The 56,999-nt window shown below is 70.6% G+C and carries 51 protein-coding genes and 2 pseudogenes (2 of these 53 only partly in view); 21 read left to right on the top strand and 32 right to left on the bottom strand.

Annotated elements, in window-relative coordinates:
- The 3 genes in view from ABCR83_RS02730 to ABCR83_RS02720 are tightly spaced (each overlapping or abutting the next) and all read left to right on the top strand, a layout consistent with a single transcriptional unit that may run on beyond the window.
- Positions 1–18, top strand: the 3' portion of a protein-coding gene (locus ABCR83_RS02730; RefSeq protein WP_462692917.1) for a FecCD family ABC transporter permease. Its footprint begins 1,047 nt before the window's first position; the window shows 18 of its 1,065 coding nt (coding positions 1,048–1,065); its start codon lies beyond the left edge, outside the window; it ends in the stop codon at positions 16–18.
- Positions 15–1,043: a FecCD family ABC transporter permease gene (locus ABCR83_RS02725; protein ID WP_462692915.1), complete on the top strand. Its 1,029-nt coding sequence runs from the start codon at positions 15–17 to the stop codon at positions 1,041–1,043. Before ABCR83_RS02730 ends, ABCR83_RS02725 begins: the two co-directional genes overlap by 4 nt.
- Entirely contained in the window at positions 1,040–1,891 is an 852-nt protein-coding gene (locus ABCR83_RS02720) for an ABC transporter ATP-binding protein (protein ID WP_462692913.1), read from the top strand. The genes ABCR83_RS02725 and ABCR83_RS02720 overlap by 4 nt, the downstream gene beginning before the upstream one ends.
- Positions 1,892–1,932: 41 nt before the next feature.
- On the opposite strand, the gene ABCR83_RS02715 is transcribed toward ABCR83_RS02720, so the two are convergent.
- Positions 1,933–2,946 carry an Lrp/AsnC family transcriptional regulator gene (locus ABCR83_RS02715; protein WP_462692911.1) on the bottom strand — a complete coding sequence of 338 codons (1,014 nt, stop codon included), beginning with the start codon at positions 2,944–2,946 and terminating at the stop codon, positions 1,933–1,935.
- A 119-nt stretch (positions 2,947–3,065) separates the two neighbouring features.
- On the opposite strand from ABCR83_RS02715, the gene ABCR83_RS02710 reads away from it, so the two are divergent.
- The gene (locus tag ABCR83_RS02710; protein ID WP_462692909.1) at positions 3,066–4,622 is read left to right on the top strand and encodes an MFS transporter; all 1,557 of its coding nucleotides are present in this window, start codon (positions 3,066–3,068) and stop codon (positions 4,620–4,622) included.
- Here ABCR83_RS02710 and ABCR83_RS02705 read toward each other — a convergent pair.
- Both ABCR83_RS02705 and polX read right to left on the bottom strand, forming a co-directional pair.
- Complete coding sequence (locus ABCR83_RS02705) at positions 4,619–6,010, bottom strand: FAD-dependent oxidoreductase (protein WP_462692907.1); 1,392 nt, start codon at positions 6,008–6,010, stop codon at positions 4,619–4,621. The two genes, ABCR83_RS02710 and ABCR83_RS02705, sit on opposite strands and share 4 nt — an antisense overlap.
- A 204-nt stretch (positions 6,011–6,214) precedes the next feature.
- Positions 6,215–7,933 (bottom strand): DNA polymerase/3'-5' exonuclease PolX, encoded by a 1,719-nt coding sequence (gene polX / locus ABCR83_RS02700; RefSeq protein WP_462692905.1) that lies wholly within the window; start codon positions 7,931–7,933, stop codon positions 6,215–6,217.
- 141 nt (positions 7,934–8,074) lie between these two features.
- Between polX and ABCR83_RS02695 the strand changes: the two genes are divergently transcribed.
- A complete protein-coding gene (locus tag ABCR83_RS02695) occupies positions 8,075–10,456 on the top strand; it encodes a tetratricopeptide repeat protein (protein WP_462692903.1) in 2,382 nt (793 codons plus the stop codon).
- Positions 10,457–10,465: 9 nt separating this feature from the next.
- On the opposite strand, the gene ABCR83_RS02690 is transcribed toward ABCR83_RS02695, so the two are convergent.
- The 9 genes from ABCR83_RS02690 to ABCR83_RS02650 form a co-directional block, all read right to left on the bottom strand.
- Positions 10,466–11,905, bottom strand: a complete 1,440-nt coding sequence (locus tag ABCR83_RS02690; RefSeq protein ID WP_462692901.1) for a hypothetical protein — start codon at positions 11,903–11,905, stop codon at positions 10,466–10,468.
- Between the two features lie 441 nt (positions 11,906–12,346).
- Positions 12,347–12,886 (bottom strand): type 1 glutamine amidotransferase domain-containing protein, encoded by a 540-nt coding sequence (locus ABCR83_RS02685; RefSeq protein ID WP_462692899.1) that lies wholly within the window; start codon positions 12,884–12,886, stop codon positions 12,347–12,349.
- Between the two features lie 19 nt (positions 12,887–12,905).
- The gene (locus ABCR83_RS02680; protein WP_462692897.1) at positions 12,906–14,021 is read right to left on the bottom strand and encodes a baeRF2 domain-containing protein; all 1,116 of its coding nucleotides are present in this window, start codon (positions 14,019–14,021) and stop codon (positions 12,906–12,908) included.
- Positions 14,022–14,251: 230 nt separating this feature from the next.
- Complete coding sequence (locus ABCR83_RS02675; protein WP_462692895.1) at positions 14,252–15,070, bottom strand: chitosanase; 819 nt, start codon at positions 15,068–15,070, stop codon at positions 14,252–14,254.
- Between the two features lie 38 nt (positions 15,071–15,108).
- Complete coding sequence (locus ABCR83_RS02670) at positions 15,109–17,586, bottom strand: glycoside hydrolase family 15 protein (RefSeq protein ID WP_462692893.1); 2,478 nt, start codon at positions 17,584–17,586, stop codon at positions 15,109–15,111.
- A gap of 45 nt (positions 17,587–17,631) precedes the next feature.
- Positions 17,632–17,925 carry an MTH1187 family thiamine-binding protein gene (locus ABCR83_RS02665; RefSeq protein ID WP_462692891.1) on the bottom strand — a complete coding sequence of 98 codons (294 nt, stop codon included), beginning with the start codon at positions 17,923–17,925 and terminating at the stop codon, positions 17,632–17,634.
- A 33-nt stretch (positions 17,926–17,958) separates the two neighbouring features.
- A complete protein-coding gene (locus ABCR83_RS02660; protein WP_462692889.1) occupies positions 17,959–19,095 on the bottom strand; it encodes an MAB_1171c family putative transporter in 1,137 nt (378 codons plus the stop codon).
- Positions 19,080–19,613 carry a hypothetical protein gene (locus ABCR83_RS02655; RefSeq protein WP_462692887.1) on the bottom strand — a complete coding sequence of 178 codons (534 nt, stop codon included), beginning with the start codon at positions 19,611–19,613 and terminating at the stop codon, positions 19,080–19,082. The genes ABCR83_RS02660 and ABCR83_RS02655 overlap by 16 nt, the downstream gene beginning before the upstream one ends.
- An 80-nt stretch (positions 19,614–19,693) precedes the next feature.
- Positions 19,694–20,467 (bottom strand): hypothetical protein, encoded by a 774-nt coding sequence (locus ABCR83_RS02650; RefSeq protein ID WP_462692885.1) that lies wholly within the window; start codon positions 20,465–20,467, stop codon positions 19,694–19,696.
- Positions 20,468–20,805: 338 nt separating this feature from the next.
- On the opposite strand from ABCR83_RS02650, the gene ABCR83_RS02645 reads away from it, so the two are divergent.
- Positions 20,806–21,414: a hypothetical protein gene (locus tag ABCR83_RS02645; RefSeq protein ID WP_462692883.1), complete on the top strand. Its 609-nt coding sequence runs from the start codon at positions 20,806–20,808 to the stop codon at positions 21,412–21,414.
- A gap of 151 nt (positions 21,415–21,565) precedes the next feature.
- On the opposite strand, the gene ABCR83_RS02640 is transcribed toward ABCR83_RS02645, so the two are convergent.
- From ABCR83_RS02640 to ABCR83_RS02625, 4 genes are all read right to left on the bottom strand, one after another.
- Entirely contained in the window at positions 21,566–21,769 is a 204-nt protein-coding gene (locus ABCR83_RS02640) for a hypothetical protein (RefSeq protein ID WP_462692881.1), read from the bottom strand.
- Between the two features lie 135 nt (positions 21,770–21,904).
- Positions 21,905–23,191, bottom strand: a complete 1,287-nt coding sequence (locus tag ABCR83_RS02635; RefSeq protein ID WP_462692879.1) for an aspartate kinase — start codon at positions 23,189–23,191, stop codon at positions 21,905–21,907.
- Positions 23,192–23,214: 23 nt separating this feature from the next.
- Complete coding sequence (locus ABCR83_RS02630) at positions 23,215–24,549, bottom strand: aspartate aminotransferase family protein (protein WP_462692877.1); 1,335 nt, start codon at positions 24,547–24,549, stop codon at positions 23,215–23,217.
- Entirely contained in the window at positions 24,546–28,532 is a 3,987-nt protein-coding gene (locus ABCR83_RS02625) for a Pls/PosA family non-ribosomal peptide synthetase (protein ID WP_462693073.1), read from the bottom strand. The genes ABCR83_RS02630 and ABCR83_RS02625 overlap by 4 nt, the downstream gene beginning before the upstream one ends.
- Positions 28,533–28,838: 306 nt before the next feature.
- Here ABCR83_RS02625 and ABCR83_RS02620 point away from each other — a divergent pair, with 306 nt between their 5' ends.
- Entirely contained in the window at positions 28,839–30,113 is a 1,275-nt protein-coding gene (locus tag ABCR83_RS02620; protein ID WP_462692875.1) for a GNAT family N-acetyltransferase, read from the top strand.
- Between the two features lie 28 nt (positions 30,114–30,141).
- Here ABCR83_RS02620 and ABCR83_RS02615 read toward each other — a convergent pair.
- Positions 30,142–31,159, bottom strand: a pseudogene (locus ABCR83_RS02615) (YdcF family protein).
- Between the two features lie 70 nt (positions 31,160–31,229).
- Between ABCR83_RS02615 and ABCR83_RS02610 the strand changes: the two are divergent.
- Together ABCR83_RS02610 and ABCR83_RS02605 are read left to right on the top strand one after the other, a co-directional pair.
- Positions 31,230–32,084: an oxidoreductase gene (locus tag ABCR83_RS02610; RefSeq protein WP_462692873.1), complete on the top strand. Its 855-nt coding sequence runs from the start codon at positions 31,230–31,232 to the stop codon at positions 32,082–32,084.
- Positions 32,085–32,289: 205 nt separating this feature from the next.
- Complete coding sequence (locus tag ABCR83_RS02605) at positions 32,290–32,676, top strand: hypothetical protein (protein WP_462692871.1); 387 nt, start codon at positions 32,290–32,292, stop codon at positions 32,674–32,676.
- Between the two features lie 25 nt (positions 32,677–32,701).
- On the opposite strand, the gene ABCR83_RS02600 is transcribed toward ABCR83_RS02605, so the two are convergent.
- Positions 32,702–33,580 (bottom strand): trypsin-like serine peptidase, encoded by an 879-nt coding sequence (locus tag ABCR83_RS02600; protein ID WP_462692869.1) that lies wholly within the window; start codon positions 33,578–33,580, stop codon positions 32,702–32,704.
- Between the two features lie 90 nt (positions 33,581–33,670).
- On the opposite strand from ABCR83_RS02600, the pseudogene ABCR83_RS02595 reads away from it, so the two are divergent.
- The 4 genes and pseudogenes from ABCR83_RS02595 to ABCR83_RS02580 form a co-directional block, all read left to right on the top strand.
- Positions 33,671–33,760: pseudogene (locus ABCR83_RS02595) on the top strand (pyridoxamine 5'-phosphate oxidase family protein); the annotation flags it as partial.
- A gap of 341 nt (positions 33,761–34,101) precedes the next feature.
- Positions 34,102–34,809, top strand: coding sequence for a transglycosylase SLT domain-containing protein (locus ABCR83_RS02590; RefSeq protein WP_462692867.1), 708 nt, complete (start codon positions 34,102–34,104; stop codon positions 34,807–34,809).
- A gap of 133 nt (positions 34,810–34,942) precedes the next feature.
- Positions 34,943–35,443 carry a hypothetical protein gene (locus ABCR83_RS02585; RefSeq protein ID WP_462692865.1) on the top strand — a complete coding sequence of 167 codons (501 nt, stop codon included), beginning with the start codon at positions 34,943–34,945 and terminating at the stop codon, positions 35,441–35,443.
- A 73-nt stretch (positions 35,444–35,516) separates the two neighbouring features.
- Positions 35,517–36,215, top strand: coding sequence for a metal-dependent hydrolase (locus ABCR83_RS02580; protein WP_462692863.1), 699 nt, complete (start codon positions 35,517–35,519; stop codon positions 36,213–36,215).
- Between the two features lie 10 nt (positions 36,216–36,225).
- On the opposite strand, the gene ABCR83_RS02575 is transcribed toward ABCR83_RS02580, so the two are convergent.
- Both ABCR83_RS02575 and ABCR83_RS02570 read right to left on the bottom strand, forming a co-directional pair.
- Positions 36,226–36,651 carry a hypothetical protein gene (locus ABCR83_RS02575; protein ID WP_462692861.1) on the bottom strand — a complete coding sequence of 142 codons (426 nt, stop codon included), beginning with the start codon at positions 36,649–36,651 and terminating at the stop codon, positions 36,226–36,228.
- A 201-nt stretch (positions 36,652–36,852) separates the two neighbouring features.
- Positions 36,853–38,529, bottom strand: a complete 1,677-nt coding sequence (locus ABCR83_RS02570; RefSeq protein WP_462692859.1) for an FtsX-like permease family protein — start codon at positions 38,527–38,529, stop codon at positions 36,853–36,855.
- Positions 38,530–38,624: 95 nt separating this feature from the next.
- Between ABCR83_RS02570 and ABCR83_RS02565 the strand changes: the two genes are divergently transcribed.
- Positions 38,625–39,296 (top strand): M15 family metallopeptidase, encoded by a 672-nt coding sequence (locus ABCR83_RS02565; RefSeq protein WP_462692857.1) that lies wholly within the window; start codon positions 38,625–38,627, stop codon positions 39,294–39,296.
- A gap of 92 nt (positions 39,297–39,388) precedes the next feature.
- Here the strand turns inward: ABCR83_RS02565 and metG are convergent, their stop codons facing one another.
- Entirely contained in the window at positions 39,389–40,903 is a 1,515-nt protein-coding gene (metG, locus tag ABCR83_RS02560) for a methionine--tRNA ligase (RefSeq protein WP_462692855.1), read from the bottom strand.
- Between the two features lie 255 nt (positions 40,904–41,158).
- On the opposite strand from metG, the gene ABCR83_RS02555 reads away from it, so the two are divergent.
- Both ABCR83_RS02555 and ABCR83_RS02550 read left to right on the top strand, forming a co-directional pair.
- Entirely contained in the window at positions 41,159–41,665 is a 507-nt protein-coding gene (locus ABCR83_RS02555) for a hypothetical protein (protein ID WP_462692853.1), read from the top strand.
- Positions 41,662–42,546: a hypothetical protein gene (locus tag ABCR83_RS02550; protein WP_462692852.1), complete on the top strand. Its 885-nt coding sequence runs from the start codon at positions 41,662–41,664 to the stop codon at positions 42,544–42,546. Before ABCR83_RS02555 ends, ABCR83_RS02550 begins: the two co-directional genes overlap by 4 nt.
- Before the next feature lie 69 nt (positions 42,547–42,615).
- On the opposite strand, the gene ABCR83_RS02545 is transcribed toward ABCR83_RS02550, so the two are convergent.
- A complete protein-coding gene (locus ABCR83_RS02545; protein WP_462692850.1) occupies positions 42,616–43,275 on the bottom strand; it encodes an NADPH-dependent FMN reductase in 660 nt (219 codons plus the stop codon).
- Here ABCR83_RS02545 and ABCR83_RS02540 point away from each other — a divergent pair.
- Positions 43,274–43,420: a hypothetical protein gene (locus ABCR83_RS02540; RefSeq protein WP_462692848.1), complete on the top strand. Its 147-nt coding sequence runs from the start codon at positions 43,274–43,276 to the stop codon at positions 43,418–43,420. The genes ABCR83_RS02545 and ABCR83_RS02540 overlap by 2 nt on opposite strands.
- Positions 43,421–43,445: 25 nt before the next feature.
- Here the strand turns inward: ABCR83_RS02540 and ABCR83_RS02535 are convergent, their stop codons facing one another.
- From ABCR83_RS02535 to ABCR83_RS02510, 6 genes are all read right to left on the bottom strand, one after another.
- On the bottom strand, positions 43,446–44,498 hold the full coding sequence (locus ABCR83_RS02535; protein WP_462692846.1) for a chitinase: 1,053 nt from the start codon (positions 44,496–44,498) through the stop codon (positions 43,446–43,448).
- Positions 44,499–44,594: 96 nt separating this feature from the next.
- Positions 44,595–45,386: an ABC transporter ATP-binding protein gene (locus tag ABCR83_RS02530; protein ID WP_462692844.1), complete on the bottom strand. Its 792-nt coding sequence runs from the start codon at positions 45,384–45,386 to the stop codon at positions 44,595–44,597.
- Positions 45,383–46,384 (bottom strand): FecCD family ABC transporter permease, encoded by a 1,002-nt coding sequence (locus ABCR83_RS02525; RefSeq protein ID WP_462692842.1) that lies wholly within the window; start codon positions 46,382–46,384, stop codon positions 45,383–45,385. The genes ABCR83_RS02530 and ABCR83_RS02525 overlap by 4 nt, the downstream gene beginning before the upstream one ends.
- An 11-nt stretch (positions 46,385–46,395) precedes the next feature.
- On the bottom strand, positions 46,396–47,424 hold the full coding sequence (locus ABCR83_RS02520; protein WP_462692840.1) for an ABC transporter substrate-binding protein: 1,029 nt from the start codon (positions 47,422–47,424) through the stop codon (positions 46,396–46,398).
- 133 nt (positions 47,425–47,557) lie between these two features.
- The gene (locus ABCR83_RS02515) at positions 47,558–48,835 is read right to left on the bottom strand and encodes a M14 family zinc carboxypeptidase (RefSeq protein WP_462692838.1); all 1,278 of its coding nucleotides are present in this window, start codon (positions 48,833–48,835) and stop codon (positions 47,558–47,560) included.
- A 170-nt stretch (positions 48,836–49,005) separates the two neighbouring features.
- The gene (locus ABCR83_RS02510; RefSeq protein ID WP_462692836.1) at positions 49,006–50,112 is read right to left on the bottom strand and encodes a PP2C family protein-serine/threonine phosphatase; all 1,107 of its coding nucleotides are present in this window, start codon (positions 50,110–50,112) and stop codon (positions 49,006–49,008) included.
- A gap of 161 nt (positions 50,113–50,273) precedes the next feature.
- On the opposite strand from ABCR83_RS02510, the gene ABCR83_RS02505 reads away from it, so the two are divergent.
- The gene (locus ABCR83_RS02505; RefSeq protein WP_462692834.1) at positions 50,274–50,909 is read left to right on the top strand and encodes a DedA family protein; all 636 of its coding nucleotides are present in this window, start codon (positions 50,274–50,276) and stop codon (positions 50,907–50,909) included.
- A 223-nt stretch (positions 50,910–51,132) separates the two neighbouring features.
- Positions 51,133–51,780, top strand: a complete 648-nt coding sequence (locus ABCR83_RS02500) for an HdeD family acid-resistance protein (protein ID WP_462692832.1) — start codon at positions 51,133–51,135, stop codon at positions 51,778–51,780.
- A gap of 33 nt (positions 51,781–51,813) precedes the next feature.
- Here ABCR83_RS02500 and ABCR83_RS02495 read toward each other — a convergent pair whose 3' ends face one another.
- The 3 genes from ABCR83_RS02495 to ABCR83_RS02485 all read right to left on the bottom strand — a co-directional run bounded on the left by ABCR83_RS02495 (position 51,814) and on the right by ABCR83_RS02485 (position 55,787).
- Positions 51,814–53,430, bottom strand: coding sequence for an FAD-dependent oxidoreductase (locus ABCR83_RS02495; RefSeq protein WP_462692830.1), 1,617 nt, complete (start codon positions 53,428–53,430; stop codon positions 51,814–51,816).
- 191 nt (positions 53,431–53,621) lie between these two features.
- The gene (locus ABCR83_RS02490) at positions 53,622–54,818 is read right to left on the bottom strand and encodes a hypothetical protein (RefSeq protein WP_462692828.1); all 1,197 of its coding nucleotides are present in this window, start codon (positions 54,816–54,818) and stop codon (positions 53,622–53,624) included.
- 99 nt (positions 54,819–54,917) lie between these two features.
- Positions 54,918–55,787 carry a class II glutamine amidotransferase gene (locus ABCR83_RS02485; RefSeq protein WP_462692826.1) on the bottom strand — a complete coding sequence of 290 codons (870 nt, stop codon included), beginning with the start codon at positions 55,785–55,787 and terminating at the stop codon, positions 54,918–54,920.
- 175 nt (positions 55,788–55,962) lie between these two features.
- On the opposite strand from ABCR83_RS02485, the gene ABCR83_RS02480 reads away from it, so the two are divergent.
- On the top strand, positions 55,963–56,706 hold the full coding sequence (locus tag ABCR83_RS02480) for a class I SAM-dependent methyltransferase (RefSeq protein WP_462692824.1): 744 nt from the start codon (positions 55,963–55,965) through the stop codon (positions 56,704–56,706).
- 86 nt (positions 56,707–56,792) lie between these two features.
- Complete coding sequence (locus tag ABCR83_RS02475; RefSeq protein WP_462692822.1) at positions 56,793–56,927, top strand: hypothetical protein; 135 nt, start codon at positions 56,793–56,795, stop codon at positions 56,925–56,927.
- 60 nt (positions 56,928–56,987) lie between these two features.
- On the opposite strand, the gene ABCR83_RS02470 is transcribed toward ABCR83_RS02475, so the two are convergent.
- Positions 56,988–56,999: the 3' end of a hypothetical protein gene (locus ABCR83_RS02470; protein WP_462692820.1), read on the bottom strand. It continues 381 nt past the right edge of the window; the window shows 12 of its 393 coding nt (coding positions 382–393); the start codon falls outside the window, past its right edge; the stop codon is at positions 56,988–56,990.

Raw genomic sequence — 56,999 nt, 5'->3', positions numbered from 1 at the left:
AAGGCGGTACGGGCATGAGGACCCTGCGAACCCCCGGCGGGATCTCGCTGCGCCACCGGCCCCGGGCCCTCGCCGCCGGAGTCGGCTGCGCACTCCTGGCGCTGGCCATGTCCGTGCTCGCCATCGGCAGCGGCGACTACCCCATGAGCCCCGATCAGGTGCTGCGCACCCTCCTCGGCAACGGCACGCCCGCGGACGACTTCATCGTCAATGAGCTGCGGCTGCCCAGGGTCGTCACCGCCCTGCTGGCCGGCGCCGCCCTGGCCCTGGCCGGAGCGCTCTTCCAGTCACTGGTCCGCAACCCCCTGGGCAGCCCCGATGTGCTCGGCTTCACCCATGGCGCGGCCACCGGGGCGCTCCTGGTGGTGCTCGCCGGCGGCAGCAGCCTGGCGCTGGCCGGCGGAGCGGTGGCCGGAGCCCTGGCCACCGGCGCCCTGATCTACGCCCTGACCTGGCGCGGCGGCCTCCATGGCTACCGGCTCGTCCTGATCGGCATCGGCGTCGCGGCGATCCTCACCGGAGTCAACGGCTATCTGCAGACCCGCACCAGCGTCACGGACGCCGCACGGGCGGTGCTGTGGCTCACCGGCAGCCTGGACGGGCGCGGCTGGGACGACGCGCTGCCGCTGCTGATCGCCCTGGCGGTCCTGGTACCGGTGGTGCTCCTGGGCTGTGAACGGCCGCTGCGCATGCTGGAGATGGGGGACGACACGGCCGGCGCCCTGGGCGTGCCGGTGCCGCGGCTGCGCCTGGTGCTGCTGGTGGCGGCCGTACTCCTGGTCGCCTTCGCGGCGGCCGCCGCCGGACCGGTGTCCTTTGTGGCACTCACCGCACCCCAGCTGGCCCGTCGGCTGACCAGGTCACCGGGCCCCAACCTGCTGCCCTCGCTGTGCCTGGGGGCGGCCCTGCTGGTCAGCTGTGACTGGCTGGCCCAGCACGTCGTCTCCGGCCACCAGTTGCCGGTCGGCGTGGTCACCGGCGTCCTGGGCGGCGGCTATCTGGTGTGGCTGCTGGCCACCCAGCGCAGGACGGGCCGGATATGAGCAACCCGACGACACACCAGGACGGAGCACGGGACATGGAGCACGGTACGGCACGGCTGAGCGGGAACGACCTGACTCTCGCCTATGACCGGCGGACCATCGCCGAAGGGCTGAGCGTCGCCATACCGGACCGCTCCTTCACCGTCATCGTCGGCCCCAACGCCTGTGGCAAGTCCACCCTGTTGCGCGCCCTGTCCCGGATGCTCAAGCCCGCCTCCGGCAGTGTCCTGCTGGACGGGCAGAACATCGCCGCACTGCCCGCCAAGAAGGTGGCGCGGACCCTGGGACTGCTCCCGCAGTCGTCCATCGCACCCGATGGAATCACGGTCGCCGACCTGGTCGCCCGGGGCCGCTACCCGCACCAGAGCCTGCTGCGGCAGTGGTCGGAGGAGGACGAACGGGTGGTCGGCGAGTCCATGACCGCCACCGGGGTGGCGGACCTGGCCGACCGCCTGGTCGACGAGCTCTCCGGCGGCCAGCGGCAGCGGGTGTGGATCGCCATGGCGCTCGCCCAGCAGACGCCCCTGCTGCTGTTGGACGAGCCCACCACCTACCTCGACATCACGCACCAGATCGAGATCCTGGACCTGTGCGCCCGGCTGCACGAGGAGCAGGGCCGCACCCTGGTCGCCGTGCTGCACGACCTCAACCAGGCCGCCCGCTATGCCACTCACCTGATCGCGCTGCGGGCCGGGCGGGTGGTGGCGCAGGGGGCGCCGGAGGAGGTGGTGACCGCGGAGCGGGTCGAGGAGGTCTTCGGCCTGCGGTGCCGGGTGATCGACGACCCGGAGAGCGGGACGCCCCTGGTGGTGCCGGCGGCCCGCCGACGGGTGGCGGCTGCGGCCTGAGCCCGCCCGGCCCGGCGGGTGCGCGGCCCTGGCGGACGTCCTCAGGCCACCCGCAGCGGACCGGCCCCCTTGAGCATCCGGAGAATGGGCGCGGTGCTGGTGTCCTGGACACCGGGCAGGGCGGCGACGGGCCCGGTGAGATAGCGGTAGAAGGCCCCGGCGTCCCGGGTGCTGATGTCGGCGAAGATGTTGGTGGTCCCGGTGGTGGCCGCCGCATAGCACACCTCCGGATGGGACGACAGCGCCGTGCCCGCCGCATGAAGGCGGCTCGGCTCCACCCTCAGCCACAACGCGGCATGGAACTGCCGGTGCGTCATGACCCGCGGGTGGTAGTCGACGTCGAAGTAGAGCGCGCCCGCCGTCCGCAGCTCCGCCATCCGGCGGCGGACCGTGGTGGGCGACCAGCCGGTGGCCGTGGCGAGTTCGTCGACCGGGGTGCGCCCGTCCCGGGCCAGCACGGCCAGCAGGGCCCGGTCGGTCTCGTCGAGCGGGTAGGGCTCGGCGGGCTCGGCCAAGGCGGCGGCCGGGGTGTCCGCGGGAGTCAGGGCAGCGACCTGGTCCGGCGTCAGGGGGCCCGACCTGGTGACCGGGCTGTGCTGATGGCCGAAGAAGACATGCAGCAGACAGTGCGCCGACATGTCCAGGATGCGGGGAGTGCGGGGCAGCTTCTCCAGCAGCGGTGTCTCATCGGAATCCGGCCCCTGTGAACGGGTTGTACAAGTGATCTCGGTACCACCGGAGTTGAGGGTGACCCAGGTGGTGTCCGGCCGCCGCGCCAGCGCCTCGCCGATCGAGGCGGCCGCGTCCGGCGCGCAGCGCAGCCGCAGCCACCAGGGGGTCTGGCCCACCCGCAGCGGGTCGGCCAGACCCAGCACCCGCAGGGTGCCGCTGGTGCGCAGCCGCGTATAGCGGCGGGCCACGGTCTGGTCGGAGACGCCGAGGACCTCGGCGATCCGCCGGAACGAGGCACGGCCGTCGATCTGCAGGGCATGCCCGAGCTGCTGGTCCGGTGGATCCAGAGCGGGGAGTACCGCCTGACGAATGTCGAGATTCACCGTTTCACGCTAACCGATGTCGGATTCCGCCGCCAAGGCGGAATTGAGTGTGGCCCACTCCGATGGCCACCCCATGCTGTGGCCGAGACAGCGCACTCTTCACGACTGGAGCGACAACGATGCGTAAATGGTGGCCCCTGGTGGCCGTCTGCCTGGGAGCGTTCATGTTGCTGGTGGACGTCACCATCGTCAATGTGGCCCTGCCGGACATGGCGGACGACCTGCACGCGGGCTTCTCGGCGCTGCAATGGGTGGTCGACGCCTATGCCCTGGCGCTGGCCGCACTGCTGCTGGCCGCGGGTTCGCTGGCCGACCTCTTCGGACACCGCAAGCTGTATGTGACCGGGCTGACCATCTTCGCCCTGGCCTCCCTGGCCTGCGGGCTGGCACCCAACGCCGGTGCGCTGGTGGCCGCGCGGGCGGCCCAGGGGGTGGGCGGCGCCGCCATGTTCGCCACCTCGGCGGCCCTGCTCGGCGCCACCTACCAGGGCCGCGACCGGGGCATGGCGTTCGGCATCTGGGGCGCCGTCAACGGCGCCGCCGCGGCGGCCGGGCCGGTACTCGGCGGACTGCTGACCCAGCACATCGGCTGGCAGGCCATCTTCCTGGTCAACCTGCCCGTCGCGGCCGCCGCCATCCTGCTGACACTGCGCGTGCTGCGCACGGACCGGCCCGACGGCCAAGCGCCGCGCGAGCGGATGGACATATCCGGCGCGGTGACCTTCACCCTCACCGCGGCGGCCGCCACCTACGGCCTGATCCGCGGCAATGAATCCGGCTGGACCTCCGCGTCCACCCTGGGCGCCTTCGCGCTGGCGGCACTCTCGCTGGTGGCCTTCATCCTGCTGGAGACCCGCGTCAACCGCCGCGGCGGAAGGCCCATGCTCGACCTCGCCCTGCTGCGCCGCCCCCCGTTCGCCGCCCTGATGGGCGGGGCGCTGCTGATGCAGGGCGGCGCGTTCGGCTGGTACGGGCTGGCTTCGGTGTGGCTGCAGTCGGTGCTCGAACTGAGCCCAGTCCAGAGCGGTCTGACCCTGACTCCGGCCGCGGCGGTGGCCTTTGCGGTCGCCGTGCTGGCCGCGCGGTACCAGCGGCTGACCCCACGGGTGTCGATCGGCTGTGGAATGCTGCTGGTCGCGGCCGGTCTGCTGCTGATGTACGCCCAGCTCTCGACGGATTCCACCCGCTCCGATGTGATGGCCGGGCTGGTCCTGACCGGCGTCGGGGTCGGCCTGACCACACCGATGCTGGTATCGGCGGCCGTGAGCAGCGTCCCGCCGCAGCGGATGGGCATGGCGGCGGGCGCCGTCAACACCTTCCGCCAGCTGGGCATGACACTGGCGATCGCCGTGCTGGGCGCCGTCTTCACCGGCCGGGCCCAGCGCGTACTGTCCGATGCGGGCCTGGTCCCCGACCCCCACTCGGCGGCCGCCGCACTGGCCGGCGGCCAGGCGCAGCGCCTGGCGGACGCCGCGCCGATGGGCCGGCGCGGCGCGGCCGAGCACCTGGTCCACCAGGCCTTCGCCACCGGACTGCAGCAGGTCTTCCTCTGGTCGGCGGTGGCATCCGCGCTCGGCGGTCTGCTGATCCTGACCCTGTTCCGCCCCATGGACGCCCGGCCCGCGCCGGGTGGCGGCGAGGCCGCCCGCGCCGAGAAGCCGACGGTGACGGCTTAGGGTGCCTCCTCCTCCGTCGGAGGCTCGGCAGGTGCGTACGGCACGGGATCGAACAGCACCGCCTTGGCGATCGCCGGTGCGAACAGGGCGCCGGCCGGCGCGGACAGGGAGGTGACGCCGCGGAAGACGGCCTCGATGTCCCGGTTGCCGCGGGCATGTTGCTGCAGGCGGTTCAGGTACCAGTCGAGGGGACGGTCGACCGCGCGCGGCCGCAAGGTGTTTCCGGTGACTCCGGGCATCTTCTTGTCGGCCCCGGCCGAGACATCCCAGGCCTGGCTGATGACGGTGAACAGGGCCCGCTGCACCCGGCGCGTCGAGGGCGTGCGCCCGGTGCCGTCCAGCGCATCGCGCAGGGCGAGGGCGCTGCGTGCGGCGACCGTCATGCCCTGTCCGTAGATGGGGTTGAAGGCGCACAGGGCCTCCCCGATGGCGAGGAACCCGGCCGGGCGGCGGCCCGGCCGGTCGTAGCGGCGCCGTCGGTTGGCGGTCTGTCGGAAGCCGTGGATGGCCGAGGCCGGTTCGGCCTTCTGTAGCCAGGTGTGCAGGACCGGGTGCGGGAGTTCGGCGGCGAACGCGCGGAACCCGGCCTCGTCGGTGGGCGGTTCACAGCCCCGCAGCCCGGAGAGGATCAAGGACCAGCGGTCTCCCTCCAGCGGCATGAGAACGGCACCGCGCGGCTGGGTGGGGTCGGGACTGATCAGGACGCCCCGGAAGGGCAGTTCGGCCTCGGGGCTCGCATGGTAGAAGCGGGTGGCGTAGGCGAGGCCGGTGTCGAGCAACTCCTCGTGCGGCGGTTCGGCGCCCAGCGCGGTCAGCCAGCCGGGCGCACGGGAGGAACGGCCGGAGGCGTCCACCACGAGATCGGCTTCCAGCAGCCGGGCCTCTCGTGTCCGGGACGCACCGCCGCGCTCCCGCACCCGCACGCCCCGCACCCGGACCGCGTCACCGGCCAGCCCGGTCACCTCGGTGCCCTCCGCGACGGTGATCCGCGGGTCGGCCAGCACCCGGCGGCGTATCAGCCACTCGGTCAACGGCCGGGAGCCGGTGAAGACATGTGCGCTGGCCGGCATGCGGCGATACCAGCGCCCCAGGTGCCACTGCACGATGTCATTGGGCATGCCGACCCGGGGGGAACCGTGTTCCCGCAGCTCGTCGAGGATCCCCGGCAGCAGCGCCGCCAGCGCGTGCTGGCCGCTCTGCAGCAGGACATGCGTATGGCGGTCCTGTGGCACACCGGACCGGAACTCGGGGCCGTCGGGCAAGCGGTCCCGCTCCACTATGGTCACCCGGTCGGCGTGCCCGGCAAGCACCTTGGCCGCCAGGAGCCCGGCCAGGCTGCCGCCGATCACCACGGCATGGCGGCCCGGCTGACCGTCCCGCCCCGTCAAGTGGCCCCTGTTCTGCGCATGTTGCCCGTTCGCTGTGTCCACCGTGCCCCTGCCCGTTACCTTGATCGACTACTGGTCGGGGGCGATCCTATGCCGAGCGGACGATCATGCAACGCCGCCCCCGGCCGAGCCGGCGGCGGGCGGGAAGCGGCAAGTCATACCGACGGGGCCCGCGTTGCACGCGGTGAGCGGGCGAGGCCCGGCTCACCCCGGACGCAGAAAACGGCGCAGCCGCTGCAGCGGCCAGGTGTTGATCACATCGTCCTTGGTCAGCCACCCGCGCTGCGCCGTCCCCACGCCGTATCGCATAGAGGACAGATGGGTGATGGCGTGCGCATCCGTGTTCACCGCGAACCTCACCCCGTGCCGCTTGGCGCGCAGGATGTCCTCGTCGCACAGGTCCAGCCGCTCGGGATGCGCATTGATCTCCAGGGCGGTGCCGGTCCGCGCGCAAGCCGCGAACACCGCGTCGAAGTCGGCGTCGATGCCGGGCCGTTTGCCGAGCAGCCGGGTGGTGGGGTGGCCGATGATGCCCACCCGCGGGTTCTCGCAGGCGCGCACGATCCGGCGGGTCAGCTCCGCCCTGCTCTGGTTGAAGTGGGAGTGCACGGATGCGATACAGAGATCGAAACCCGCCAGGAACTCCTCGGGCCAGTCCACCGAGCCATCCGGCCCGATATTGAGCTCGGTGCCGTGCAGCAGCCGCAACCTGCGGTGTTTTCCATCGAGTTCCCTGACCCGCTCGCGCTGCGCCAGGGCCTTCTCCTCGGTCATGCGCTGCATATACAGATCGGGGGCGTGATCGGTGACGGCGTAGTAGGCGTAACCGCGGCCGGCGGCCGCGACGACCATGTCCTCAAGGGGGGCCAGCCCATCGGTGAGGTCGGTATGGGTGTGCAGATCACCGCGGATGTCGCTCTCGGCGAGCAGGTCGGGCAGCTCGTTCCGCAGCCCGGCGGCGATCTCGCCGCGGTCCTCGCGCAGGGTGGGCGGGATCCACGGCAGACCGAGCCGGGCGTAGATCTCCTCCTCGGTCGCGGAGACCACCTTCCGACCGCTCTTGACCCGGAAGAGCCCGTACTCGGACAGCTTCAGCCCCTGGCGCACCGCGAGTTCACGCACCCGGATGTTGTGCGCCTTGGACCCGGTGAAATACAGCAGACCCGCCCCCCAGGAGCCGGGCGGCAGGACCCGCAGATCCACCTGCAGACCCTTCGAGGTGCGAATGGAGGTCTTCTTCTCGCCGCTCACCACGACCTCGGCGGTGTACGGGAGATGGCTGAACACCTCCATGAACGGGGCCGACCGGTCGGCGGCGACCAGGACGTCGACGTCCCCGATGGTCTCCCGCATGCGCCGCAGCGAACCGGCGTAGGCACACCCCTCGCACCCGCTCACCCGCGACAGGTCCCCGACGACCTGTTCCGCGACGTCCATCGCCGCACCGATGAGGATCCGGCCGCCGGCCTGCTGCATCAGCGCGATGCCATGCAGGATGTTCTGCTCGGTCTTCTCGCCGAAGCCCTTGAGATCACGCAGCCGCTCCTCATGGATGGCGTCGAGCAGCCCCGCCACGGAGGAGACCCCCAGCTCCTCGTAGAGCGCCATGGCCTTCCTGGGACCGAGCATGGGAATGGTGAGCAGCTCCCGCACCCCGGCCGGGATCGCCGCCCTGGTCTCCTCGATCGCCGGAACCTGGCCGGTGCGCAGATATTCCACGACCTTGTCGGCGATCGACTTCCCCACATGAGGGATCTCCCGCAGACCCGCGGCGTCGAGCTTCGACACATCGGTGGGGAAACCACCGATCGCCCGGGCGGCCTTCTCATAGGCGCGCGCCTTGAAGGCATCGCCACCCGTGATCGCGACAAGATCGGCGTACTCCCGGAGCAGCGCCTCGACCTCCGCATTGGACCGGACCATATGTTCAGCGTGCCACTCGGGCGGCATCGGCACATTCCGGAGCGGCACCGGGGCGCATACGCACCGGTGAGAGGCGTTACCGGCGCTCGGGGCAGCCGGGGGAGATATCGTCATCCGGACTGCGAGTCGGGGAGGGAATTCGTGGATCCGTTCACGATGTCGGCGCTGTTCTCGGCGATCGACACGGTGACATCAGGAGCGCTGTCCGGGGCGGCCGGGGAGATGGGACGGCGGAGCGCGGAGGGACTGGCCGGGCTGGTACGCCGGGCCGTGCGCCGCGGCGACAGCACCGCAGACGACGGCATGGATCCCGCCTTGCCGACGAGCGAGAACGGGCGCCGGGAACTGGCCGCCCTGCTGTACGAACACGCCTGCACGGAACCCGACTTCGCTCGTGAGATCACCGCCTGGCTGCGGGAGACGGCGTGGCTGGGCCGGTTCGTGGTGCCCCCGGAGGCCCGCTGCCCACAGACGCTCCCGCCCGCCAACACCACCTTCACGGACCGCGACTCGATCCGGAACCAACTGGCCGGGCTGCTGGACAGCGCCGCCGAGAACGCCGGTACCCCAACGGTCGTGGTGCTCGTCGGCCCCGTTGGCATGGGCAAGTCCACCGCCGCCGTACAGCTGGCGCACGAGCTCAAGGAGCGTTTCCCCGACGGGCAGTTGTATGTGGATCTGGACGGAACATCGGCGGCCGAGGCACTGTCACCCTCCGACGTGCTGGTGCACTTCCTGGACCAGCTCGGGGTACCCGCGGACCGGGTGCCGCCCGTGCTGTGGAGACAAACCGCTCTCTACCGCGACCGCATGGCCGACCGGCGCATGATCGTCATCCTTGACGACGCACACTCGCCCGCACAGCTCCGCCCCCTGCTCGCCGCCGCCCCCGGCTCGCTGGTACTGATCACCAGCCGGCACCGCCTGGACGAGCTCGCGGCGGACCCCGGAGCCCTGCACATCCCGGTCGGCCCGCTGACGGCGGACGACTCCGTCCTGATGCTCTCCCGCATCGTCGGGCCGGACCGGATCGCCGGCCATGAGCAGAGCGCCCTGGCCGTGGCCAGGATATGCGGCGGCTCACCGCTGGCGCTCAGCTCCACCGGATCCCGTATCGCGGTACGGGAACACCTCACCTGGGAAACGGCCGAACTGCAGCTGGCGGATCGGCAGCGGCACGGCCGGGACGAGGAGACCACAGACATGGGAGAACACGGCACGGACCTCTCCTACCAAGAGCTCCGCCCCGAGCCCGCCCGCCTCTACCGGCTGCTCGGGGCATGGCCAGGGCCCACCCTCACCGTCGGAGCCGCCGCCCGGGCCGCCGACATCGACGAGGACACCGCACGAGCCCTGCTGGAGGAGCTCGCCGACGTCCACCTGCTGCAGGAAGTCGCCGAGGAGCGCTACCACTTCCACGACCTGGTGCGCCGCCACGCCGAGCGACGAGCCCAGGAGGAAGACGGCCATGCGGGCATCGCCGCCGCCATCCGCCGCATGATCACCTGGCACCTGGGCTTCGCGGCCGCCGCCGAATTCCGCGTCATCCCCTCGCGATGGCGCCTCGGCGCCGCCTACCTCCGCCTGACCCTGCCCGGGGAACGCGACCCCGAGGACGGCCGCGCCGCCCTGGCCGAACTGCGCCGCGAACGCGCGAATCTGGTCGCCGCCGTGCGCGCCGCCGAAGAGTACGGCTTCGACGAACTGGTGTGGCAGCTGTGCGAGGCGATGTGGGGCCTGCACCTGCGGCTCGGCTTCCACGAGCAGTGGGTCGAGACCCACCTGAAGGGTGTCGACGCCGCCCGCCGCTGCACCGCCGAGTTCGGCGACCCACGCGCCGAAGGCCGCATGCTGACCCAACTCGCCTTCGCCTACCTGGGACTCGGCCGCCTGGACGACGCCGAGCAGGCACTGGCCGAGGCGGCCGCTGCGGACCAACGGGCGCAACACCGGCGCGGACAGGCGACCGCCGTGGAGTCGCTGGGCCTGCTGCGCCTGAAGCAGTGGCAATACACCGAAGCGGAACGGTGCTTCACCTCGGCCCGGCGCATCCTGCTCACCATCGGCCCCGGAGAGGACGGCGAGCAGGATGTGCCCCGCGCCTCGGCACTGCTGGAGCACCACATCGGCCGCGCCCTGCGCGGACAGGAGCGCTTCGACGAGGCGGTCCGCCAACTCTACGAGGCCCTCGCCCGGTTCCGCGGCCTGGCGGAACGCGACCTCTACAACGAGGGCCGGGTGTATATGAGTCTGGGCGAGACCCAGCTGGACGCCGGCGACCCGGCCGCCGCCCGCGTATGTCTCGACAAGGCCCTCGGCGTCATGGCGAAGGAGGGGGCCGAGCTGCAGCGGGCCGACGCCGCCGAGCTGCGGGGCCGCTGCGCCCGGCAGTTGGGCGACCCGGTGTCGGAGGCCGAGGACCTGCGCACGGCCGCCGAGCTGTATGAGCGGGCCGGTGATCACACGGCCGCGGCCCGGATGAGGGCCCGCCTGGCCGAGTTGGACGAGAGAGGGAACCGTTAGAAGCGCCCTCTAACCCCCGACAGCGTGCTCGACGCCGATCCGATGCGATTCGCCGCCCGTGACCACCGTCATTCCGTCCGCCGCCGCGGCCAGCGTCCGCCCGCCGGCGAGCCACGCATGGAGCGCGGACGCATAGGCGGCCGGGTCGCCCAGGTCGGCCCGGCCGCCCGCCTCCGGCGCGGCCGTCAGGTGGACGAGATGCCCGCCGCGGGTGCGCACCGTGCAGCGGTCCGGCCCGGTGACATACGCGGCGAGCGCACAGTGCGGATGGCGCGCGAGCACCTCCGCGGTCCAGGCGGCGGGCGGGCCGATCCGGGGGTCGTCCGCCGTGCCGTACCGCACGATCACATCGGCGATGCTCAGCCGGCTGATGTCCCGGGTGTCCTCGTGGACCACCGTATGGGCGCCGCCGGTATGGCTGTTCTCGGACTCGGGCCCATGGGGGGAGTCCGCGAAACGCGTGACGGCGATCCGTGGCGGAGCGGCTCCGGTCAGCCGGGTGAGGACCCGCACCGGGGCGGTGCGCACGGCGGGTTCAAAGGGTGGCAGCGGCAAGGGGGCGAGACAGGCCGGACCGTCATCCGGCTCCGGAATGCCGATGAGGTCGTAGAAGAGACGGCGCAGCAGCGCGCCGGACTTGCCGGGTGAAGAGCTGGCCTGTGCCGCCAACTCGGCATGATGGTATGGATGATGATGCTCCATCACCTGGTCGAGCTGAGCGCGCAGGCCGCCCCGGCGGGACAGCCTGGGCGCCGTCCGGCCCAGGGCGGCCACCGGTGAACCGGGATCGAGGTCGTCCTGCGGGAAGGCGCCCAGCAGGACGGGGGTGCCGATGGATGCGGCGTAGTAGGTGACGCTGCCATGGTCGCCCACCACGCAGTCGGCGGCGACCAGGGCCTGCCGCCAGCCGTCCAGCGGGGGAATGACGGTGAGTCCGGCCCGGCGGGCCCGGTCCAGCCAGGCCCGCAGCTGCCCGGGACCGTGCCCGTACCAGATGTTGGGGTGCAGGACGGCCACGGTGCGGTACTCGTCGGCGGGCAGTTCCGCCGCCAGCCGGGGGAGCAGCCAGGGCAGCAGGTCGCCCTCGGCCCCGCGGTCACCGAACAACGACCGTGGTGACCATGTGGAGTTGACCACCACCAGTCGTTGACCGGGTGTCACCCCGAGCGCGCGCCGGAAGCGCTCACGGTGGGGCAGGGCATCGACGAGGCGGTCGTAGCACGGGTCCCCGGCGAGCACCGCGGTCGGAACGGCTTCCGGGCACGCGGCGGCCAGCCGCTCCTCCTGCTCGGGGTGGGACAGCACGGTGGCGGTCGCCAGGGGACGGCCGTTGTACAGCAGCCAGTCGGGCGAGAGCCCGAAGACGGGAGCGGGTGTCCGGTGTCCGGTGTCCGGTGTCCGGTGTCCGGTGTCCGGTGTCCGGTGTCCGGAGCCTCTTATTGTAGCCAATCCCGTGCGACAGCACGGCCAACTTCCCCTGGATCAGATGGAGTTGACCTCCATAGCTCGCGGATATGGCGAGATCGACAGGGGTGGTCGTGGCCTGCTCCCAGGGCAGCACCGGCAGCTCCGCCGATGCCAGCAGCTCGGGCACGCCCGCGAGGAACGGCGACGAGCCGGTGCAGGTGGCCAGCAATTGCAGCCGGAGGTCGCCCCGCAGAAGGGGGAGGATGTCCAGCAGCCGGGTCGCCGAGGTCACATTGTGGACGATCAGGAGCACGGGCCGGGAGGCCGCCCGGGTCCTCCATCGTTCGGCATCGGCGCCGACCGGAACCCTCAGCCGCTTTACCTCATGCGCCACTCGGAGCCCCTCCCCGCATCGCCTGTTACCCCGCACCTGGACTGTCGTGCGATATTACCGTCCAGGGGATCTTGCCCAGGTGCCACCGATCACGTCGGCGTGCGGAACTCCTCGAGGAACGCGGCGCAGAAGACCTCGAGGTCGGCCGGCTTACGGCTGGTGACCAGGGTGTTGGGCCCGCGCCCGCACACCTTGACCGGTTCGTCGACCCAGGTCCCGCCCGCGTTCTGGATATCGGTGCGCAGGCTCGGCCATGAGGTCAGGGTCCGGCCGCGCAGCACATCGGCCTCGACCAGGGTCCAGGGTGCGTGGCAGATCGCCGCGACCGGCTTGCCCGCGGTGAAGAACTCCCGGGCGAAGGCGACCGCCTGCCCGTCCAGCCGCAGGGCGTCCGGGTTGGCGACCCCGCCGGGCAGCAGCAGGGCGTCGTACTCGGCCACGCCGGTATCGCGCACGGCCTTGTCCACCGGGAAGGTGTCCGCCTTGTCGAGGTGGTGGAACGCCTGGATGCGGCCGGGCCGGGTGGAGACGAGCTGTGGAACGCCGCCCGCGTTCTCGACCGCCCGCCAGGGGCCGGTGAGTTCGACCTGCTCGACGCCCTCGGGCGCCATGAGAAACGCGACCCTCATGATGTCGTCCTCCGGGACGCTAGGTGTAACGGCAGAGGCCGCCGGTTCCCTGAGGTGGAGCCCCTGCCAGGCCGGGTTCCAGCACTCGTACGTCCGCGCCGGTGAGCAGGGCCGTCCGGACGGCCACATCGGCCAGCCGGCCTTCGTGGACGGACCCGTTGCCCGTCGGCAGGTCCTCGCGGCGTTCGCGGACGTCGGTCGGTGCGGGGCCGAACCAGGCCGTGCGCTGGTCCTGCGGATCGTCGGTCACCGCCAGGATGCGCAGCCGGCCGACGGCCAGGGCGTCGAGCGTGTCATGGACGCCCACGACCGCGTGCCCGCCCGGTGAGCGCTCCGACTCCAGGAGGCGCAGCAGCCCGGCCGTGCGCGCGTGCCCGGCTCGGGAGGCCTCCGCCGCCACCTGGGACGCGCGTTCCGTCGCCGCCCCGTCCTCGCTGCGGCTGCCGCTGACCTGACCCACCGTCACATCGCGTCGGACCCACTGCGGGAGGTGCTTCACCACGTACTGCCGCGCCCGCACATCACCGGCCAGCAGGAGCAGTCGGGCCGACAGTTCGGTGAGGGCGGTGCCCAGAGCTTCGGCGACCCGGGTTGCATTGTGCTCCCAGGAGTCCTCGGCCCGGTGCTGGAAGCGCATCTGGGACATGCCGCCGGGCGCGCTGCGGACGATCTCGTCGTCCGGGCCGGTGACCGTGCGCCGGATGGCCTCGGTCGAGCCCTCCGGGTAGAGCAGCAGGTCCGCGCCCGTGCGGTCCACGACGGCGACCACTCGGGCGGGATGGTCCTGGCGCCACTCCAGCAGGGGCAGCAGATGCGGTACCGGCGCGTATTCGGCGAGGTCCCCATGGGGGGAGCCGGGCAGTTCGGCGGAGTGCCGCACCTCGCCCCCGGTGGCGAACACGGCGAGGGTGCCGGTGCCGGGCAGGGAGTCCAGGACCCGGGAGGTGACTGCGTCCAGGGTGTCCTGGCCGGCCCCCTCACGGGCCAGCCGGGCGGCCAGATCGCGCCAGCGGGCCTCGGCCTCCTCGACCCGTTGCGGGCGTGCCTCGCGGTCGAAATAGACCGATACAAAGGGGCCCGGCGCATCCAGCAGATCGCGCAGGGTCCCGGTGCCGGTCCGGGTGGCAGTGGTCATATGGCTCCTCCTTCCACCTCTCTCCAGGTGAACAGATGTGGCCACCGGACGCCAGCGCGCACCGGCTCCGTCCGGACCGGTCCGCCGTCTTCGCAGATCAGAGGCGCGCGATGCGGAGAAAGCCAGGGCTTCCCGGTCGGCCTAGGACTGAATCTGACCTAGATGATTCCTCCGGCCCGGCGACTTCGCCGCCGACATCGGGGAGTTCTTCGTCAAGGTCCGCTGACCGTCTACCAATTGATCTCGTAGGGGTCGCCATAGACCCGCCACTTCAGCGGGGGCCGCAGTTCGAGGTTGCCCGCGTTGAGGAACACCCGCTGCTCGGTTTCCACCCGGCTGGTGTCCGCGTGGGCGACCTTCCTCCGCAGCACCTTGGTGCGGGCGTCGAGATAGGCGCCGAGGTAGGTCTTCTCGTCGCCGCCCCGCGCCGGGGGCGGGACATGGGACAGCACGGTCCCGCGGATCCAGCGGAAGCTGTACGGTCCCACGCCGGGCCCGTGCTGGACGATCGCGTCGTAGTAGGCGAACTGGCCCAGCGCATGCAGGCCGTCGGCCTTGGCCAGCCTGACCGCGGGGTTGAAGTAGTCGGTGTCGCGCACGGATTCCTGGGCATCCCGGAACGCCTGGTCCCGGGCGGCCTGCCGCCAGGCCGCCTCGAACGGCCGGCCGAGCCCGGCATGGGAGCCGCTGCCCCTGGCCCTGCGCAGGGCGGGCAGGTAGGGCGCGAGCGGATTGCCGGGCCGGTGCTCGGTATAGAGCTCGACGAGGGTGAGCATGTCGCCCGTGCCGGAGGTGAAGCCGATGATGCCGCCGGTGTAGCCCTGGCCGTCCTCCTTCAGGAAGCCGAACTGGGCGCGCCAGTCGAGGGTGGAGTTCTCGGCGCTGGACACCAGCTGCATGGCGATGTCCTTCTTGTGTGGATCATCCAGGTCGGCTCCGGGCGCGGGGATGGCGGACGCGGTGCCGGGGCCGGACGCGAGGAGGGCGACGGCCGCTCCGATGAGGGCGGAGCGGGCCACCGCCGAGGCATGCTCGGACATGTCGGACATGGTGGGAGTCTCCCTCCCCGGCCGGTCCCGGTGTGGCATCAGCGCCAGGTGTCGTCGAGCGTCACCGTCCCCGAAGCGCCGGTGGTGCAGCTGCGATTGGGATCGCTCTCCCAGCTGACGGAGCCATCGGGGTTCTTCTTGACGTACTTGTACTCGATGGACGTACGGGCGGGCAGGGAGACCACCGCGCTCCACACCGGGTATCCGGCCGCGCTCATCGGCACGGCCCTGGCCGGGTCCCAGGAACCCAGCTCGGGGACCGAACCCACGACAAAGACGTTCTGGCCCCAGGAGGTGGTGGCCTTCTCGTGGAAGGCCGCCGACACCCGGCCGGACGGATCGCCGTCGGCGTACCGCCGGGCGACGACGTCCGGGGTCTCCACGGTCTTCCCCGCGCCGATGTCGATGGCGAGGCGTACATACTGCGCCATCGCCCACATCAGCGGGGTGGCGGAGTTGTCGGGCCGGCCCCGGGTGAAGGCGCCGGTGGCCGGGCCGTCCCAGATCTGTTCGGAGATCTGGTGGCCGTCGTTGGCGGCCCGGGCCATGGCGGAGAGCATCTCCAGGGCGCCCCGGGTGTTCCCGGTCTGCACATCGTGCTCGCCCCGTTCGCCGCTGAGCACCGGCCAGGGGCGGCCCACGCCGGTGCCAGTGTAGTCGCCGCCGTCGGCCCGCTCGCCATAGCCGTCGTGGTTGTAGCGGCTCCAGTAGGCGCCCTGTCCGGGAAGGCCGGTGCGGATCGTCGCGTCCACGGCGGTGAGCGATGTGGTGATCCGCGGGGCGGACGGCGACATCACACCGAGCCGGGAGAGCTCCAGGAAGCCCTGGTCGACGATGGCGCGCTGGTCCCAGGTTCCGCCGCCGTTGGAGATGGTGAGCGGGTCGGCGTTGTCCGGCTTGCCGTTCGGGGTGATCCGCAGGTAGTACGAGCCGCCGCCGATCGGCCCGGTGATGGTGTAGGTGGTGGTGTCGATCGCGGCCCGCATGGCGTCCGCCTTGGCCAGGTAGCCGGCCGCCCGGGCCCCCTCCCCACGAGCCCGGGCGATGTCCGCCGCGCACACCAGACCGGCGACTTCGGCGGCCATGGTGGACGGGGAGTAGCCGCTGTTCTCCTCCCAGCGCTCCTGGTCGGTGACCGGGCCATGGGCGACGATGTGGTCGGCGAGGAGCCGGAGCCTGGGCCAGGTCGCCGCATCCTTCCGGCCGAGCTGATAGGCGAGGATCAGCGGGAAGGCGACCTGGTCCTCCTGGGTGCCGTTCCACACCGGGGTTCCGTCCAGCCAGGAGTTCTGTTTGACGGAGCCGCTGTCGGTCACCTCATGGGCGAGGATGTAGTCCAGCGCGTCATTGGCGTCGGCGGTGGCGCCCGCGGCCAGCAGGGCGGTCGCCATCTGGTACTGGTCCCGGGTCCACACCAGGTGGTAGCCGTGCGCGCCCGGGGCGTCGGCGCTGACGCTCGCGCCCCAGGGCGTCACCGGCGCGGCGACGAACCCGCCGGTGAAGGTCTTGTCCTCGTCCGCCTTCACCTCCATCAGCGAGACGTAGTACTGGCGCCTGAGCCGGGCGTCATGGGCCACCGAGGCGGGCGCGGCGTGCAGCCGGGAGACCCAGGAGTGCCAGCCCGCCCGGAAGGCGGCCTCCGCCGCGGCGAAGCCGGTGTCCAGCGAGGCCTTGGCATCGGAAGCCGCCGCGCTCCGGCCGGAGTTGAAGGCCAGGGCCAGGGTGAAGGTCCGGGAGCCGCTGTCCGGCACGGGAATACGGGCGGTCTGGGTGATGTGCCCCGGGGTGTCCGCGCGCTGCCCGGGGGTGGTGAGGGTGTGATGGTCCGTCAGCTCGGTGGCACCGTCACCGGGGGTGCCCGCATAGCCGGTCGAGGTCCGGGTGAAACCGGTGGACGCGGCCAGGGCACTGGCGACCGGCCCGTTGGAGGCGGTCAGGACATTGCCGGTGGCGTCGGTGGCACCCGTGTTGCCCATGCCCTGGTTGCCCAGCGCCGGGCTGTAGTGCGCATACAACGACAGGGGAATGCCGGAGAGATTGCTGAAGGTGGTCCGCACCAGGACGACGGACCGGGCCGGATCGGCGACATAGGTCTTGGTGATGCGGTACTTGCCGTTCGCCGCGGTGTTGGTCTGCCGCCACTCCAGCGAGGTGGGGTCCACCAGGGAGACGGCATGACGGGTGTCGGCAACCTCGTTGTCGGTGAAGGTCGAGCCGTCGGTCACGTAGTACTGGAGGCCGAAGGTGGCCGGCGCGTCGGGCCGTGGGAAGAAGGCGTTCTCCAGCTCGCCGTTGCCGACCGTGTACCAGACCTTGGAGTCCGGGGACAGCGCGTCCGCGAAGCCGTCGACGCGGGGCTCGTTCCAGTGCGAGGCCACCCCGGGCGCTCCCGGGGCGGGAGCCGCCGCGGCCGGTGCGCCCGCCGCCGCCAAGGCGGCGGCGGCCATGGCCACGGCGGTGAACAAGGAGGTCGCGCGGAACCTGAGTCCGGTCTTTCTGGTTCTCCTGATGCTCAAGAGGATGTCCACGCCGCGAGAGTGAACTCGCCGGATGGGTACCTGTCAATGCGTCAGGCGTTCCTCGAGAAGCCCGATCTTTCCGTCGAGCGGGCTGGGCATGTCCGGCCAGACGTCGATCTTGACGATGGCCTGGACCCGGGGCGCCTTGGCGGCGACGGCCTCGGTCGCGCGTTTGACCACGTCCATGACCTCGTCCCAGTCACCCTCGATCAAGGTGTACATGGAGTCCGAGCGGTTCTTGAGACCGGATTCACGGATGATTTTCACTGCGTCGGCGATGTAGTCGGCGACGCCGGCTTCCACTCCCATGGGGGTCAATGCGAAGGCGACGAGCACGAGTTCTCTTCCTTTTCGGGGGCTGGAGGGTGATCAGGCCGTGCCGAGCGACGACCGGTAGGCGTGGACGGCCGGTGACCGGTAGGCATCGGCCACTTGCAGCAGATGGTCGATCTCGTCCGCGAGGTCGTTCGCTCCCGGACCGGCGAGGTTGGCCGTCTGGGACTGCGGGACCACGCCGTCGTTCTTCGCCCGGAGGGCGGCGGTGAGCCAGCAGGCGGTGAGATGGGCGTCGCTCAGATGGCCGGGGACGCCCTGATCGGTGACATGCCGGTGGGCCAGGTCGAGAGCGGAGGGGGTGACATAGTTGCGGAGTACGATCATCGCGTCCCTGATCTCGATCACCCGCCGGTACAGGCGCAGTTGGAGGGGGATCACCAGACTCCGCACACCGCTGTCCGGGGCGAGGACGACATCGGGGTTGGCCGCGGTGAGATCCCGCCACAGCGGGGCCAGCTGCCGGTAGGACCTGCCGTCCCGGCGGCGCTCGCGCACCTGGGTCACCACGGGCAGTGCCACGCCCACCGCCATGAACAGGGCCTCGACGCCGGTGACGGGCGAGAACAGCGGGGCAATGTCCGTCGAACGCGTCTGCAGATAGACGAGCTTGAGGACCCAGAGCACATCCGCCAGCAGCATCCCGGTGCCGAACAGGCGCAAGCCGTAGCGCAGCAGCCGGGGAGTGTCCTGCCGACGCCCATAACTCCAGCACACCAGCCAGCAGGTGGTGTCCGCGATCAGGTGGAAGGAGAAGAAGATCCACCAGTAGGCGTCCGGAACGCCGGGAGTCGACGCCGAGGGGGCGATGATGTTGCGCGTGTGCGCGGGAGCGCCCTGGTCCAGGAGCACCAGAGTGGTCATCACCGAGACGGCGGCACTGAACACCAGCCCGGTGTGACGCTGCCGCCCCGCGGCTCCCAGGATGAACCACAGCACCGCGGAGGCATCGACGATGGCGAACAGGTGCGTGGTCATGTCGATCCAGTGCGCGTCCGGGACCACATGCGCCAGGAACTCGGTGACGGGGTCGAGATGGGTCGACATCGCCAGGGCGATCATGATGATCGCGAAACACAGCGGCCGCTGCTCCCGGTTGCGCAGATGGGGAGCGCGGGCCAGCGCCACCACCCACAGGGCGGTGATGCCGACGGTCTCTATCCACGTGGGCATGACGCTCCCGAGTGCCGGGCCGTCCGCAGCCCCATGGCGGACTCGAGCCCGCCCAGCATGCCGGAGAGCAGCGTCGGGCCGGGGACGCGGCCGGCGGCCTCCAGGATGAGGCTGGCGATCATCTCCGCTTCCTGCTCCTGCTCATCGGAGTACTCGATCCGGGGCAGGATGTGCCGGATCGACTCCGGGTTCGCGATGTCGATGTGCCGGTAGAGGCTCTGATCACCGCCCGTCGGCCGGTGTTCGCACACCATGTGTCCGATCTCGTGCACGATGATGTGCTCCTGGTGCAGGTGGCTGGTCTGCGCGTCATAGAAGATGTAGTCCCCGTGCTCGGCCACCAGCCACATGCCCGATGGTGTGCCGGGAACCGTCGGTGTCGGCAGGGGGAGCAGATGCACGGGGCGTTCGCGCCCCGACGCGAGACGGTCGCACAGTTCCCGGGCGGAGAAGGGCTCGGGCAGGGTGATCCCGTTGATCACCTTCTGACATTGGCGGCGCAGTCGCCTCCAGTGCATCTTCGTCGGCTCTCCGGGGCTCGTCGGGATGGGAGGACACACCAACTGGTAGTTGGCTTGCATCATTTCACCGTCCCGACTCATCTGCGCTGCGGAGGCTGGCGGTTTTGCACGCCCTGCTCCAGGTCGCGAATCTGCCTGATCATGTCAGCGGCCATGCGCTTCCCCTCCGGGGACAACGCGGCGAGGTCACCCCGTAAATACACCGCGCTCACCCCGGCCTCGGCCATGGACTGTTCCAGCTCACGCCGGGCCAGCAGCTCCTCGTCGTCCGTCTCCCCGGATGAGGTGTCGTCCGTGAAAGAGGTGTCGTCCGTGAAATAGGCCAGGGGGACGTCGAAATAGGTGGCCAGGGCGCAGAGATGCCGCAACGGCGGGCTGGGCTGCTCGCCATGGCACAGCTTGCGCAGATATGCGCCGGAGAACTTCTCACCCGAGCGTGCGGCGACGTCCGCGGCCAGGGAACGGTAGAAGGACTCCTCCCCGGCGCTCGGTGGGGCCGGTCGCCCGAGCAGCTTGTCGAGCTTCTCCGCCAGCCCGGACCGGCAGTCGGGAGCGTCGCCCACGGCGGTGCGGCCCATGGCGGGCGACGGCTGATCGTGGAAGTACGCCGCGGGAACCTCGAAATATTCTGCCAGGGCCTCTATGTGGCGCTTGGTCGGGTTGTCCCGTTTTCCTTTGCGTAACTGCCAGATGTAGTTGCCGGAGATCACCGGCTCGCCGGCCTTGATGTTGATCACTGCGGCGATGTCATTGGTGGATAACGCCTTGCCCTGCTCACGGCTTCGCACGCGGATCAGGTGGTCCAACTTCTCGGCCAGTCCGGCCGGCTGTCTGTCCTCGCTCCCCAGCACGCCACCGCTCCCCTCGACAATGTGAACGTGAGACAACCACTCTAGTGGAATCCCGGCCGCTCGAGCAGGTGTCCTGTTGAGGCCTGGCCACAGGTGCCGCGATGCCCTACTCTCACGCCTGAGTCATTGACTCAGGCGTGAGTTGGATGGGGAGGGGGGCTCCCGCCTGTGACCTCAGTCAACGCCTCAGGGCCTCTTCGGATGTGTGGGAGCGATGGCCCCGCCGGGCACCCCCGGGCGGGGTGTGCGGATCAGTCCACGCCTGTGTCAAGTCACCACCGGCTCCTTGGAGATGCCATGGCGGATGAGCCGGGCTCGCACCGAAGGAGGACATCGGATTGACGCTCCACCGATACGCCATCGCGCCCGCCTTCCCCGAGCCGTACACCGATCCCACGGCAGCGGAAGCCTGGCAGCAGGCCGAGGCCGAGCTGGTCACCTCGGCCCAGCGGCTGGCCCGCCTGATCGCCGACACGCTCACCGCCATGCTGCCCGAGGCCGCATACCTCGTCCTCACCTGCGACGACGGCGACGAGCTGGAACTGCACAGCCTGTTGAGCGCACAGGGCTTCCTGCTGTGGGACTTCATCCACCACGACGACCCGCTCCCGGCCCTGCCGCCGGACAGCCCGCTCGGCGCCCAGTGGCCGGACGACCCACGCCGTGCCACCACCCTGCTGCCCCTGCTGGCCGCACTGCGGCGGCGGGGCATGACCTTCGACCACCTTCCCGAGCAACTGGCCGTCGGCGACGTCCCCCGCTTCGCCCACTGTCTGCTGCTGTCCCCGACCGCCCGCCCCGCACGGTGGGCCTGGGACTGCGCGGAAGCCGACATCCAGCACCGGCTGCGCCCCTACCCCATCGCCCGGCGCGCCGCCCGGCGCCGCCCGGTGCCGGTCCAGACGCCGCCGGCGGCCGTGACGATGCCGACGCCCCTGGTGCGCTGAGAGACGACCTTGCCCGGGCAGAGCCGCTTCGGCTTCTCCCCGCGCAAGGCGGCGTCCACACGCCCGCCCGGCAGGCCGTCATGCGCCGCGGTCCCGAAGTAAGAACCCGAAGTAAGAAGCAGGCTCCGCGGGTGGGTGACGCCGGGGCGGGTCAGGTCGCCTTCGGGCGCTTGACCCAGCCCTTCTTCACCAACTGGTCGCAGTGCCACTTGGCGTGGCCGGCGCTCTCGCCGTTCTTCCGGGCGGCGCTGACGCAATCCGCGTATGGAAAGGGCGGCTTGTCGGCGGCCGCCGCCGATGCACCCACTCCGCCGACCGCAAGGGCCGCGACCAACGCGATGACCATCCGACGCACAGGGCTTCTCCTCTCCTCGCTCCGAAGCACCCGCGCTCCGGGCTCGCCACCACTCAACGAGCCGGGCCTCCCGCAAGAAACGATCCCGCACGCCGGTACGCGGCGTCGGGCCGTTGGCCCCCGGGGCGGGGTACCTCATCGCGCCATGATCGTTCCATTGGCGCTCAGTGGCGACAGGCCGTCGGTGGTCTCCCGGCCCGTGCCGAGGCCGAAGGTCCGATGCAGGGTACGGACGGCGTCCGGGACCCGGGAGCCGGGGCACAGGGCCGTGATCCGGTCCCCTGACGTGGAGACGGCCTCGCAGCGTATCCGCGCCACGGCCAGTGCCTGGCTGAAGGCCGCGATCGTGGCCGCCCGCATGCGGGACCCGACGACCGACACGGTGCCGATGTCGTCCCTGGCGGCCAGCTCCCGGTAGCCGACCTCAACCCGCCGCTCGCGCAGCACGGCCAGCGCGGCGGGAGCGGCGCCGCGCGGCAGCACCAGGGTGATGTCGCCGCGCCGTCCGTCCGGCGACGGCACCAGGTGGTGCACGGCCAGGTCGACCTCGGTCTCGGCGTCGGCCAGGCCGCGGAAGACCCTCGCCAGGGCCTCCGGATGGTCGGGGACGGCGGTCATGGTGAGCCGTGTGCAGGACAGGTCGTGGGCGACACCCGTGATCGCCTCACTCGTCGGCCGGGGGCTCGCGGCATCCCCCGACACCACCGTGCCCGGGCCGTCGGCGCGGGCCGACCGGACGTGAATGGTCACCCCGTGCCGGCGGGCGTATTCCACGCTGCGCGGAGCCAGCACCTTGGCGCCGCTGTCGGCCAGCTCCCGCATCGCCTCGTAGGACAGCCGGTGCAGCGGCCTGGCCTCCGGCACAAGCTTGGGGTCCGCGGTGTACACCGCGTCCACATCGGTGCGGATCTCGCACACATCGGCCTTGAGCGCCGCGGCCAGGGCGATGGCCGTGGTGTCGGAGCCGCCCCGGCCCAGGGTGGTGACCTCGTCGGTCTCCCGGCTGACGCCCTGGAATCCCGCGACCAGCACGATCTCGCCGCGGTCGAGCGCCTGGCGCACCCGCTTGGGCTCGACGTCGACGATCTGGGCCCGGCCGTGGGCCGACGTCGTGATCACACCGGCCTGCGGTCCGGTGAGGGAACATGCGGGTGCCCCCAGGGTGTGCACCGCGATCGCGGCCAGCGCGTTGGAGATGCGCTCGCCCGCCGTCAGCAGCATGTCCAGCTCGCGACGGGACGGCAGGGGGGACAACTCCTGGGCCAGCCGGAGCAGCTGGTCGGTGGTGTCGCCCATGGCGGACACCACCACCACGACATCGTGGCCGTCGTCATGGGCGGCGACGATGCGCCGGGCGACGTGCCTGATCTCCTTGGTGCTCCGCACCGAGGAACCGCCGTATTTCTGGACGATGAGAGCCATGGGATGGCGCCTCCCCCTCGGGGTCAGGGACCGCAGGCCTTGACGGCCGCCGTGAGGATCGCGCAGGCCTCGTCGACGACCTCCGCGGTGACGTTGAGCGGCGGCAGGATCCGTACGACGCGGTCGTCACGCCCGCCGAGTTCGACGATCAGCCCGTGCCGCAGCGCATGGGCCTGTATCGCGGCGGCGATCGTGGTCGCCGGCCGGCCGCCGTCGGGTTCCGCGATCTCGATTCCCCACATCAGGCCGCGGCCCCGCACCTCATGGACCCATGGGTGAACGCGCAACTCCGCGAGCCGGTCCGCGATCTGCTCGCCGCGCCGCCGGACGTTCTCCAGGATGTGATCGCGGCGGATGACGCGGATGGCCTCCGTTCCTGCGGCGAAGGCGAGTTGGTTGCCGCGGAAGGTGCCGATGTGGGCGCCGGGTGCCCAGGTGTCCAGTCGGGTGTCGTAGAGGATGAGGGCGACCGGGGTGCCGATGCCGCTGAGGGCTTTGGAGGCGACGATGACGTCCGGTTCGATGCCGTACTGTTCGAAGGCGTACCAGGTGCCGGTGCGTCCGCAGCCGGTCTGTACCTCGTCGACGACCAGGGGGATGCCCAGTTCGCGGGTGAGTGCACGGACGCGGCGCACGAAGTCGGTGCGCGCGGGCACCACCCCGCCCTCGCCCTGCACCAGCTCCAGCAGCACCGCAGCCGGCAGCGGGATGCCCCCGTAGCTGTCGTTCAGCGCCTGCTCCAGGTAGCCGGCACAGTCCATGGCGCAGCCGTTCGAGCAGTACGGGAAGAAGTGGACGCCGGGCATGGTGTCCCGTACCGCCTGTTTCGGGGCCACCAGTCCGCTGAGCGCCATGGCGGCGTGGGTGCTGCCGTGGAAGCCTCCCCGGAAGGAGACGACGTCCCCGCGGCCGGTCGCGGTCTTGCAGAGCTTGATGGCGGCCTCGATGGCGTTGGCTCCGGTCGGCCCGCAGAAGTGCACCTTGATGCGCTTGCGCAATTCCGGTTCCAGCATGGACAGTTGTGCCTCGGTGAAGGCGTCCTTGGCCGGGGTGGGGAAATCCAGCCCATGGGTGAGCAGGCCGAGCTGCCGGGTCACGCTCTCCACCAGCTCCGGGTGGTTGTGGCCCAGGGAGAGCACACCGGCGCCGGTGAGGAAGTCGATGAACACATTGCCGTCGGCATCCCGGACGAAGCTTCCCCGGCCTTCGTCCAGTGCGATGGGCAGATGACGGGGATAGGTGCGGGCATTGGACTCCCACCGCTCCTGCCGCGCGAGGAGTTCGGCGGAGCGAGGACCGGGCAGGTCGCCGTCGACCTGCGGGCCGCTCCACGGCCGGTGCTGGACGGGCGTGATCATATGGTGCCTCCATCGGGGTGTGCTGCCGGGCGGGGCCGGGCCGGGATGCCCTGCCAGCGGGTTCCGTCCGGCAGGGATTCGCCTTTCATGACCAGGGACAGGGCATCCAGTGCGGCCCCGGCTCCGACCCGTGCGTCATAGAGGACGACGGAACGGATGCCGACCGAACCGGCCGCCCCGATCGTCACTTTGGACATCTTCATCACCCGGTCCTCGAACAAATGGGTTTGCAGCGAGGTGAATTCGCCGATCGCCGCGTCGTCGCCCACCTCGACCAGGTCGAACTCGGTGAGATAGGTCGTGGCCAGCCAGACCCGCCGTCCGATGCGGGCACCGAACAGGCGCAGCACGGCGGCGGCCCAGGGGGTACCGGTGAGGAGGTTCATCAGGACGGGCACGACGAGGTTCTCGTACAGGCCGGTGATGAGCTCGGTGCGCCGTACCCAGATGCTCCACAGTGGCTCCACGCGCGGCCGGTAGCGGCCGATCACCAGCCACTTGAGCAGCACGGCGGCCAGGGTGCAGGCCAGTCCCGCCCCCAGCAGCAGGGCCGGGCCGAGCAGGAACGGCACCACCGGAGGGAAGGCCATGGCCAGGCGGGTGGCGGCATAGAGGGCGGCCAGCGCGCCCAGCGCGCCGATCGTCGCGGGCAGGGTGATCCGGAAGTACTCGATGGCCAGGCGGGCCGTGATCAGCCCGGGTCCGGGGTCATAGGTGAGCTTCGCGGGGAACTCCTGACTGGCCTCGCGGCGCGGCAGGAAGACCGCCGGTGAGCCCAGCCAGGTCGTCTCGGGGGCGATCTGCCGGGTCGGGGCGAGGGAGTGGACCCCGAGGAGGCTGCCCGCCCCCAGCCGGCCGGAGCCCGGTACCAGCGCGCCGTTGCCGACGAAGCTGCGGCGCCCCACCTCGGCCGGGGCCAGGGCGATCCGGCCCCGGTGGAAGACCGCCGGGCCCACCACGCTGACGTCCGCCACAAAACTCTGCTCGCCGATGACGAGCATGTCGGGGTCGACGAAGCTGACGGTCGCCACCTCGGACCAGCGGCCCGTGCGCGCACCCAGCCCGCGCAGGAACGGCACCAGATAGAGGGTGGAGTACAGCGCATGGGTCAGGGTCAGGCTCAGGGTCAGCATGCCGTCGCCGATCCACTTGCGGACCCCGAAAGCACTGCGCTCACGATGGATGCCGGCCCGGGCGGCGGGCAGTACGGTCCGCTTGACGAGGAGGACGAGAGCGCAGGTGGCCAGGACGGTCAGGGGCCCGGCGGCCGCCGTGAACGCACACGCCCAGGCGAAGCCGAACCGCCAGGCAGCATAGCCGACCAGCGTTGAGGCGCCGGTGACGACCAGCAGCGGCACCAGCAGCAACAGCAGTGCCCCCGCGGCGTATCCGGCCAGCAGCCGGGCGGGCCAGGGGCGGTCGTCGGCCCGGGCGGCCAGGTCGGTCAGGAGGGCGGGAGGGGTGTCCTGGCGGGTGGCCGGTGCGCCGGCCCAGTGTTCGCCCGCCGGTATGACCTGGTCCTCGGGCACCAGCGACTGCTCGCCGACCGAGGCGCGGTCGCCGAGCACGGCGCCGGGCAGCAGCACGCTGTTGGTGCCCACAAAGCCGTCCGCCCCGATCCGGACCGGTGCCAGCCGCAGCCAGCCGCCTTCGACCGCATACGGCTGGAGGCGGGCTCCGTAGCCGATGCTCGTCCCCGCGCCGATCTCCACCAGATACGGCGGGATGACGACCGTCGACAGATGGCAGCGCCGTCCGATGCGGGCACCGAGCAGGCGGAGGCAGGGCGGCAGCAGCGGTGAGCCGGCCAGCAGGGCGAGCGGGGACAGGGCGAGCATCTTGCCGTGCAGCCAGAACCGCAGGTAGGTCACGCCCCACAGCGGATAGCGGCCCGGCCGTACCCCGGCCATCAGCAGCCGGCCGCCGAGCAGCGGCAGCACCAGCAGGCTCACCACCAGCCAGGCGGCTTCCAACAGCGTGAACGCGGGGACCGGCAGGCGGATCAGCCGGTCCAGAACGCCGGTCGGCCCGGGGGCTCGCAGCGGAAGGTGCCAGGCCAGGCACAGCCGGTACACCAGGGCGACCGCCGCCAGGCCGGCCGGCAGCAACCACAGGTACAGTCCCGCGAGTTGGGCCACGCCGCAGGCGGTGACCCGCGTGGTCGAACGGCGTCCGGGCGCGGGCGGCCGCCCGGCGGGGGGTGCGGTGGGACCCGGCCCGGCGGTGCCCGTCTCGAGGTAGGCGGCCAGATCCCGGACGGTGGGGTGGGCGTAGAGATCCCCCATGGCCAGGCCCCGCATTCCGGGGTCCGCGCGCATCCGGGACATCAGCCGGGCGGCCGTCATGGAGTGACCGCCCAGGTCGCAGAAGAGATCGTCCTCGGTGGAGACCTCGCCGCCGAGAACCTCCTGCCACAGCGCGGCCAGCCGGTGTTCCCACGGCGTCCGGGGGAGGACCCGCGGTCGTGAGCCGCGGGCGAGGGGCGGTGAGGTGGGAGCGGGCAGTGCGGCGCGGTCCACCTTGTCGGCGGTCAGCAGCGGAAACCCGGGAAGGACCTCCACAAACGCGGGGATCATATAGCCGGGGAGCCTGCGCTGCAGCCGGGCGCGCAGCCGTTCGCGCAGTTCCTCGTCGGCCGTCGCCGACGGCCGGCCGCTCAGGGTGATGTAGGCGATCAAGTCCGGCGCGCCGCCGTCCGCCGCCAGCGGGTTGACGACCGCGTTCTCGACCGCGTCGTCCTCGCGCAGCACCGTTTCGATCTCCGCCAGTTCGATCCGGTAACCCCGGATCTTCACCTGGGAGTCGGCCCGGCCCAGATACTCGATCTCTCCCGTGGCGGTGAACCGGCCCTGGTCGCCCGTGCGGTAGATCCGCGGAGCGTCGGCACGGTCACGGGTCACCGGGTTGGGCACAAAACGTTCCGCCGTGAGGCCGGGGCGGTTGACATAGCCGAGGGCGACACCGGGGCCGCCGATGCAGATCTCGCCGCTCTCGCCCCGCGCCACCGCCCGCAGTTCGTCGTCCAGGATGTAGACGCGGTAGGTGGGCAGCGGAGTGCCGAGGGTGACCGGCCGGTGCGGGAGAAGCTCGCCGCAGGTGGCGGTGACCGTCGTCTCGGTGGGGCCGTAGGCGTTGAGGATGCGGCGGCCCGGGCGCGACCAGCGGCGCACCAGATCGGGAGGGCAGGCCTCGCCGCTGACCAGGAGGCTGCGCAGGGTGGGCACTTCGGCCTCGAGGGTCATCAGCAGGGTGGGAACGCAGCACAGCACCGTGATCCGGTGCTCGACGAGGAAGTCACCGAGCCCCTGTCCCGCGCGGCGGTCGTCGTCGGTGCCCGTGACCAGGGTCGCGCCCGCCATCCAGGTCGGCCAGATCTCCTCGACGGCGAAGTCGAAGGCGATCGACAGGCCCTGGTAGACCCGGTCCGTGCCGGTCACTTGATAGACCGGTGCGGCCACCCGCAGGAAGTTGACGATGCTCGCATGGGATATGGCGACCCCCTTGGGACGGCCGGTGGTGCCGGAGGTGTAGATGATGTAACACGCCGAGGACGGCTCGGCGTTGATCGCGGGTCTGCTGTCCGGATGACGGGCCAGGAGGCTCCCCGCCCGGTCGAGTTCCAGTACCGGGCAGGGGAGTTGCCGGGTCGGGCCGTGCAGGGACGAGGTGGTCACCAAGTCGCGCAGTCCGGCGTCCTCGGCGATGAGGGCCAGCCGGTCGGCCGGAAACGACGGATCGAGCGGGACGTAGACCCCACCCGCCTTGCTCACCGCGAGCAGCACCGCATAGGTGTCCAGGGACCGCTCGAGCAGGATTCCGACGGGGGAGCCCCGGGTCACGCCCCGGGCCCCGAGCAGATGCGCGAGCCGGTTGGCCCGGCGGTCGAGCTCCAGATAGCTGAGCTGCTGGGCCGCGCAGATCACGGCGGTTCTGTCCGGACTTCTATCGCATGTACGTTCGAAATATTCGGGCAGGGTCCGCACCTGCGGAGCCGTGTTCACGGGTGTCCGCGGCGATGTTTCCGAGTCCATTGCCGTCGGCCCTGCCATGACCTCTCCTGAGGCGGATCTGCGAGGTGGCTGCCCCGGTCTTCCTGGGGTACGCCGGGGAATCGGGTACTGCTCAGTAGCTGCGCCCCCGGAGACCCGGCTGTCTTCTGGCGCCTCTCCTTCCACGGTAAGTAACATGGGATCTCTTCGCATTCAGGCAAACGTCCGACATCGAGCGTGCGACCGCACCGCCCCGGATATTGCCTGCTCCGGACGAGAGAGTCGTTTAGCATCCGCTGAGTGAGCACACCCCATGCGAACGCATCCGCCGACCCCCGGCCCACCCGCCCCGCTCTGCGATTCCGCGAGGTCCCCAAGTCCCACCTCGACCGCGCCCTCGACCACTCCTACCTCGTCTTCCACGAATACGAGGACGAGGAGGACGCACGCGAGCGGGACCGCGCCTACCTCCGCCGCTGCGCCCGCATCGGCGCCTACGAGGAGAACCGGATCGTCGGCCTCTGCGCCGCCCTTCCCCTGCAACTCTCCATCCCCGGCGGACAACTGCCCTGCGCGGGCCTGACCTTCGTCTCCGTCGCCCCGACCCACCGCCGCCGCGGCGTGCTCTCCGGGATGCTCGAGGAACAGTGGCGGCGCTGTGCCGCGGCGGGACAGCCCATCGCCGCCCTATGGGCCTCCGAGGCCGCGATCTACGGCCGTTTCGGCTTCGGCGCCGGAACCCATCTCTCCACCGTCGAGATCGACTCCGAGCGCCCGCTCGGCCTGCGCATCACCCCGGACCCCGGCCCACTGCGCCTCCTGGACCCCGCCGAAGCACCCGCCCGCCTCGGCCCGTTCTACGAAGCACGGCGCGCGGACCGTGCCGGGCGCCTGGCCCGCGACGGCTACTGGTGGCGCGAGCAGATCCTGCCCGACGAGGACGAGGACGACGACGAGCTCAGCCCGCCGCGCATCGTCGTGCTGGGCGGCGACACCCCCGACGGCTATGCGATCTACCGCACTCGTGGCGGCGACGACGACGAACGCACCCCGGGTCTCGTACAGGTCTATGAGCTGGAGGCCGCCACACCCGCCGGCGCCGCGGCCCTGTGGAGCTATCTCGCCTCCATCGACCTCACCGGCAAGGTGCGTGCCTGGGGCCGCCCGGCCGACGACATCCTGCCGCTGGTGGCCCAGGACCACGACCAAGTGCGCGTCACCCAGACCTTTCCGGCGCTCTGGCTGCGCCTGGTCGATGTACGGGCCGCCCTCACCGCCCGCTCCTGGGCCGCGTCCGCCGACCTCGTCCTCGATGTCCGTGACCCCGTGATTCCCGCCAATCAGGGCAGGTTCAGACTGACGGCCGGTCCGGCCGGGAGCTCGTACCAGCCGACCACCGACCCGGCCGACCTCGCCCTGGAGGTACGCGACCTGGCCGCCTGCTATCTGGGCGGCACCCGGCTGGGCGACCTGGTCCGCGCCGGGCTGGTCACCGAGCACACGCCGGAAGCAGCCCGGATGCTCGATGCCGCGCTGCACACCGAGTATCTGCCGTTCACCAACGACGAGTTCTGACCGCGCGCCACCGGCCACGGCCGCGGGCTCAGCGGGACCACCAGACCAGCACCCCGGGAAGAGCGAGCAGACCGCAGATCGTGAAGTTGACGAGCTTGTGGCCGAGGAAGACGGCCGCAAACTCACGGATGGTCGCGCTCGGCCAGAAGTACGCGGCCGTCGGGGAGCCCACGACCTGGCCGTTGACCCCGGTCTTGCGGGCCATCAGGGCGGCCCGGAAGGCATGGAAGTTATTGGTGACGATCACGCAGGAATAGCCGGGCCCGGCCGCCGACATGATCGCCTTGCTGTACTCGAGGTTCTCCTCGGTGGTGCGGGACCTGTCCTCACACTGGATGTGCGCGGCGGGAAAGCCGCGCTCGATGAGGTAGTCGGCCATGGCACGGGATTCGGGGAGCCTCTCGTCCGGCCCCTGCCCGCCGGAGGTGAGGAGGACGGGCGGGTTGCCGCGCGCCGCCTGCGCCTCGTACACCTTGCGCCCGCGCTCCAGCCGGCTGGCGAGCAGCGGCGGCACCCGGGTCCCGCCGATCAGCCCGGAACCGAGCACCACCACGAAGTCGACATCGCGGCGCGGCCGCATCCGGCCGTAAGCCGTCCCCGGCATATCCGATGAAGCAGGAGAAGAGGAACGACACATAGCCGGCGATCAGCAGGGTGGTACCGGCCACGGTCAGCAGAGTGCGGGAGTGCGCAACGGCGGCCACCAGCAGCAGGCCCATGACGCCGAAGATGGCCAAGCCGACGAGGAAGGAGAGCAGGTTCGCCGGGCTGCGCCCCTCCTTGCGGATCATCTTCACGCCGTTGGCCAGCAGGAAGACCGGCAGGACGAGGGCGCCGAGGAAGGGGACCAGAAGGATCCCGGCCAGCAGCCACGCCAGGGCGTGATGACCGCGGTCGCCGATGGTGTCGGCCACCCGCAGCAGTGCGAACAGCAGGCATACGCAGGCGAGTCCGAGGTAGATGGCGTTGCTGAAGCGCCGGCGGTCACGCAGCACGCCGATGCCGAAGAGAAGGAGGAACAGGGCCGCGGGGGCGTAGACGATCACGCCCGCATGGTACGCAATCGTGTGACATGTATGGCCGGGCAGCCGGACACACTGTGCCATACTGCGCCGCATGACGTCATATGTCTTCGAACTGGGTGGCACAACTCCCGTCCCACGCCTGGGATTCGGCGCGATGCAGTTGCCGGGCCGCTGGAACGGCGCCGCCACGGACCGTGACACGGCGGTGGCCGTCGCCCGCCACGCCGTTGAACTCGGCGCCCGCCACATCGACACGGCTGCCTTCTACTTCTCCGGCGCCCGCCGTGCCAACGACATCCTCCGCGAGGCCCTCCATCCCTACCCCGCGGACCTCACCATCGCCACCAAGGTCGGCCCGATCCGCAATCCGGCCGGCGAGCTGACCGGCGATGCCACGCCCGGTCAGCTGCGCCCGGCCGTGGAGCAGAACCTGAGTGAACTCGGCGTCGACATACTCGACTTGGTGTACCTACGGGTGGGCCGCCTCAGCAGGAGAGGCGCCGACCCGATCGGCGACCGTTTCGCCGCCCTCGCCGAGTTGCGTGACCAAGGGCTGATCCGGCACCTCGGAGTCAGCAATGTGACGCGCGCTCAACTCGCCGAGGCCCGTGCCATCGCGCCGGTCGCCGCCGTGCAGAACCGCTTCGGTGTGCTCGACCAGGAGGATGCGGCGCTGGTCGACGAATGCGCCGACGCGGGCATCGCCTATATGCCCTTCTTCGCCCTCGGCGGCGGTCACACCGCCCTTGCCGGTGAGAACCTGCGGAGGGTCGCGGACCGGCATGGTGCGACGGTGTTCCAAGTGGCCATTGCCTGGGGCCTGGCACGCTCCTCCTCGATTGTCCAGATCCCCGGCACCGCCTCGCTCGCCCATCTCATGGAGAACATGGCGGCGGCCCGTCTTGTGCTGGACGACGCCGACATGGCCTTGCTCGGCCGACGTTAGCCGGGCCGCGCCTTCGCCGTGCACATGGTGTGCCTCTCCGCCCCCTGAGCCACATAGCACCCACGGTGCGGCGGTACTCGGACAACCGGGCACCGCCGCCCTTTCGGTGGAACCGGGTGCCGAAACGCAGGCGGAACTCACCGGAGTCGGCAGGATCGCCCCTCGAGAGCGATGACTTGGAGAGACGGGGTCCATGGTGAACGGTGTGGGTACAAGGGCGAGTTGGCTCGTCCGGGTGTGGGTGCTCGCGGCGAGCATGGGTGCGCTGGTGATCGCCGGGGCGCCGCCGGCCTCCGCCGGAGCGGCCGGATGCAATGACCGGACCTGCATCAAGGTCGAGGGTCGCGGTCTTCATGTCGACTCGGTGTCCGCATCGACCACCTGGGGTGGCGATTTCACCGGCCACTTCCATATCTACGGTGGCGGCCTGAACGCCAACAGCCCAACCGGATACTGGGGCTACCACCAGAAGTACACGGTACGCGTGGGACGCGACCTCCCCAACCGCTCGGTGGTATGCGCCGAGGGCTGGGAACACCTCAACGGCCGTTTCCAACTGCGCGGCCGCGCCTGCGAAGAGATCCGGTTCTGAGCCTCCGGCGAGCCGGCCTCAGCGGTCAACCCCCGTGACCGGTGGCTTGTTCATAGAGCTTATGGATGTCCTCGTCGAAGTACGGGCTGTAGGAGACGTCGTCGGTGTCACCGCCCCGCTGATAGCCGCCGATGACACCGATGATGTCGCCGTTGTGGCCCGCCGGGTCGAGGCGGGTGAGCCATGGGCTGCCGCTCGTTCCGCCGCTGTAGCCGGTGCAGGAGATGCGCATCTGGTGGGCGTTCTGCTGCGTGGTCCGATTTCCGCAGGTGATGGGCTCGTTGCCGCCATCCGGATAGCCGGTGATTCTGACGATGTGGCTGAAGCCCTGATTGGTGCCCAGCCGGTTGGTGCCGAGGACGTCGGCGATGTGCTTGCCGTTCAATGGCTTGAGCACGATGAACGCGACGTCGAGGTCCGGATCCCCGGAGTCGGTCCAGCGAGGGTCGACGACGATGTCGGCGGGCTGCCAGATCCCGTCGGGCGTCCGGCCGTCGCGGTAGGCGGGGACGAAGACGATGTCGCTGTGGTAGTTCCCGCCGCCTCCGCCGTGCACACAGTGTGCGGCAGTGATCAGCAGCGACTTGCCGGGACTGGCCACGACGCTGGCGGTGCAGAAGTGGTCCCCCGAGGTGTCGTGGGCGAATAGCGCGCCGACCCGGGAGTTGGCGAGCGTGGGCCGCGCGGTCCGGGAGACGCCGGGATGGTGACCGAGTGCCTTTGCGCGGGCAAGGCGGACGCTCGACCAGGGGCTCGCCCCGGTGGAACTCTCCGGACGCGGCCCAGCGGCATGGTCGGAGGAACAGCCGACGAGCGGGAGGAGGGTGAGCAGCAAGACGGAGGCGAGGTGGTTGGGTGAGCATCGCCGCCGTGCGGAAGCCGGCAGGCCGGTCGTCTCGGACATGTGTGATCCCTTGATGGGGATGCTCGCGGAATCGAAACGCTACACGCGATTCGCCGGGCAAACCTTGGAGCTTGACCACGTGTCAGATACTTGAACGGTTTCATTGGGCGGCAGTGCGTCTTCTGTGTGGCGACTGCTCCGCTTGCCGCAGACGGCCACGTCAATGTCTCCCCCAAGGGGACCCTGGTTACGCCCGTCGTCGTCATGGCAGGCTTCTGCGCGCCATGTGTTCATTTATGCGCGGTGGGTGATGTTTGGGGGTGCCTGGTGTGGGGCTGCTCATGAGATGCGGGTCACTTACGAGGCCGGCTAGTGGGCGCACAAAGGAGCAAATCGGACATTTCTGGGGTTGGGGGGACCCCCGTCCCACGAACCGGGGTAGTAGGTCACACCCTTTGTCAGGGCGTTCCCGGGCCGCTAACAATGGCCGGGTCGCAGGGCGCCGTCGATCGAGACGCGGCGCTTTCTTCGCGCCAATGACGGCCACTGCGGCTCACGCGAACGGAAGGTCCAGCTCACCCATGCGCTCCACCCACTCCGGCTATACCCGTCTGGCCAAGGTCCACAAGTTCTCCGCCGCCGGCATCGCCGCGGCCGGTGCCGCCACCCTGGCGTTCGCCCTGGCCGGCAACGCCGCCGCGGCCCAGCCCGCCACCGTCAAGCCCGTCGCCTGGAACACCAAGACCTTCGCCACCGGCGACCCGCAGAGCGGGCCGGACCGGATGACGGACGCCGCCGCCCAGGCCAAGGCCGACGCCCAGGCCAAGAAGAAGGCCGACACCGGCACCGCCGCCGAGGCCGCCGGCAAGGAGCGGGCCGCGAAGCAGACCGCCAGCCGGTCCGAGGCCCGCAAGCCCCTGCAGAAGACCGCCCCCGCCGCCCCGGCCGCCCCCGCGCCCAAGGCGTACGCGGACAATCTGGACGGCTGGATCGGCCAGGCACTGGACATCATGAGCGCCAAGGGCATCCCCGGCTCGTACGAGGGCCTCAAGCGCAACATCATGCGGGAGTCCACCGGCAACCCGCAGGCGATCAACGACTGGGACGTCAACGCCCAGGCGGGCATCCCGTCCAAGGGCCTGCTGCAGATCATCGACCCGACCTTCAAGGCCTACCACGTGGACGGCACCTCCTGGGACATCTACGACCCGGTCGCCAACATCGTCGCCTCCTGCAACTACGCCGCCAAGACCTACGGCTCCATGGACAACGTCAACTCCGCCTACTGACCCGACCAACACACCAAGGCGGCGGTGCTCGGACAACCGAGCACCGCCGCCTTGTTCGTTGGGACCGAGGCTTTATTCAACTCACCTCCAGAACAGCTCTGTTGGAGGTCGCCCATGGTGGGAAAGTCGGATGATGACGAGCTACCAGCACTCGCCCCATCCGCACATCGCCTCGAGGAACGCCCAGGGGCCTGTGAAGGTCAGGGATCAGCTGCCGCAGGGCAACGCGGTCATCCGGTTCAACACCAAGGTCGCCATCCTTGTCACCCGGGCGGTCGGCAGCATGTGGTGCGCCTACGCGTTCGCGCTCTTCGACCTGATCAGCCTCCCGGACGCGATCCATGGCGGCGCGGCGTCGATCGTCTCCTGGGTGGCGCAGACCTTCCTGCAGCTGGTGCTGCTGTCGGTCATCATGGTCGGCCAGAATGTGCAGGCCGCCGCGTCCGACAGGCGCTCGGAGGCCACATTCAACGATACGAGCGCGACGTTGTCCGAGGTGACGCAGGTGCAACGGCATCTCGCCGCGCAGGACGTGCTGTTGAGCCGGATCGCCGAGAAGATCGGGTTGGAGACAGTGTCGGCCGTCGAGCCACCGTCCGTGGGTGAAGCCGCTCGAGAGAACCGGGCCGATTGAACTGGTGGTAGCGTCTTCCCGGTTTGAGGGCGCGTCACGGTGATGGCGCCGAGCGGGGGAGAACGAACACGCGATGATGGGTCACTCACATGCGGTGAGCGGTGCGCTGCTATTCGCGGGCACCGCACCATACCTGCCGCCGTTGGTGATGCATGCGCATCTGACGCCGCAGGAAATCCTGATGGGTACGGTGCTCTGCGCCGGTGCCGCGCTATTGCCCGACCTGGACCACCATGACGGCACCATAGCCAACTTCCTCGGACCCGTGTCGAAAGTGCTGTGCCGTTTTGTGGCCTGGATCTCCGGTGGTCACCGTCATGCCACGCACTCGCTGTTCTTTGTGGCACTCATGTCGCTCGGCAGCTGGGCGGGAGTGACCTTCCTGGGGCGGCCGTTCACCCTGGGCATGACCTTTTTCCTTCTGGCGCTGGCCGTGCGGGCGCTCAATATCTGCCCGCCCGGCCATGGCTTCCATGCCTGGGGCACCATTGTGGCGATGGCCGGTATCGGCACGGCGGTGATCGCCAAGTTCATTCCCTCGGCCCCGGGCTGGCTGCCCTACTCCATAGGACTGGGCTGTGTGGCCCACCTGTTGGGTGATTCCATCACCAAGCGGGGAGCGCCCTGGTTGTGGCCGCTGAAGACCCGCTATGAAATTGTGGTCATCAAGCACAGCGGCAATAAACTGGAGACGGAGATACTCACTCCGATCATGGGTGTCGCGACCGTTGCGCTGCTCTGGTTCACGGCGCTGTCACCACATTCCGCTTAGGAGCCGGGAGTTACTTCAGGGCGCGCCGCAGGCCGACGAGCTCGATTTCGGCGAAGACCGCGACCGCCAGCGCTCCCATGACCATGAAGGCGACCCCCAGGCCGGTGAGCGGTATGACGCCGGTGAAAGTGAGCAGGAGCATCGCCGCGCAGGACAGTGCGTTGCCCACCACCACGGTCGCGGCCAGGCGCGGTGGGATCTGCGGATATCCGGCGATCAGGGCGAGGGCGGCGCCCCCGCCGAGCATCGCTGTGCCAAAGGGAATGGACCATGTGCTCGGCAGGCCGAGCGGGCCGCTGAGCCACCGGTTTCCGACGAGCATGAAGATGCCGAAGACGGTCGTGGCCCAGCTGTCGATGCGCAGACCGGTACGCAGCAGAAGTGGTGTGGCGCCGTCGGCCGCCGGGCGCCGGGTGGTCATGGTCACACTGCTCATAGCGGTCTCCTTGATCGGTGCGCCGGACCCCGACCGGAGCCGGCCTGAGGAGACGGTGCCATCGGGCGGGCATGGACTCAATGACCTGTGAGGTCATGGCCCGCGATGAGGTCGAGGTCGCCGTCGGAGACCAGTTACATGACGGACGTGGCCTTGGCGCAGATCACGGACGCGGCCGGGGTCCGACCGCTCCGTCATGACTCACTCGCGCCCTGCCGGATGCCGGCTCCGGAGCAGTGGCTTCAGGGGCAGCAGACAGCCGGCCGCACCCGTCACCACCACGACGGCCACGATCAACCCGGCCTGGACGGGCGGGAGATAGGGCGGCACTCCGGCCAGACCGAAGCTCAGGGCGGGCAGGGGCACGAGCGCGGCGGCCGTGCCGACCACCAGTCCGGTGAGGATCACCGCCGCCGCCTCGATGCGCAGCCGACCGAGCATGATCAGCGTGAGGGTGCTCAGTACGGCGATGACGGTGAAGCCTCCGATCACGCCCACCGCGACCGTCGAGATGACCTCGCCGGTCCCGCGGTCCTCGGACCGCAGGTGCTCCCCTTCGGGGTGGGTCTCGACCGTTGCGCCGGGCGCGGTGGTCGCGAGCCGCTCGCGGACGGCCGTCGTCACCCGGGCGGGGTCGGCCCCGGGTTCCAGGGCGACGAGGGCCCGCGAGTACAGCGGAGCCCCCATGTGCGGCCCCAGTTCCTGGGGGGCGAAGAGGAAGTCGCCGAGGGCCAGGGAGCGTTCGTACACCGCGACGACCTTCAGCGGCACCTGGGCCCCGTCGCCGTAACGGATCTTGACTGTCGAGCCGACCTTCAGATGCCGGGAACGCGCCCGGTCCTCGCCGACGGCGACCGTGCCCCTGCCCAGCTTCCCCAGGTCGCCCTCGGCCAGGCCCGGATCGATGGTACGGGGCAGCGAACCGGGGTCGAGCGCCATGACCGGCAGGCGGGTCAGCCTCGGGTCACCGGCCTCCTTGTACGCCAGCACGACCGTGCTGTGCAGCACGCCGGAGGCGGTGGCGATGCCCGGCACCCCGCGCACCCCGCGCACCGCGCGCACCGCCTCGTCCGGGAGGCCGGAACCCGGGCCGGTCACCGCGAGATCCGCGCGCATCGCCCGCGCGCCCTGCTTCGCGCCCTGTCGTTCGAGTGTCGCGCCTGCCGACAACTGCACGCCGGCGAACGCCACGACCAGCACGATGGGGGTGATCGCGGCCCCCAGGCGGCGGGTGTTGGCCCGGGCGGCCGCGGCGGCCAGATGTCCGGCGGCACCGCCCAGCCGGCTCGCGGGTGCGCCCAGTACCCGTATGGCGCCCTTCGCGATCCACGGGCCGAGCAGCGCGCAGCCGATCACCAGAGTCATGGCGGAGGTGCTCGCCGCCATCGCGGCCAGCTCCCCGGCCTGGAGCAGCGCCGTACCACCCGCGACGACACCGACGAGCAGCAGCACGATTCCGGTGACCGTCCGGCCGTTGCCCGGCTGCTCCGGCTCCGTCCCGGCGTCACTGACCGCCTGGGCCGGGCGGACCCGGGCGATGCCACGGCAGGCCAGCGCGCCGGAGAGCCAGGCCACCAGCACCGTCAGGCCCACGGTGAGCAGCGGCGCGGTGAACATCCACCAGGGCGCCGGCAGGTCCAGGCCGATCGGGACGGCTCTCCTGGACCGCAACAGGTGGGACAGCAGGAAGTACACCGGGACCGAGCCGACCGTGCCCAGGGCCGCCGCCACGGCCGCCACGGCCCGTATCTCCCGGCTCACCGCGGCCCGCAGCTGCCGGGGGGAGGCACCCACCGCGCGCAACAGCGCCAGTTCCGGGGCCCGTTGGTGAACGGCCTGCGCGACGGTGGTGGAGACCACCAGCACCGCGATCATCACGACCAGGGCGCAGACGGTGCCCAGCAGCGCCAGCAGGTTCGTCCTGAACCGATCGGTTCGTCTGAGGGCACCCGGATCTGAGGCATGATCGCGTCATGAATGAGATCACCTTGATGTCCGATCCCAAGGTTGCTGCCATGCCGGTGCGCGAATGCGGCGAGCGGTTTGTGAATATGCGCCGGGACAGCCCGTTGTTGGTCGATGAGCGGCAGCGGGATGCCGCGGACGCTTTTGTGTTCTTGCGGGAGGGGGTGCTCGACCGGCTGGTCAAGGCACAGGCAACGCTTCCGCGCGGCATGCGATTGCTGTTTGTCGAGGGGTACCGGCCGCTGGCCTTGCAACGGGAATACTTCGACGAGTACGCCGTCGAATTGCGTGCCCGGCATCCGGAGTGGAGCGATGAGCGGATACGCTCGGCGGCGAGCCGCTATGTTTCCCCGCCCGAGATCGCACCGCACAGTGCCGGTGGGGCCGTTGACCTGACGCTGGCCGATGCCGAGGGCCGTGAACTGGACCTGGGCACCCGTATGAATGCGAGTCCGGAGGAGAGCGCGGGGGCCTGCTACACACAGGCGGACAACATCAGTGATGAGGCCCGCGCCCACCGGGGCATTCTGGGGAGCGCACTGAGCGCCGTCGGCCTGGTGAACTACCCCACCGAGTGGTGGCATTGGTCCTTCGGAGACCGTTACTGGGCCCTGACCACGGGGGCACCGGCAGCACTCTACGGCCCGAAGGACCTTGGGCGGGAGGCGGGATCACTGTGACCCGCAGAGCTCATTGTCCTCCGGGCCGGTGAGCGTGGCCCAGGTGTACGGCCCCTGTTGACCATGGTGCACAAACGTCGCTCCCCGGCCGGTCAGCCGCCGATCCGTGGGAACAGCGGCTGTGCCGCGGGGAGGACGCCCTTGACCGTGGTGCACTGCTCCGCGATCCGGGCGGCGGCTCCGGGCAGGAACGGGGTCAAGAGGTCGGCGAGCCGACGGCAGGACCGGAGAAGGGCCGCAAGGGTTTCGTCCAGTTGCTCCCCTGCGGCTCGGCTCCCGTCGCGCTCGGCCTTGGTCAGTTCCCAGGGCCTGGTGGTTTCGATACAGCGGTTGGCCTCCTCGACGATCGTCCACACGGCGGCCGCGGCACGGCGGAAGTCGAAGTCGGCCAGAGCGGTTTCGATCCGCCCGGGGGCATCGCGGCAGGCTTCGGCCAACCGCGCGGTGCCGGCCGTGCTGGGAAGGGAGACGGGGACATGACCACCGCGGTAGCGGTGGATCATGGTGATGACCCGGTTGACCAGGTTGCCCAGGCCGCCCGAGAGGTCGGCGTTGGCGCGTGCGATGAGCCGGTCCACGGTGAAGTCCGCGTCTCCGACCCGGGGAACGTCGCGCAGCAGCCACCAGCGCACGGCGTCCGCGCCGAAGTCGGCAACCAGTTCCGTCGGATCGACGGCCGTGCCACTGGACTTGCTGATCTTTTGGCCGTCGACGGTCAGGTAGTCGTGGATCAGGATGTCGGTGGGCAGCGGGAGCCCCGCCGACAGCAGCATCGCGGGCCAGTAGACGGCATGGAAGCGCAGTACGCCCTTGCCGGCCAGGTGCACGCGCTTCTCGCTCCGCGCCCACCAGTGCTCGTATGCGGCATCGGAGGTGCCGTAGCCGAGGCTGCTGACGTAATTGCCGAGCGCGTCCCACCAGACGTAGACGACCTGGCCGAGGTCGTCCGGGACCGGGATGCCCCAGCCACGGGCCCGGCTGTGGGACCGCGAGACGGAAAAGTCGTGCAGGCCGCCTGCGATCAAGCCCAGGACCTCGTTGCGGCGGGAAGCCGGTTCGATCCTCAGCCGGTTGTCGGAGATCAGCTCATACAGCCTGTCGGCATAGCGGGACAACCGGAAGAACCAGTTCTCCTCGGCCACCAGTCTGGGCTCGGTGCCATGCTCGGCACAGCGGCCGTCCGGCAGCTCGTCGGGAGTGTAGAACTGCTCGCAGCCAACGCAGTAGAGCCCTTCATAGTGCTTGCGGTACAGATCGCCCGAAGCCGCGCACTGCCGCCACAGCCGCTCCACACCGGCCCGGTGACGGGGGTCGCTGCTGGTGCGGATGAAGTCGTCGAAGGACAGTGCCAGCGGTTGGCGCAACTCGGCGAATGCCGCCGCGTTGCGGTCGACCAGCTCCTGGACGTCGATGCCCGCCGCCTCCGCGGCCAGGACGTTCTTGAGGGAGTTGTCGTCCGTGCCGCTGAGGAAACGGACCAGGTCGCCCGCCTGACGGCGATGACGCGCAAGGACGTCTGCCTGGACCAGCTCCAGGGCGAACCCCAGATGCGGCCGGGCGTTGACATAGGGAATCGTCGTGGTGAGGTAGTAGCGGGGATGTGTCATCGGAACCTCCTCCAACGAGGCGGGGCTCCGATCTGCACATGCAACGAGGCCCCGTCTCGGGGCCTCGGAATCGTCACGCGTCCGTCTCAGCAGCCCCGTTGACGGGGCATCATCCGGAACGTCGGTGTGATCATTCCTCGATGCTAACAGCGTTCGGCGGATTGTGGCAGCCGATATCGGGTGCGCTGCCATGGCTTGACCCTATGATTCAGATCTTGAATGATTCTTGTTCTGGATTAAATGGAGAGGGTGGAGATGATGGCCGACCGAGTCCCGGGCCTGCGGGCGGCACTGCCCGCGCTGGCGATCGCCGCGAGTGGCGCCTTCGCGGGCGGCGGACTGCTGACCCAGACGGTGATTGCGCCATCGTGGCGGCGGATGGCTCCGACGGAGGTGCCGGAGTGGTTCAGGACCTCGGGGGCGGCGCTGGGCGGGACGCTGTTCCCGGTCGAGATCGCGGCCGCGGCGCTGCTCGGCGGGGTGGTCTGGCCGGCCTGCCGGAACCGCTGGCCGGGGCGCCTCGCCTGGGGGCTGGCCTGCGGATGCATGGCCGTCACGGTGCTGATGTTCCCGCTCTACTTCGCGGGCGCGAACCGGACCCTGCTGGACCCCGGGCTCGATCCGCATGAGGTCGGGGGTGCGGTGGATGGCTGGTACAGGTGGAATTGGGTGCGTACGGGGCTGGCGCTGGCCGCGGTGACCCTGGCCATGGTGGGAGAGGCGACGAGGCGCCGCACCCATTCACTTAGGGTCTCCCCGTGACACAAATGGACCCGTACCTGCCGATCCTTACCACCGAACAGGCCGACCGGCTGCGCTCGTTGGCCCTGGAGCGTCTCAGCCGCCATGGGGTGTACGCCACCCTCCGGGGCAATGTCCTGTGGACCGACGACCGAAGGATGCCCCTGGACAACCTTGCCCACCTCTGCCGGTCGGCCTCCTACGAGCGGTGGCCCCAGCTGGTCGACGCGCACTTCTCCGCCCTGGATCATGCCGATCGCGGCTCCGGCGCCCCCGCTCAGCTGCTGCGCGGTGTGTACCTGCGGCTCATACCCGACGACTATCTGCCGCCCGAGGCGGCGGACGGATTCCGGTATCTGCGCCCGGTGGCCGAGGGACTGCTGGAGGCCATGGCGCTGGACACCCCGGATTCCGTTCGGCTCCTGGACGACCAGGACGTGGCGCGGGCCGGCCTGGAGACCCTGCGCTCCGCCGCGCGCACCAACCTGGTGAACGAGCCGGCCGAGCACGAGGCGGTGCGCGGCCCCGATGGCACGGTCATCCACATCGTCAGCGGTGCGTCGATGTTCGTCGCCAGCAAGGCCCTGGTGCTGGCCGAGCTGATGTGGATGACGCTTGGTCAGGAGCCCCCGGAAGAAGGCGTGTTGGTCACCGTCCCGAGCCGGCATCAGCTGGCGTTCCATCCGATCACGGACGGCGGGGTGGTCAACGCCGTCAACGACCTGGCGGCATTCGGCCTGGGGGCCTATCAGGACAACCCCGGCCCGGTCTCGCCCCGGCTGTACTGGTGGCAACACGGCAGGCTGACCTCATTGACCACCATCGACCATGACAGCCGGAGGTTCAGCATCGCGCCCCCCGAGGAGCTGCTGACGATCATGAAGCGGCTGAAGGGTTCATAGCCCGGGGTGCGGCGGGGCGCCCCGGCACGGACCGGGCACCCCGCCGCGGTGGCCTACAACGTGAGCGCTTCAGTCCTGGGCACGCTGAGTGACGGGGGCGTCCGTGCGGTCGCCGAGGAATTCGTACCAGCGGCGCCGCAGACAGACATAGCGGGTGTCCGCCTCCACCAAATGGAGGAACGAGGTGATCGTCTCCTGCAGACGGCCCTGAAGTCCGGCATCGCGCAGCTCACCGTCGTCCGTGAACCCCTCGTGCGCCTTGGCGAGGCTGAACATGTCCGGGTAGACCCGCGTGCCCAGGTGCTCCAGCGGGATGCGCAGCGTCCACAGTCCGCGGTTGCCGCCGGCCATGGCCGGGGACGCGGAGACCAGCAGGGCGTGCTTGTCCTTGAACGGCTGGGGCCGGACCCGGGAGACCCAGTCGATGGCGTTCTTCAGCGTCCCCGACACCGAGGCGTTGTATTCCGGCGCCGAGATGACGAAGGCATCGCAGGCCTGCACACGCTCACACAAGGCGATCGCCCCGGCGGGCAGCCCCTCGGCGCTCTCCACGTCGCCGTCATAGACCGGCATACCGAACTCGCGCATGCCGGCCTCGTCGATGGCGGCGCCCGTGCCCCGGGCCAGCCGTGCCACCAGCGAGGCCAGCCGTGCATTGAGCGAACCGGCACGCAGCGAGCCCCCGAAGACGAGAACCCGCACCGGTGTGCGCTCGACATCATCGGTCATGACACGGCACCTTCCGGCAGTGGGGCGGGACCCGCCGCATGACTACTCCGCCCATGGCGTGCTTCCGCGTCCCATCCTGACGGCATGGCGCGCGGTGGGCGACCCGGCGGCCGTTCTGCCGCCCGCCCGGGTGGCCGGGTCGTGACCGGGCCTGCCGATGACGTGGGTGGTCACCGTCCCTGCGCGGCCCTGGCATTGTCGGCGAACGTCCATCCCCGCGAACCGTCCCAGTTGACCGACCAGGTCATCAGCCCCTTCAGGCCGTTGTGGTAGGTGTTCCAGGCCTGGGTCACCAGGTCCGGCGGCAGATAGCCGCCCCCGGCACCCGGTTGCGCCGGCAGCCCCGGCACCTGCCGGTCATAGGGGACCCTGATCGTGGTGCCCTGGACGACCAGCCCATGGTCCAGGCAGTCCGTCTGCGCCGTGAACCCCTCGACGGTCCCGGCGGAGTACGCGTCGCCGGAGCACCCGTACATGTTGCCGTTGTAGTACTGCATGTTCAGCCACCAGAGCCGGCCGTTGTCGGCGTACTTCTTCACCACGGGCAGGTAGGCACCCCAGATCGAGCCGTAGGTCACGCTGCCCCCGGTGACATAGGCCGTCTCGGGTGCCATCGTCAGCCCGAAGTCCGGTGGCATCTGGGCGAGTATGCCGTCGATGATGCGCATGAGGTTGGCTTGTGAGGCCGACGGCTGGTTGATGTCGCCGCTGCCGGTGAGGCCGGTCTCGATGTCGATGTCGATGCCGTCGAAGTTGTAGGCCTTCAGGATGGGCACCACCGTCTCGACGAACCGGTCGGCGACGGTGCTGGAGCCGAGATCGATGCCGGCCGCCGCACCGCCGATGGACAACAGGATCGTGAGACCGGCCTCCTTGGCCCGGCACATCTCGGCCGGGGTGGCCACCTTCACCGTCGCGTCCATTCCGTCCTCCCACCGGGCGGTGCCGTCCGGGCCGATGACCGGGAATGCCGCATTGACCACGTTGTAGCCGTGCTCACGGATACGGGTGTCGGTGATCGGGACCCAACCGAACGGCGGATGGACGCCGTTGGCCGCCCCGTCCCAGTTCTCCCAGTACCCCTGAAGCACTTTGCCGGAAGGTCTTGGCCTGACCGCGCAGGTGTCGTCCCGCGGCGTGCCCGGAGCCGCGGCGACCAGCAGCTGCACCACCACGGCCACCACCAAGCCGATCCCGAGCAGGCGTCTTGTCCGAGCCCTCATGCTTGCCCCCTTCATTCCGTTGGCGGGGCGCCCTGCAGGGATACATAGGCTGGTCTAGACCTGCCGTCAAGGGGGGTTGCCCGGAGGAAATGGCCGTCAGCCGGATACCGGGGCCGGGTCGAGGGGGTCGGCCGCGTAGGTGATGCGGATGACACCGTCGGCGTGGCGGTGGGCGGTTGCCGCCACGCCGAAGACCTCGCGCAGCAACCCGGGGGTCAGGACGTCCAGAACGGGGCCCGAGGTGACCACCGCGCCCTCCTGGAGGACGACGAGGTGGTCACAGAGACGGGCTGCGAGATCGAGGTCGTGGAGAACGGCGAGGGTGGTGATACCGCTGGAGCGGACGAGGCTGAGGAGCTCGAAACGGGCGCGGATGTCAAGGTGGTTGGTGATCTCGTCAAGAACCAGGAGCTGGGGGTGCTGGGCGAGGGCCCGGGCGAGAAGCACGCGCTGGCGTTCGCCGCCGGACAGCGAGGCGAAGTTCCGGTCGGCCAGGGAGCGCGCACCGCAGGCGTCGAGAGCCTCCTCGACGGCCCTGTGGTCCTCGGCCCCGTCACGGCCGAGGAGCCCATGGTGGGGGGTGCGGCCCAGGGCCACGATCTCGGTGACGCACAGTCCGCCCTGGCCGCCGCCCGGTTCCTGGAGGACGGCGGCGGTGCGACGGGCCGCGGCGCGCGGGGACAGGCCCCAGACGTCGTCCCCGCCGACGCTCACAACCCCCCGTTCCGGGCGCAGCGAGCGGTAGACGGCGCGCAACAGGGTCGACTTGCCACTGCCGTTGGGGCCGATCAGGCCGGTGATGCTGCCGGGCCGGACCTCCAGGGCCACATCGCGCAGGACGGGCCGCCGGGCAAGGGCGATGTGCAGCTGGTCGACGGTGAGTCTCATGCGGTGTCCAGGCTCTTGTTGCGGCGGAGCAGCCAGAGGAAGAAGGGCGCGCCGAACAGGGCGGTGAGGATGCCGATCGGCAGCTCGTCGGGGCTGTTGACGGTGCGTGAGAGCAGGTCGACGACCACCAGGTAGAGGGCGCCGGCCAGGGCGGCCCGCGGCAGCAGCCGCCGGTGGTCGGCGCCGGTGGTGAGGCGCACCAGGTGCGGGACCATCAGACCGACGAACCCGATCCCCCCGGCGACGGCTATGACGGTGCCGGTGAGCAGCGAGGCCAGCAGGAGCAGCACCGCCCGCAGCCGGTTGACATCGACGCCCAGGGCGGTGGCGGTCTCGTCCCCGGCGAGCAGTGCGTTGAGCCGTCGGCCGAAGAAGGCCAGGGCGACCGTGGTGGTGAGGACGACCGCGGCGACAACGGGCAGTTGGCCCCACTGGGCACCCGCGACGCTGCCCAGCATCCAGAACATCACGGCGCGCAACTCGGTGGGTGTGGCGCGCAGTTGTACATAGCTGGTCGCCGCGAGCAGGAGGTAGCCGATGGCGACCCCGGACAGCACCAGCCGGGTGGGGGCCAGCCGCCCGGCCCGCTGTCCCAGCAGGAAGACCAGGACCATCGCGCCGATGGCACCCAGAAACGCCGCCGAGGAGACCCCGAGCCCGCCGAGGGCGCCGCCGGTGAGGGTGATGGCGAGCGCGGCACCGAGCGAGGCACCGGAGGAGGTGCCCAGGACATAGGGGTCGGCCAGCGGATTGGCCACCACCGCCTGCAGTACCACCCCGGACACCGCCAGACCTGTGCCGGCGAGTGCGGCCAGCACCACGCGCGGCACCCGGAAGTCCCACACGATCCGGTCCATGGCAGGGTCACCGCTCGCGCCGTCGCCCGTCAGATGGTGCCAGATGATCCGCCCGACATCGCCGGGCGGCACATCGACCGCGCCGATCCCGATCGCCGCCACCATGACGAGCAGGAGCGCGACCAGCAGCACGACCGGCATCAGCGTCCGGCTCAGCCGCCGGTGAACGCCTCGGGGTGCAGCATCCTGGCGACCCGGTCCACGGCCACGTCGTTGCCGGGGCCGAGGTAGACCGAGTCGGACAGGACGGTGAAGCGGCGGTTCTTCGCGGCCGGCCACTGGGGGAACTCCTTGAACAACTTGCCGGCGTAGGCCGCCGGATCGGGGTCGTGATAGGCGATGACCACCAGGGCGTCCACCGGTTCGGCGGCGACCTTTTCCTTGCTGAGATTGGCGAACGGGGTCTTGGCGGCAGCAGCGAAGGCATTGCGGCCACCGGCCTTGGCGAGGATGTCGTTGAAGATGCCGTTGGCCGCGATATAGCTGAAGTCGTCGCCGGTGTTGGAGAAGGCCACCATGACTCTCGGTGCCGGTTTGCCCCGCACCCTGGCACTGGTGGCGTCGATCGCCTTCCGCGAGGCGGCGATGATCTTCTCGGCGCGGTCGCCGACCTGGAAGATCTTCCCCAGATCGCGCAGCAGGGAGTAGCTGTCGGCGATGGTCGCGTGGGAGGTGTCCTGGTCGCAACCCTGCGGGGAGACGTAGGCGTTGGCGCCCACCGCCGCGAGGTCCTCGCGGGTCGCCACGCCGTTCTTCGCTTCAAAACCGTAGGACGTGGCAGACAGGACGAGGTCGGGGCGCAGCCCCAGCATTGCCTCGCGGGGAATGTCGGAGGCGTCATTGAGCTTGATGTTCCCGGTCGGCAGCGCCTCGATGGCCTTCGCCCGGCCCTCGGTCTCCGACCTCCCGTAGGACTGCACATTGGCGACGATGCGGTCACCGAGCCCGAGGGCCAGCAGGGAGGAGACCTCGGCGACGGAGGCGCCGTTCATGATGACCACCCGGCTCGGCGCCCGGGTGTAGGTGGTGCGCTGCCCGCAGTTGTCGAGGGTCACCGGATATCCGGGAGCGTTCGCCTTCCCCGGTGGTGCCGCGCCCGGCGAGGACGAGGACCCGCACCCCGCAGCAGCCAGACACAGCACTGCGGTCAGGGCCGCGGCGGCGGACCGTTTCGTCAACATGCGGGCTCCTTGGGCCGGAACGGACGTCGCTTCGGTAGTCGGAGCGAGGTCCGCCCGGGTTCCCGCAGGTGCCGGACTTCTTTTGCGAAGGCGGCAGCCACATCGGCGACCCGGCCCCATAGGGCCGGGCCGCTCATGGGGTGAGGGTCAGGCGCACGATGCCGAGCATCGTGCGGACATGCAGTTCCGCCTGGTCGCGAACCGGTACCCGGCGAGGTGCGAAGGAAACCTCGAGCTCCCGGCACCACGAACGCAGCAGGGTGTCCAGCGCGTTGGCGGCGCGCCCGTCGTCCGACGGGTCCAGGGCACGCCGGGCCATCGCCGCCGCGCGCAGCGGGATGCGCCGGGCCGCGATGCCCAGGGATGCGCAGTTGCCCGCGGACGTTCCCACCGTGGCGGCGCCCGCACCCCGCGGGCCGAGCGCACGCCAGGTGTCCACCACCGCGGGGCAGACGTCCAGCAATTCCCGGGCGGCCGCGGCCGGCGGGGGAACGTCCCCTCCCCGGCCGGCGGGCAGCAGTCCGCCCAACGCGCTCTCCACCTGCTCCGCGCGGTCCAGGAGCAGGGCGCTCGCCGATGTCACCCGCTGCTCGGGGTCGGGCACGGGCCGCGGGTCGCTCACGCCGTCGACGGCCCACATCGGCGCTTCGACGACGACGGACACGGTGCCGTACCGCATGGCGTACATCCAGGTGGCCTGGGCCGAGAACCCGGCCGGGTCCCGTTCACCGGTTCCGCTGCCCTCCGGCAGGACCAGCACCCCGGGGGAGTCCGCGGTCCAGTCGACGCCGTCATAGGGCCGGAACTCCAACGGCACGTCCAGCGCGGCCGCCGCCTCCCGGAATGCGGCCGGGGCGCCCGGGACGGCATCGGTGAACTGAATGAAGGCCCCGCCGATTTCATGACCGTGCAGGGAGAACTGGAGCACCGGCCGTAACTCGCCGAGGAGTTGGACCAGGGCCCGGGACTCCGGCATGAGGGGGCCCGGGCAGCTCGCCCGGGGGAGGAACTCGGGCTGGCTCGTCGAGGCGGGCCGGTAGAACCCCCGGTAGTGCCGGGTCAGTGAAGAAGGATCGGTCAGCCACTGCTCGTTGTACCGCATCCCGTCGGGGTCGAGACACAGCAGGAGGTGCCACCCGGCGTCCCACTCCGCGAGGACCCCGCTCTCGATGAGCAGGTCCGCCAGGCGCAGACAGGAGGCGCCGCCGACCGGCTCGTTGGCGTGCGCCCCGGCGACGGTGAGGATCTGGCGGGTCCCGTGTCCGAGCGACAGCAGCCACAGCGGCCGGCCGGCACGTGAGGTGCCCACCGGTCGCAGGCGCACAAGACCGGGCCGCCGGGCCGCCGGCTCCCGCGCGCGGCACGTCAGTTGTTCGACGGTGGGATAACCGGGCGTTGCCGGACCGGACATGCTCCCCACGTTCCACGGCTCGGGCGGAGGCGGATGGGCCGGCACGCGGCCGGAGCGCTGCCCGGCCCCGGCTCCGCGTTTTCGGTGATTTCGGTGATGCGGACGGGATTTCACCACCCCGTTCTGCCAAGACTCAGTGGATGAGCTCAGAGTGTCAAGAGAGCGGAGGTTCAGGGGCAGCGCTCGACTGCGATGAGGGCCACATCGTCGTTCAGGGATCCGCCCGCATGGGCGAGAAGGTCATCGTGAATGCGCTGGACAAGCCGTTGGGGATCGGTCTCGCGCCATGAGGTGACGCGTTCGGCCAGCGGATAGAAGCGGCCGCGGGAATCGCGGCTCTCGATGACCCCGTCCGTGTAGAGCAACAGCAGGTCACCGGTCCGGTAGGGGAATGTCTCGGCTTCGTAGTCGGCCTCCGACAAGTCGTCGCTCAGGCCGAGAGGAAGCGCGGGATCACGCACCGTCAGTTGCGTCACCTGAGCCCGGTGCAGCAGGAGCGGCGGCGGATGCCCACAGCTGATGAGCTGGAGCGTGGGCTCGGCGTCGGGTACGTCGAGCACGGCGGCGGTGATGAAGTTCTCCGCGGCCAGCGGCTCGGCAGCGGGCTCCATGGTGTCCCAGTAGACGGTGTTCTGCAGATGTGCCACCAGCCGGGGCAACGGGGGATTGCGGTGGGCGGCGGCCCGGAAGGCGCCGAGCAGCAGCGCGGCATTCCCCACTGCCGGCAGCCCCTTCCCGCGGACGTCACCGATCATGATCCGGGTGCCGTGCGGAGTGCGCGCGGTCGCATAGAGGTCGCCGCCGATCTGTGCCTCGGCCTCGGAGGCGAGATACAGCGACGCGATCCGCAACGGGCCGATGCGCGACGGGAGGGGCCTGAGCAGCACGGACTGGGCGACCGTGGCCACCCACCGGGCCTGGTTCAGCTGCTGCTCATGGCGCTCGTGCGCATAGCGGAAGACGACCACGAAGATGGAGATCGCGGTGAGGGCGGCGATCTGGGCCTCGTGGTTGGAGGTCGCCAGACCGCCGTGGAACACCCCTATGACCACTTGAGCACCCACGGCCAGGGCCCCGATGATTCCGGTGAGCAGGGGACCGCCGAAGGCCGCGGTGATGGCGGGCGCCACGACGAGCAACGGCCCCAGATGGATGTCCGGGGCGGTCAGCAGGTCCATCAGCATGATCACCGCGATCAGCCCCAGCGGCACGGCCAGCAGGGCATGCCGGTGCCGCCATGCCCGCCCGGACCGGGACGATTCCCGCTGGAAGCCCATGCTTCCTGCTTACACTCCCGTAGTGCCGGGCGCCTGCCCGGAGCGGCAGGGCCGGTGCCGTGGCGCCCATGACGAACGCCCGTGGAGCGGGAAACACCTGCCGCGCATAGCCTTGGCAAGGGTTGGGGCCGACCCCGACCGGAAGGCCGAGGAGATCGTCGATGGCCCCGCCCCCGCTCCCCGGAGTGCTGGCCGACCTCGCCCCGCTCATGGACGACTGGGGCTACCTGGCCGTCGCCCTCCTGGTGTTCGTGGAGGACTTCGGCGTGCCGATTCCGGGCGAGACCGTGATGATCGCCGCCGCCGTCTACGCGGGCGCGGGTCGGCTGAACGTCGTGGCCGTCGCCGTCATCGCACTGGTGGCGGCGGTCGCGGGCGACAACGTCGGCTATGCCATCGGCCGCTTCGGCGGCCACCGGCTGGTGGCCCGCTACGGCCGCTATGTCCTGCTCACCGAGGCCCGCGTCGCCAGGGCCGAGGCGTTCTTCGCCCGCCACGGCGGGAAGGTCGTCACCGTCGCCCGGTTCATCGAGGGTCTGCGCCAGGCCAACGGCATCATCGCCGGACTGGCCGGGATGCCCTGGCGGCGTTTCCTCGCCTTCAATGTGCTGGGCGCCGCGCTGTGGGTCGGCGCCTGGGTGACCATCGGCGACCTCGCCGGCCGGCACATCGACACCCTCTACCCGGCCATCCAGCGCGTTGAGCTGTATCTGTTGGGCGCCGCGGTCGTGCTGGCCGCCGTCCTTGCCGTCCGCCACCTGCGCCGGCGCCGCAACAGCACCGCCGGCCACGACTGACGCAGCGCCGCCGCCCTCCGCCAGCGGAGGGCGGCGGCGGTACCGGGCACTCCGGCGGGGCGGACGGCTCCGGTGTCGCCTTCCGGCAACCTGTGCGAGCCTGGCTGTGATGGTGCGCGGCACACAGCAGGGGTACGGGGCGCCCGGCAGCGGGCGCGGCCGTGGCCGACCACCCAGGGGGTTTCCGCTGTAGTCACCTCGTTATCCCGAGGAGGCAGGCGTCATGAGTTTCTCTCCCGATGAGCCGCGCGGCGAGCTGTACGGCCGCCTGGGTTTCCTGGCCAACGCCGGCTGGCAGGTGCTGTTGAGCGCCGGAGTGGCGTCCATCGCGCTGGGTGTCGTGGTGCTGGTGTGGCCGGCGCGCACCCTGACCGTGGTGGGTGTCGTCTTCGGCATCTACCTGCTGGCCATGGGGGCCTTTCAACTGGCCGGCGCCTTTGGCGCGCACATCCCCGGCCATATGCGCGTCCTGGGATTCGTCAGCGGCGGTCTCTGCGTGCTGCTGGGGCTGCTGTGCTTCCGCGGCCCCGCGCAGTCGATCCTGCTGCTCGCCCTCTGGATCGGCTTCGGCTGGCTGCTGCGGGGCGTCATGCTGACCGGTGTGGCCCTGTCCGCCAGGGAACTGCCGGCCCGTGGCTGGCAGGTGTTTCTCGGCATCATCAACTTCCTCGCCGGGATCGTCCTGATCACTTCGCCCTTCCGGTCCATCGCGGTCCTCACCCTGGTGGCCGGGATCCTGCTGATCGCCATGGGAGTGATCGAGGTGGTCCACGCCATCCGGCTGCGCGTTCACCTGAAGGGGCGCCCGCATTCCGGTGCCTCCGCGGCGGACCGCGGAAGCGGCGGCACGGGCCTGCGGAGCGTCGCGTAGGCGATGCCCGGTGCGGGCGCCGGGCGGCCGGTGTTACTCCGGCAGGCGGATGGACAGGGCGTGGCGGAATTCGTCGCGCGGGTTCCAGCGGGCCTTGACGCGTTGCAGCCGTGGGTAGTTGCCCTTGTAATAGAGCGTGTGCCAAGGGGTACCGGAGGTGTTCAGGGCAGGGTCGGCGAGGTCGGTGTCCGGGTAGTTGATGAAGGAGCCGTCACTGACCGCGCCCGGCACCGGGACGCCACCGCTGTCGGCGTACACGGCCCGGTAGAAGTCGCGTACCCAGGCCAGGCTCGGGCCGGCCTGCTCCTTCGAAGAGGCCCAGCCCGTCATGAACACCGCCTTGAGAGCGGAGTCCCGCTGGGCGACGGCCGTCGCGTCCGCCGGGACCGCATTGACCTTGCCTCCATAGGAGATCAGCCACACGCTACCGGCGATGTTCTGTGTTTCGCCGCCCCCCAAGTACGTGTGGCAACCGGCGATCTGACGGTCCGTGAAGCACTTGCGCAGATAGGCCGCCTTGCACTTGAACACGTCGGGGGGCGCCTGCTGCACGCTGGCTGCAGCCTGGAGGTACGGCATGACCCCGTGCTCGACGACGGGCCGGACGCCGACCTCCCGGCCGACCTCGGCAAGGTAGTCGTCCACCAGCCGGCGCGCGCCGGGACCGGTGCTGTCCAGCCCGCCGGCCAGATTGATGCTGCCGGCCTGGCGGACGTCGAGCTTCAGCACGCTGAACAGCCCGTCGTACGGCGATCCGGGAGCGCTGTGGCGCTCGTGCCAACTGCCGTGGTTGCGCACCAGCCGAGTGAACGAGCGCTCGTCCAGGTCCTTCCAGGGCCAGGAGGCGGAGAAGGTCAGGACGGAACCCGGGGGCCGGGGCAGCAGCCGGGTGGGGTCGCCGCCGCCGGCGGCCGGGTCGCGGAACCAGTAGCGGGTGACGATGCCGAAGTTGCCGCCCCCGCCCCCGGTGTGCGCCCACCACAGGTCGTGGTGGGGGTCGGAAGGCTCACGCGTGGCCACCACACTGCGGGCCCTGCCGGAGTGGTCCACCACCACGACCTCGACGGCGTGCAGATGGTCCACGGACAGCCCGTACCTGCGGGAGAAGACGCCGTAGCCACCGCCCAGCACATGTCCGCCGACCCCGACCGCAGCGGTCGCACCGGCCGGAACGGTGACCCCCCAGCCCAGGAACAGCCTGCGGTACACCTCACCGAGCAGCGCCCCCGGCTCGACCGCGAACGCCTGCCGCCGTTCGTCGAAGTAGACCGCCCTCATGGGAGAGGTGTCGATGACGACGCGTACGGCGGGGTCGTCGACAAAGTTCTCGAAGCAGTGCCCGCCGCTGCGCACGGCGATGCGCTTGCCCTTCCGGACGGCCTGTTGCACGGCGTCCACGACCTGTTCGGTGGTGCTCACCACGCAGACGTAGTCGGGCTTGCCGACGAAGCGCGCGTTGTGGCCCCGCTGTGTCAGAGAGGCGTAACGGGGGTCGCCCGGGCCGACCGTGACCGGGCCCGCCGGGGGCGGGCAGTCGGCCGCGGGCGCGGCGCCGGCCGGAGCCGCGATGCCCGGTACGGTCAGGCCCACGGCCGCCCCACCCAGCCCCGCCGCGCCCGCGAGTGCACTACGACGTGTCACTTCTCCCATGGATTACTCCCGTTGATGCCCTTGAACGGCTTGCGCACGCCTCTCCACCATCGGGGCCGGGCAACGGCGGCGCATCATCCGCGATGACCAACCACCCCTCCGGCAAGGGACGTACGGACTCCTCCCCGAGGAGGAGCGAAGGTCCCCGGTCAGGCCTGTACCGCCGTCCGGGCCGTCCGGGCCGCCCGGACCTATGGCTCGGGTGATGCCAGCGCGATCCGGATGAAACGCGGCCGGTAGATGTCCGCGCGGCGGATGACGTCCGGTGGGGCAAGGCTGTTGACGTTGTAGGAGGCGAGGAGTTCTCCGGGCCGCTCCAACTCCGGGTGTTCATGCGGGTTATAGGCGATGACGTTCCCGTTGTGGTAAGTGCCGGACGGCCCGGCCTCCGGTGCGCTGTACACCGTTCGCGGCGGGGTGAAGGGCCCTGCGGGCCCGGGGGACCAGGCCAGTTGCAGCTCCGGGCTGAAGGGCCGGTCGGCCCGCTGGGTCAGCAGCGCGTACCAGCGGCCGTGCCGTACCACGCTGACCTCGTCGGAGGTGCGCAGCGCCGGCCCGCCGGACACGGTCAGCCGGGCGGAGCGCCGCTCATCCGCGGACCAGCTGCCGTCCGCCGCCCGGTATTGCCAGCGGCCGTGCAGCCCTGGCCCGCAAGTGCGCGCCAGATGCAGGTAGTTGCCGCCGTCCGGGGCCGGTTCGGTGCCATAGGCATAGGCGCCGCCGGAACCGTCCGCGCGGGCCTGCAGCCATGCGCCCCACGAGATGCCGGCCGCGGACGGCACCGGGCCGAGCGCGTCCGGATGCTCGAACCGGCCCGTGCGGAAGGAGGCCAGCACACTGCCGCGCCGGGACACATCCAGCGGACCCGGCCCGCTGCGGGCGTAGCGTGCATAGACGATGTCCGCGCCCCGCCCGTTGGGCAGACCGGCCCGCGCCCAATACCACCCGTCGCCCGACTCCGGTACCACCGACGTCGCCCGGCCGGCCGCGTCCCGGCCGGTGACGGTGTGCGGTCCGGCCGCCTTCCACAGCACAAAGCTGTTGTGAACAAAGGGAGTTGAGCCGCCGTCGGCGGTCACGGGGGAGCGGGAGCCGTCGGGCCGCACGGTGCCGAGGAAGGTGTCGGAGAACACCCACAGCTCTCCGGCGGCCGTCGGCACCGAGTAGGTGCTGTCGCCTCCGGTCCAGTGGCCCGGGGCGCCGCCCCGGTCCGCATAGGCGCCGAACGCCCGGTCCAGAGCCGCCAGGGCCTGCACCCGCACGGTTCGCGGCGGCCCCGCGGCCGCCGTCGCGATGGGGGGCGCCACGGCGCAGACCGTGACCAGCAGGGCCAGGGCCGCCCGGCGCGCCCGGCGGCGCCACGGCGGCGAGTTTGCGGATACCTTCATGGAAGCGGCCAACGAGCCATGCCCGCCCACCGTCACCCGGTGTGCCGGCTCCGTTCGTCAGTTCTGGTCCGGTGATGGTGCTCCGCCCCACCGCGCGCCTCAGGAGGCGTGCTGCGAGGCGGCGGCCTCCGGGCGCAGATCGGCGAGGCGCAGCCGATGGGAGGGCTCATCGGGAAGCACGACCCGACTGATGACGTCCGCATCCGGGCCGACGTGCAGAAGCTCTCCGGGTTCCAGCAACCGCCAGCCGGGGTTGTCGTCCATGCGCTCGCTGGCGACCACGACCGCGGGGGCATGGGCCAGATCCTGAGAGTGCACCCGCATGCGGCCCGCGGTACCGCTGTGGTCCAGGTGCCGACGCCCGTGCCGGCCGCCGGCGGGGCGTCGCAGCACATACAGGTCGTGGGTGTCGGGGTACCGCAGGGCCCACAGCCCGTCCGCCGTGGTGAGGACAAGGTTGAGGGCGTAGACGGGCAGGTGCCGGGCGATCCACCGGGCGCCGTGCTCGAGGCCGGCCGAGATGTCTCCGCCGTGCGTGCGGATCTCACGGGTGATCAGGGCGAAGAAGCGCTCCGAATCGGTGTCTCCCCGGACCTGCTCCAGGTCCGTCCCCAGCTCGGCCTCGAGTGCGTCCAGCCCTTCGATCACCCCGTTGTGGGCGAACAGCCGCCCGTCCTGGGCGAATGGATGGGTATTGCGCTCCTCGAGACTGCCGGTGGAGGCGAAGCGTACATGCGCGATAAAGGTGGCGGACTCCACCCGGCGTGCCTCCGTGGCGAATTGCCGGTCCGCATAGGCGGCCAAGGGTGCCTTGCGGACGACCGGACGTCCATGGGAGGTGAAATAGCCGAGTCCCGTGCCATCGGGGTCGCGTCTGCTCTGGACGCTGAGGCTGTCGGGCGCGTCCAGCAGCCAGAAGGTGGCGTGCACCCGGCGAGGGGTGCTGCTCAGGCCGAACAAGCGGCACATTGCGGGTCTCCTCTCCCGGCCCTCGCTCCCACGGTACGGACTGTTCCGGGTGACAGCACCCGGAGCGGAACGGCCGGCAGGACCGGGACTCAACGAGCGTTGAAATAAAGCCTCTTGATGGCGTACAGTCGCAGGCGGACGTGCCAGCGTGAACTCACCGGGCCAGGGAGGCGCAGTGCCGGACGGATCCAGCGACAGGATGTTCGCCCCGGGAAAGATCGACTTCGAAGCCCTCTACCAAGGAGAGCCACTGCCCCAGGGCGCGGGCCTCTTTGACACGGTGCCGTGGGACATCGGCGAACCGCAGCCGGTCCTGGTCGCGCTCGCGGAGAGCGGGCAGCTGTCCGGAGAGATCCTCGACGCGGGCTGTGGACTCGGCGAGAACTCGCTGTACCTCGCCGGGCGCGGCCACCGGGTGACCGGCTTCGACGCCGCGGCCGGCGCGCTGGAACGGGCCAGGGCGCGTGCGGTCTCCCGAGGTCTGGACGTGACGTTCGTGGCAGCCGACGCCACCACCCTCGAAGGGCTCGAGCAGAAGTTCGACACCGTCGTCGACAGTGCGCTCTACCACTGCCTCGACGATGCCCAGCGCAGCGCGTACTCCGCGGCATTGCACCGGGTAGCCCGCCCGGGCGCACAGCTGCACCTGTTCTGCTTCGCCGATTCACCATGGCCGGGATTCCGGGCCCCGCTGCTGACCGTGACGCAGGACAACCTGCGCACACACCTGCAGCAACACTGGCGGATCAGCCGGATCGAGCCCGCGCGCTATGTCACCGCGCTCAACCGCCAGTACTTTCAACAGCGCCGGAGCGGCCTGCAGGCGGCGGGCATCGCCGTCGAACCCGATGCGCTGCACACCGACGACACCGGAAGGGTGCTGGCCCCCATCTGGCAACTGCACGCCGTGCGCCGATAGTTGAGTGCTGGTGGCAATGTGGCAGGCCGTCGACTTTGGCCCGGAGGAGTCTTGCGCGCGGCGCGTGACACCGACAAGCTGATGCCATGGCGGTGAGCTATCAGGCGATCACTGCACGGGCCGTGAAGGGCGTGCGCCCCACCCTCGAACGGACCATGCGCAGCGGCGAGTTCTGGCGCATGGTCACCCCACCGCACCATGTGCGACCAGTGGTCCAGTGAGCGGGCCCCGTCCCTTAGGGCGGGGGAGAATCGCTTCTCGAGATTGCTCTGACCCGCACGTTACTGCGGATG

It is taken from the genome of Streptomyces xingningensis, from assembly GCF_054957865.1.
Note: the sequence above shows the minus strand (reverse complement) of the source record. Positions and strands in the feature narration are given on the sequence as shown.

Coding starts and splice junctions, on each gene's coding strand:
- ABCR83_RS02685 (WP_462692899.1), bottom strand. CDS start 12,886: ATGAGGGTCGCGTTTCTCATGGCGCCCGAGGGCGTCGAGCAGGTCGAA.
- ABCR83_RS02580 (WP_462692863.1), top strand. CDS start 35,517: ATGATGGGTCACTCACATGCGGTGAGCGGTGCGCTGCTATTCGCGGGC.
- ABCR83_RS02505 (WP_462692834.1), top strand. CDS start 50,274: ATGGCCCCGCCCCCGCTCCCCGGAGTGCTGGCCGACCTCGCCCCGCTC.
- ABCR83_RS02655 (WP_462692887.1), bottom strand. CDS start 19,613: ATGCACTGGAGGCGACTGCGCCGCCAATGTCAGAAGGTGATCAACGGG.
- ABCR83_RS02575 (WP_462692861.1), bottom strand. CDS start 36,651: ATGAGCAGTGTGACCATGACCACCCGGCGCCCGGCGGCCGACGGCGCC.
- ABCR83_RS02485 (WP_462692826.1), bottom strand. CDS start 55,787: ATGTGCCGCTTGTTCGGCCTGAGCAGCACCCCTCGCCGGGTGCACGCC.
- ABCR83_RS02525 (WP_462692842.1), bottom strand. CDS start 46,384: ATGCCGGTCGTGCTGCTGGTCGCGCTCCTGCTCGTCATGGTGGCGGCG.
- ABCR83_RS02515 (WP_462692838.1), bottom strand. CDS start 48,835: ATGTCCGGTCCGGCAACGCCCGGTTATCCCACCGTCGAACAACTGACG.
- ABCR83_RS02500 (WP_462692832.1), top strand. CDS start 51,133: ATGAGTTTCTCTCCCGATGAGCCGCGCGGCGAGCTGTACGGCCGCCTG.
- ABCR83_RS02555 (WP_462692853.1), top strand. CDS start 41,159: ATGATGGCCGACCGAGTCCCGGGCCTGCGGGCGGCACTGCCCGCGCTG.
- ABCR83_RS02725 (WP_462692915.1), top strand. CDS start 15: ATGAGGACCCTGCGAACCCCCGGCGGGATCTCGCTGCGCCACCGGCCC.
- metG (WP_462692855.1), bottom strand. CDS start 40,903: ATGACACATCCCCGCTACTACCTCACCACGACGATTCCCTATGTCAAC.
- ABCR83_RS02590 (WP_462692867.1), top strand. CDS start 34,102: ATGCGCTCCACCCACTCCGGCTATACCCGTCTGGCCAAGGTCCACAAG.
- ABCR83_RS02475 (WP_462692822.1), top strand. CDS start 56,793: ATGGCGGTGAGCTATCAGGCGATCACTGCACGGGCCGTGAAGGGCGTG.
- ABCR83_RS02510 (WP_462692836.1), bottom strand. CDS start 50,112: ATGGGCTTCCAGCGGGAATCGTCCCGGTCCGGGCGGGCATGGCGGCAC.
- ABCR83_RS02720 (WP_462692913.1), top strand. CDS start 1,040: ATGAGCAACCCGACGACACACCAGGACGGAGCACGGGACATGGAGCAC.
- ABCR83_RS02680 (WP_462692897.1), bottom strand. CDS start 14,021: ATGACCACTGCCACCCGGACCGGCACCGGGACCCTGCGCGATCTGCTG.
- ABCR83_RS02710 (WP_462692909.1), top strand. CDS start 3,066: ATGCGTAAATGGTGGCCCCTGGTGGCCGTCTGCCTGGGAGCGTTCATG.
- ABCR83_RS02660 (WP_462692889.1), bottom strand. CDS start 19,095: ATGCCCACGTGGATAGAGACCGTCGGCATCACCGCCCTGTGGGTGGTG.
- ABCR83_RS02585 (WP_462692865.1), top strand. CDS start 34,943: ATGACGAGCTACCAGCACTCGCCCCATCCGCACATCGCCTCGAGGAAC.
- ABCR83_RS02630 (WP_462692877.1), bottom strand. CDS start 24,549: ATGATCACGCCCGTCCAGCACCGGCCGTGGAGCGGCCCGCAGGTCGAC.
- ABCR83_RS02635 (WP_462692879.1), bottom strand. CDS start 23,191: ATGGCTCTCATCGTCCAGAAATACGGCGGTTCCTCGGTGCGGAGCACC.
- ABCR83_RS02565 (WP_462692857.1), top strand. CDS start 38,625: ATGAATGAGATCACCTTGATGTCCGATCCCAAGGTTGCTGCCATGCCG.
- ABCR83_RS02495 (WP_462692830.1), bottom strand. CDS start 53,430: ATGGGAGAAGTGACACGTCGTAGTGCACTCGCGGGCGCGGCGGGGCTG.
- ABCR83_RS02610 (WP_462692873.1), top strand. CDS start 31,230: ATGACGTCATATGTCTTCGAACTGGGTGGCACAACTCCCGTCCCACGC.
- ABCR83_RS02675 (WP_462692895.1), bottom strand. CDS start 15,070: ATGTCCGACATGTCCGAGCATGCCTCGGCGGTGGCCCGCTCCGCCCTC.
- polX (WP_462692905.1), bottom strand. CDS start 7,933: ATGGTCCGGTCCAATGCGGAGGTCGAGGCGCTGCTCCGGGAGTACGCC.
- ABCR83_RS02600 (WP_462692869.1), bottom strand. CDS start 33,580: ATGTCCGAGACGACCGGCCTGCCGGCTTCCGCACGGCGGCGATGCTCA.
- ABCR83_RS02545 (WP_462692850.1), bottom strand. CDS start 43,275: ATGACCGATGATGTCGAGCGCACACCGGTGCGGGTTCTCGTCTTCGGG.
- ABCR83_RS02520 (WP_462692840.1), bottom strand. CDS start 47,424: ATGTTGACGAAACGGTCCGCCGCCGCGGCCCTGACCGCAGTGCTGTGT.
- ABCR83_RS02540 (WP_462692848.1), top strand. CDS start 43,274: ATGACACGGCACCTTCCGGCAGTGGGGCGGGACCCGCCGCATGACTAC.
- ABCR83_RS02530 (WP_462692844.1), bottom strand. CDS start 45,386: ATGAGACTCACCGTCGACCAGCTGCACATCGCCCTTGCCCGGCGGCCC.
- ABCR83_RS02535 (WP_462692846.1), bottom strand. CDS start 44,498: ATGAGGGCTCGGACAAGACGCCTGCTCGGGATCGGCTTGGTGGTGGCC.
- ABCR83_RS02490 (WP_462692828.1), bottom strand. CDS start 54,818: ATGAAGGTATCCGCAAACTCGCCGCCGTGGCGCCGCCGGGCGCGCCGG.